Annotated in this window: 55 protein-coding genes and 1 pseudogene (1 of these 56 cut by a window edge); 31 read left to right on the top strand and 25 right to left on the bottom strand. The window is 70.6% G+C overall.

Annotation, left to right across the window (positions count from 1 at the left end; genetic code table 11):
* The 3 genes from HCJ94_RS13105 to HCJ94_RS13095 form a co-directional block, all read left to right on the top strand.
* Positions 1–956 carry the 3' portion of an alpha-amylase gene (locus HCJ94_RS13105; protein WP_168001280.1) on the top strand. Its footprint begins 490 nt before the window's first position, so the window shows 956 of its 1,446 coding nt (coding positions 491–1,446); the start codon falls outside the window, past its left edge; it ends in the stop codon at positions 954–956.
* A gap of 79 nt (positions 957–1,035) precedes the next feature.
* Complete coding sequence (locus HCJ94_RS13100; protein ID WP_168001279.1) at positions 1,036–1,959, top strand: L,D-transpeptidase; 924 nt, start codon at positions 1,036–1,038, stop codon at positions 1,957–1,959.
* A gap of 196 nt (positions 1,960–2,155) precedes the next feature.
* The gene (locus HCJ94_RS13095; protein ID WP_168001278.1) at positions 2,156–3,295 is read left to right on the top strand and encodes a site-2 protease family protein; all 1,140 of its coding nucleotides are present in this window, start codon (positions 2,156–2,158) and stop codon (positions 3,293–3,295) included.
* Between the two features lie 53 nt (positions 3,296–3,348).
* On the opposite strand, the gene HCJ94_RS31180 is transcribed toward HCJ94_RS13095, so the two are convergent.
* From HCJ94_RS31180 to HCJ94_RS30135, 3 genes are all read right to left on the bottom strand, one after another.
* Positions 3,349–4,071: an NUDIX hydrolase gene (locus tag HCJ94_RS31180; RefSeq protein WP_168001277.1), complete on the bottom strand. Its 723-nt coding sequence runs from the start codon at positions 4,069–4,071 to the stop codon at positions 3,349–3,351.
* Positions 4,064–5,563 carry a heavy-metal-associated domain-containing protein gene (locus tag HCJ94_RS13085; RefSeq protein WP_168001276.1) on the bottom strand — a complete coding sequence of 500 codons (1,500 nt, stop codon included), beginning with the start codon at positions 5,561–5,563 and terminating at the stop codon, positions 4,064–4,066. The genes HCJ94_RS31180 and HCJ94_RS13085 overlap by 8 nt, the downstream gene beginning before the upstream one ends.
* Positions 5,564–5,673: 110 nt before the next feature.
* Complete coding sequence (locus HCJ94_RS30135) at positions 5,674–5,865, bottom strand: D-arabinono-1,4-lactone oxidase (protein ID WP_168001275.1); 192 nt, start codon at positions 5,863–5,865, stop codon at positions 5,674–5,676.
* Positions 5,866–6,057: 192 nt separating this feature from the next.
* Between HCJ94_RS30135 and HCJ94_RS13075 the strand changes: the two genes are divergently transcribed.
* Positions 6,058–6,444 (top strand): hypothetical protein, encoded by a 387-nt coding sequence (locus tag HCJ94_RS13075; protein WP_168001274.1) that lies wholly within the window; start codon positions 6,058–6,060, stop codon positions 6,442–6,444.
* Between the two features lie 49 nt (positions 6,445–6,493).
* Here the strand turns inward: HCJ94_RS13075 and HCJ94_RS13070 are convergent, their stop codons facing one another.
* Positions 6,494–7,423 carry an LLM class F420-dependent oxidoreductase gene (locus HCJ94_RS13070; protein WP_168001273.1) on the bottom strand — a complete coding sequence of 310 codons (930 nt, stop codon included), beginning with the start codon at positions 7,421–7,423 and terminating at the stop codon, positions 6,494–6,496.
* Positions 7,424–7,510: 87 nt separating this feature from the next.
* On the opposite strand from HCJ94_RS13070, the gene HCJ94_RS13065 reads away from it, so the two are divergent.
* Positions 7,511–7,822 carry an ArsR/SmtB family transcription factor gene (locus HCJ94_RS13065; protein ID WP_309227249.1) on the top strand — a complete coding sequence of 104 codons (312 nt, stop codon included), beginning with the start codon at positions 7,511–7,513 and terminating at the stop codon, positions 7,820–7,822.
* Positions 7,822–8,352, top strand: coding sequence for an SRPBCC family protein (locus HCJ94_RS13060; protein WP_168001271.1), 531 nt, complete (start codon positions 7,822–7,824; stop codon positions 8,350–8,352). The genes HCJ94_RS13065 and HCJ94_RS13060 overlap by 1 nt, the downstream gene beginning before the upstream one ends.
* Before the next feature lie 2 nt (positions 8,353–8,354).
* Here the strand turns inward: HCJ94_RS13060 and HCJ94_RS13055 are convergent, their stop codons facing one another.
* From HCJ94_RS13055 to HCJ94_RS13045, 3 genes are all read right to left on the bottom strand, one after another.
* Complete coding sequence (locus tag HCJ94_RS13055) at positions 8,355–10,313, bottom strand: GTP-binding protein (RefSeq protein ID WP_168001270.1); 1,959 nt, start codon at positions 10,311–10,313, stop codon at positions 8,355–8,357.
* A gap of 175 nt (positions 10,314–10,488) precedes the next feature.
* Positions 10,489–11,526: a hypothetical protein gene (locus HCJ94_RS13050; protein ID WP_168001269.1), complete on the bottom strand. Its 1,038-nt coding sequence runs from the start codon at positions 11,524–11,526 to the stop codon at positions 10,489–10,491.
* Positions 11,526–11,795 carry a hypothetical protein gene (locus HCJ94_RS13045; protein ID WP_168001268.1) on the bottom strand — a complete coding sequence of 90 codons (270 nt, stop codon included), beginning with the start codon at positions 11,793–11,795 and terminating at the stop codon, positions 11,526–11,528. Before HCJ94_RS13045 ends, HCJ94_RS13050 begins: the two co-directional genes overlap by 1 nt.
* A gap of 603 nt (positions 11,796–12,398) precedes the next feature.
* On the opposite strand from HCJ94_RS13045, the gene HCJ94_RS13040 reads away from it, so the two are divergent.
* From HCJ94_RS13040 to HCJ94_RS30125, 4 genes are all read left to right on the top strand, one after another.
* Positions 12,399–12,773: a YciI family protein gene (locus HCJ94_RS13040; protein ID WP_168001267.1), complete on the top strand. Its 375-nt coding sequence runs from the start codon at positions 12,399–12,401 to the stop codon at positions 12,771–12,773.
* A complete protein-coding gene (locus HCJ94_RS13035; protein ID WP_168001392.1) occupies positions 12,770–14,002 on the top strand; it encodes an RNA polymerase sigma factor in 1,233 nt (410 codons plus the stop codon). The genes HCJ94_RS13040 and HCJ94_RS13035 overlap by 4 nt, the downstream gene beginning before the upstream one ends.
* Before the next feature lie 100 nt (positions 14,003–14,102).
* On the top strand, positions 14,103–14,384 hold the full coding sequence (locus HCJ94_RS30130) for a hypothetical protein (RefSeq protein WP_240944187.1): 282 nt from the start codon (positions 14,103–14,105) through the stop codon (positions 14,382–14,384).
* A 54-nt stretch (positions 14,385–14,438) separates the two neighbouring features.
* The gene (locus HCJ94_RS30125) at positions 14,439–14,807 is read left to right on the top strand and encodes a dihydrofolate reductase family protein (RefSeq protein ID WP_373684282.1); all 369 of its coding nucleotides are present in this window, start codon (positions 14,439–14,441) and stop codon (positions 14,805–14,807) included.
* A gap of 100 nt (positions 14,808–14,907) precedes the next feature.
* Here the strand turns inward: HCJ94_RS30125 and HCJ94_RS13025 are convergent, their stop codons facing one another.
* Positions 14,908–15,717, bottom strand: coding sequence for a hypothetical protein (locus HCJ94_RS13025; RefSeq protein WP_168001266.1), 810 nt, complete (start codon positions 15,715–15,717; stop codon positions 14,908–14,910).
* 207 nt (positions 15,718–15,924) lie between these two features.
* Here HCJ94_RS13025 and HCJ94_RS13020 point away from each other — a divergent pair, with 207 nt between their 5' ends.
* Positions 15,925–17,988, top strand: coding sequence for a DUF4153 domain-containing protein (locus HCJ94_RS13020; protein ID WP_309227248.1), 2,064 nt, complete (start codon positions 15,925–15,927; stop codon positions 17,986–17,988).
* A 31-nt stretch (positions 17,989–18,019) separates the two neighbouring features.
* Here HCJ94_RS13020 and HCJ94_RS13015 read toward each other — a convergent pair whose 3' ends face one another.
* Entirely contained in the window at positions 18,020–18,535 is a 516-nt protein-coding gene (locus tag HCJ94_RS13015) for a hypothetical protein (protein ID WP_168001264.1), read from the bottom strand.
* Between the two features lie 128 nt (positions 18,536–18,663).
* Here HCJ94_RS13015 and HCJ94_RS13010 point away from each other — a divergent pair, with 128 nt between their 5' ends.
* Positions 18,664–18,918, top strand: a complete 255-nt coding sequence (locus HCJ94_RS13010; RefSeq protein ID WP_168001263.1) for a hypothetical protein — start codon at positions 18,664–18,666, stop codon at positions 18,916–18,918.
* Between the two features lie 12 nt (positions 18,919–18,930).
* Here HCJ94_RS13010 and HCJ94_RS13005 read toward each other — a convergent pair whose 3' ends face one another.
* The 3 genes from HCJ94_RS13005 to HCJ94_RS12995 are packed head-to-tail and all read right to left on the bottom strand — an operon-like array spanning position 18,931 to position 21,370.
* Positions 18,931–19,725 (bottom strand): class I SAM-dependent methyltransferase, encoded by a 795-nt coding sequence (locus HCJ94_RS13005; protein ID WP_309227247.1) that lies wholly within the window; start codon positions 19,723–19,725, stop codon positions 18,931–18,933.
* A 10-nt stretch (positions 19,726–19,735) separates the two neighbouring features.
* Positions 19,736–20,290 (bottom strand): Uma2 family endonuclease, encoded by a 555-nt coding sequence (locus HCJ94_RS13000; RefSeq protein ID WP_168001262.1) that lies wholly within the window; start codon positions 20,288–20,290, stop codon positions 19,736–19,738.
* A 60-nt stretch (positions 20,291–20,350) separates the two neighbouring features.
* Entirely contained in the window at positions 20,351–21,370 is a 1,020-nt protein-coding gene (locus HCJ94_RS12995; RefSeq protein WP_168001261.1) for an NAD(P)/FAD-dependent oxidoreductase, read from the bottom strand.
* A gap of 80 nt (positions 21,371–21,450) precedes the next feature.
* Here HCJ94_RS12995 and HCJ94_RS12990 point away from each other — a divergent pair, with 80 nt between their 5' ends.
* On the top strand, positions 21,451–22,041 hold the full coding sequence (locus tag HCJ94_RS12990) for a helix-turn-helix domain-containing protein (protein ID WP_168001260.1): 591 nt from the start codon (positions 21,451–21,453) through the stop codon (positions 22,039–22,041).
* Positions 22,042–22,316: 275 nt separating this feature from the next.
* Here HCJ94_RS12990 and HCJ94_RS12985 read toward each other — a convergent pair whose 3' ends face one another.
* The 5 genes and pseudogenes from HCJ94_RS12985 to HCJ94_RS31460 form a co-directional block, all read right to left on the bottom strand.
* Positions 22,317–22,532, bottom strand: a complete 216-nt coding sequence (locus HCJ94_RS12985) for a hypothetical protein (RefSeq protein WP_168001259.1) — start codon at positions 22,530–22,532, stop codon at positions 22,317–22,319.
* 181 nt (positions 22,533–22,713) lie between these two features.
* A complete protein-coding gene (locus HCJ94_RS12980; RefSeq protein WP_168001258.1) occupies positions 22,714–23,610 on the bottom strand; it encodes an RNA polymerase sigma-70 factor in 897 nt (298 codons plus the stop codon).
* Between the two features lie 271 nt (positions 23,611–23,881).
* Positions 23,882–24,619, bottom strand: a pseudogene (locus tag HCJ94_RS12975) (class I SAM-dependent methyltransferase); the annotation flags it as partial.
* Between the two features lie 49 nt (positions 24,620–24,668).
* Positions 24,669–27,266: a rifamycin-inactivating phosphotransferase gene (gene rph, locus HCJ94_RS12970; protein WP_168001390.1), complete on the bottom strand. Its 2,598-nt coding sequence runs from the start codon at positions 27,264–27,266 to the stop codon at positions 24,669–24,671.
* Positions 27,267–27,387: 121 nt separating this feature from the next.
* The gene (locus tag HCJ94_RS31460; protein WP_168001257.1) at positions 27,388–27,816 is read right to left on the bottom strand and encodes an SDR family NAD(P)-dependent oxidoreductase; all 429 of its coding nucleotides are present in this window, start codon (positions 27,814–27,816) and stop codon (positions 27,388–27,390) included.
* A gap of 196 nt (positions 27,817–28,012) precedes the next feature.
* Between HCJ94_RS31460 and HCJ94_RS12960 the strand changes: the two genes are divergently transcribed.
* Complete coding sequence (locus HCJ94_RS12960) at positions 28,013–28,882, top strand: SDR family NAD(P)-dependent oxidoreductase (RefSeq protein WP_309227246.1); 870 nt, start codon at positions 28,013–28,015, stop codon at positions 28,880–28,882.
* Between the two features lie 134 nt (positions 28,883–29,016).
* Positions 29,017–29,628 (top strand): TetR/AcrR family transcriptional regulator, encoded by a 612-nt coding sequence (locus HCJ94_RS12955; protein WP_168001256.1) that lies wholly within the window; start codon positions 29,017–29,019, stop codon positions 29,626–29,628.
* Between the two features lie 80 nt (positions 29,629–29,708).
* Here HCJ94_RS12955 and HCJ94_RS12950 read toward each other — a convergent pair whose 3' ends face one another.
* The 3 genes from HCJ94_RS12950 to HCJ94_RS12940 all read right to left on the bottom strand — a co-directional run bounded on the left by HCJ94_RS12950 (position 29,709) and on the right by HCJ94_RS12940 (position 32,274).
* Complete coding sequence (locus HCJ94_RS12950) at positions 29,709–30,290, bottom strand: isochorismatase family protein (protein ID WP_168001255.1); 582 nt, start codon at positions 30,288–30,290, stop codon at positions 29,709–29,711.
* 61 nt (positions 30,291–30,351) lie between these two features.
* Entirely contained in the window at positions 30,352–31,308 is a 957-nt protein-coding gene (locus HCJ94_RS12945; protein ID WP_168001254.1) for an alpha/beta hydrolase, read from the bottom strand.
* A gap of 51 nt (positions 31,309–31,359) precedes the next feature.
* Entirely contained in the window at positions 31,360–32,274 is a 915-nt protein-coding gene (locus tag HCJ94_RS12940) for an NADP-dependent oxidoreductase (RefSeq protein ID WP_168001253.1), read from the bottom strand.
* Positions 32,275–32,362: 88 nt separating this feature from the next.
* Here HCJ94_RS12940 and HCJ94_RS12935 point away from each other — a divergent pair, with 88 nt between their 5' ends.
* The 4 genes from HCJ94_RS12935 (at position 32,363) to HCJ94_RS12920 (ending at position 34,405) form a co-directional block, all read left to right on the top strand.
* On the top strand, positions 32,363–32,869 hold the full coding sequence (locus HCJ94_RS12935) for a MarR family winged helix-turn-helix transcriptional regulator (protein ID WP_309227245.1): 507 nt from the start codon (positions 32,363–32,365) through the stop codon (positions 32,867–32,869).
* A gap of 189 nt (positions 32,870–33,058) precedes the next feature.
* Entirely contained in the window at positions 33,059–33,235 is a 177-nt protein-coding gene (locus HCJ94_RS12930; protein ID WP_168001237.1) for a hypothetical protein, read from the top strand.
* 484 nt (positions 33,236–33,719) lie between these two features.
* Positions 33,720–33,998, top strand: coding sequence for a type II toxin-antitoxin system Phd/YefM family antitoxin (locus HCJ94_RS12925; protein ID WP_168001252.1), 279 nt, complete (start codon positions 33,720–33,722; stop codon positions 33,996–33,998).
* Positions 33,995–34,405: a type II toxin-antitoxin system VapC family toxin gene (locus HCJ94_RS12920; RefSeq protein ID WP_168001251.1), complete on the top strand. Its 411-nt coding sequence runs from the start codon at positions 33,995–33,997 to the stop codon at positions 34,403–34,405. The genes HCJ94_RS12925 and HCJ94_RS12920 overlap by 4 nt, the downstream gene beginning before the upstream one ends.
* A gap of 177 nt (positions 34,406–34,582) precedes the next feature.
* On the opposite strand, the gene HCJ94_RS12915 is transcribed toward HCJ94_RS12920, so the two are convergent.
* From HCJ94_RS12915 to HCJ94_RS12905, 3 genes are all read right to left on the bottom strand, one after another.
* Entirely contained in the window at positions 34,583–35,143 is a 561-nt protein-coding gene (locus HCJ94_RS12915) for a helicase-associated domain-containing protein (protein WP_168001250.1), read from the bottom strand.
* A gap of 46 nt (positions 35,144–35,189) precedes the next feature.
* Positions 35,190–36,083, bottom strand: a complete 894-nt coding sequence (locus HCJ94_RS12910) for a hypothetical protein (protein WP_168001249.1) — start codon at positions 36,081–36,083, stop codon at positions 35,190–35,192.
* 96 nt (positions 36,084–36,179) lie between these two features.
* The gene (locus tag HCJ94_RS12905; RefSeq protein WP_168001248.1) at positions 36,180–36,317 is read right to left on the bottom strand and encodes a hypothetical protein; all 138 of its coding nucleotides are present in this window, start codon (positions 36,315–36,317) and stop codon (positions 36,180–36,182) included.
* Positions 36,318–36,595: 278 nt separating this feature from the next.
* Here HCJ94_RS12905 and HCJ94_RS12900 point away from each other — a divergent pair, with 278 nt between their 5' ends.
* A complete protein-coding gene (locus HCJ94_RS12900) occupies positions 36,596–36,958 on the top strand; it encodes a hypothetical protein (RefSeq protein ID WP_168001247.1) in 363 nt (120 codons plus the stop codon).
* The gene (locus HCJ94_RS12895; RefSeq protein WP_168001246.1) at positions 36,955–37,701 is read left to right on the top strand and encodes a DUF2637 domain-containing protein; all 747 of its coding nucleotides are present in this window, start codon (positions 36,955–36,957) and stop codon (positions 37,699–37,701) included. Before HCJ94_RS12900 ends, HCJ94_RS12895 begins: the two co-directional genes overlap by 4 nt.
* A gap of 198 nt (positions 37,702–37,899) precedes the next feature.
* Here HCJ94_RS12895 and HCJ94_RS30120 read toward each other — a convergent pair whose 3' ends face one another.
* Both HCJ94_RS30120 and HCJ94_RS12885 read right to left on the bottom strand, forming a co-directional pair.
* Positions 37,900–38,628 carry an AfsR/SARP family transcriptional regulator gene (locus HCJ94_RS30120; RefSeq protein WP_240944186.1) on the bottom strand — a complete coding sequence of 243 codons (729 nt, stop codon included), beginning with the start codon at positions 38,626–38,628 and terminating at the stop codon, positions 37,900–37,902.
* Positions 38,629–38,875: 247 nt separating this feature from the next.
* The gene (locus HCJ94_RS12885) at positions 38,876–40,621 is read right to left on the bottom strand and encodes a DUF6119 family protein (protein ID WP_168001245.1); all 1,746 of its coding nucleotides are present in this window, start codon (positions 40,619–40,621) and stop codon (positions 38,876–38,878) included.
* Between the two features lie 292 nt (positions 40,622–40,913).
* Here HCJ94_RS12885 and HCJ94_RS12880 point away from each other — a divergent pair, with 292 nt between their 5' ends.
* The 10 genes from HCJ94_RS12880 (at position 40,914) to HCJ94_RS12835 (ending at position 56,521) form a co-directional block, all read left to right on the top strand.
* Entirely contained in the window at positions 40,914–43,022 is a 2,109-nt protein-coding gene (locus HCJ94_RS12880; RefSeq protein ID WP_168001244.1) for an N-6 DNA methylase, read from the top strand.
* A gap of 71 nt (positions 43,023–43,093) precedes the next feature.
* The gene (locus HCJ94_RS12875) at positions 43,094–45,142 is read left to right on the top strand and encodes a type I restriction-modification system subunit M (RefSeq protein ID WP_168001243.1); all 2,049 of its coding nucleotides are present in this window, start codon (positions 43,094–43,096) and stop codon (positions 45,140–45,142) included.
* Between the two features lie 65 nt (positions 45,143–45,207).
* Complete coding sequence (locus tag HCJ94_RS12870; protein ID WP_205801192.1) at positions 45,208–46,473, top strand: restriction endonuclease subunit S; 1,266 nt, start codon at positions 45,208–45,210, stop codon at positions 46,471–46,473.
* Positions 46,474–46,479: 6 nt separating this feature from the next.
* Positions 46,480–49,656 (top strand): type I restriction endonuclease subunit R, encoded by a 3,177-nt coding sequence (locus HCJ94_RS12865; protein ID WP_168001241.1) that lies wholly within the window; start codon positions 46,480–46,482, stop codon positions 49,654–49,656.
* A 118-nt stretch (positions 49,657–49,774) separates the two neighbouring features.
* Positions 49,775–51,364, top strand: a complete 1,590-nt coding sequence (locus tag HCJ94_RS12860) for a serine/threonine-protein kinase (RefSeq protein WP_309227244.1) — start codon at positions 49,775–49,777, stop codon at positions 51,362–51,364.
* Positions 51,365–51,765: 401 nt separating this feature from the next.
* On the top strand, positions 51,766–54,234 hold the full coding sequence (locus tag HCJ94_RS12855) for an FtsK/SpoIIIE domain-containing protein (protein ID WP_168001385.1): 2,469 nt from the start codon (positions 51,766–51,768) through the stop codon (positions 54,232–54,234).
* Positions 54,231–54,902, top strand: a complete 672-nt coding sequence (locus tag HCJ94_RS12850; protein WP_168001240.1) for a hypothetical protein — start codon at positions 54,231–54,233, stop codon at positions 54,900–54,902. Before HCJ94_RS12855 ends, HCJ94_RS12850 begins: the two co-directional genes overlap by 4 nt.
* A gap of 65 nt (positions 54,903–54,967) precedes the next feature.
* The gene (locus HCJ94_RS12845) at positions 54,968–55,228 is read left to right on the top strand and encodes a hypothetical protein (protein WP_120331787.1); all 261 of its coding nucleotides are present in this window, start codon (positions 54,968–54,970) and stop codon (positions 55,226–55,228) included.
* Between the two features lie 36 nt (positions 55,229–55,264).
* Positions 55,265–55,900: a hypothetical protein gene (locus HCJ94_RS12840; protein WP_168001239.1), complete on the top strand. Its 636-nt coding sequence runs from the start codon at positions 55,265–55,267 to the stop codon at positions 55,898–55,900.
* A 192-nt stretch (positions 55,901–56,092) separates the two neighbouring features.
* Entirely contained in the window at positions 56,093–56,521 is a 429-nt protein-coding gene (locus HCJ94_RS12835; RefSeq protein ID WP_168001384.1) for a hypothetical protein, read from the top strand.
* Positions 56,522–56,620 lie beyond the last annotated feature (99 nt).

The following is a 56,620-nucleotide window of genomic DNA, read 5'->3' as shown; positions in this document are numbered from 1 at the left end:
AGATCAGCAACTACGGCGACCGGTGGGAGGTCCAGAATTGTGAACTGGTCAACCTCGCCGACCTGAAGACCGAGTCGGAGTACGTCCGGTCGCGGCTGGCCGCGTACCTCAACGACCTGCTGTCGCTGGGCGTCGACGGGTTCCGGATGGATGCCAGCAAGCACATGCCGGCCGCCGACATCGCGGCGATCAAGGCCAAGCTCTCCCGGTCCGCGTACATCGTGCAGGAGGTCATCTACGGCGCCGGTGAGCCGATCACGCCGAACGAGTACACCGGCAACGGTGACGTGCACGAGTTCCGTTACGGCAAGGACCTCGCCCGCGTCTTCCGCTCCGAGCGGCTGGCCTACCTGCGGAACTTCGGGGAGGGCTGGGGCCACCTGCCGAGCTCGGTCTCGGCGGTCTTCGTGGACAACCACGACACCCAGCGCGACTTCGGCGGGGTGCTGACCTACAACGACCGGGGCATCTACGCCCTCGCGAACGCGTTCATGCTGGCCTGGCCGTACGGGTCGCCGACGGTCATGTCCAGCTACACCTTCGGCAACCGGGACCAGGGCCCGCCGCAGGACTCCTCCGGCCGGACGCTCAACACCACCTGCTACTCCGGCTGGGAGTGCGAGCACCGCTGGCCGGTCATCGCCAACATGGTCGGGTTCCGCAACGCCACCGAGGGTGCCGGGGTCGCCAACTGGTACGACAACGGCTACCAGCACATCGCCTTCAGCCGCACCGGCAAGGGCTACCTCACCGTCAACGACGAGGACTTCGCGATCACCGGCCGGTCCTACTACACCGGCCTGCCGGCCGGCCGGTACTGCGACGTCATCCACGGCACGTACAGCAACGGGACGTGCAGCGGCCCGGTGATCACCGTGGACGCCAACGGCTGGTTCGCCGCCACCGTCCCCGCCCACGACGCGATCGCCATCCACGTGGGCGCCCGCCTGAGCTGAGGTGCACGGAAGGCCCCTTGTCATCGCGTTCTGCGCGACAAGGGGCCCTTCCTGGCACGACACCCCTTAGAGTGGTTTCGTGCTGTTTGACCGAATCGGCTCGCGCCTCCGCTGGACCGCCGTCGCGGTCGGCGTACCCCTGCTGCTGGTGACCGCCGGGATCACCGGCTGGAGACTGACCCCGCAGCCGGAGCCCACACCGGCCGCCCAGCCGGTCGTGGAGCAGCCGGCACCGGAGGAGTCCGAGACCCCGGACGGCCCCGAGGCCCCCGTACCCGAGGAGACCGTGCCGGCAGCGGCGCCCGCGCCGGACGACCTGCCGGTGGTCGACTACGACCCGGCACCCCGCGGCTTCCCCGCCGACCCGGAGCCGCTGGACCCCGCGCCCCTGACCGAAGGCGTGCACCCGACCCGCCGGATCGCCGCCTACACCGAACCCGGCGGGAAGCCGGTGGCCTTCCTCGCCCCCACCATCAACGGCGTCGAACTGACCATGCCCGTGGTCGAGCGCCGCACCGGGTGGACGGCCGTGCTGCTCCCCTCGGCCAACCGCACCCTGGCGTGGCTGCCGCCGGGCGGCTTCACCACCGTGCCCCTGCGCGACCAGATCGTGGTGGAGCGCCGGCACCACCGGCTGACGTGGTACCGGGACGGCCGGGCCGTCCGGTCGTGGCAGGTCAGCCTCGGGCAGAGCGGCCAGGAGACCCCGCTGGGACGGACCTTCGTCCTCGGTCGCACCGAGCCGCCCGACTCGGTGTACGGCGGGGTGGACATCTTCGCGCTCGGTGCGATCCCCGACGACCCCGACTCGGTGCCGAGCGGCCTGCGCGGCGCGCACATCGGGCTGCACAGCTGGTACCACGACGGCGAGCTGGGCCGGAACACCACCAACGGGTGCATCCGGCTGACGAAGAGCGGGCAGCGGCAACTGCTGTCCGAGGTACGCCCCGGCACCGAGGTCCTGGTCGTCGACGAACTGCCGGAGCCACCCCCGACCGCGTGACGATCAGGTCACGACGAAGCGGACCGGCGCGCGGGACAATCCTGCGGCGGGTCGATCCAACTGTCGAGGCGATAGACGATGTCGCAGTATTCGTCGGGCTGATCGATGACCGGTTCGAACAAGACACCGTCAGGGAGTGCGAACGCGTGACGTTCGACCCTGGCATGGGGGCAGCCTCCGGGGGTATGACCGGAACATGAGGGCGAGTTTCCGGCTTGGCCGGATCGCGGGCGTACCCGTCGGGGTCAACTGGAGCGTCCTGGTCATCTTCCTGCTCATCGCGTGGGGGCTGTCGGCCAACCAGTTCCCGCGCGCGTACCCCGACCGGCCGTGGATCGCGTATGCCGCGGCGGGCCTCGCGGCGGCGGTGGTCTTCTTCCTCGGCCTGCTCGCCCACGAGGTCTCCCACGCGATCGTCGCCAAGCGCAACGGGCTCCAGGTGGGCGGCATCACGCTGTGGCTCTTCGGCGGTGTGGCCGAGCTGAAGGGCGAGGCGCCCAACCCGGGTGCGGAGCTGCGCATCGCCGGGGTGGGCCCGCTGGTGAGCCTGCTCATCGGCATGTTCTTCGGTGCCATCGCGGTGGTGCTGGCCCTGGCCGGCTCCGAGGGGCTGCTGCTCGGCTCCCTCGCCTGGCTGGCCGGCATCAACATGCTGCTGGCCGTCTTCAACGTCCTGCCCGCGGCGCCGCTCGACGGCGGGCGGCTGCTGCGCGCGGCGGTCTGGAAGGCGACCGGCGACCGGACGAAGGCGTCGGTCGTGGCCGCCCGGGCCGGGTGGGTGCTCGGCGCGCTGCTCATCGGCCTGGGGTTCTGGCAGTTCTTCGCCGGGGCCGGCTTCGGCGGGCTCTGGCTGATCCTGATCGGGTGGTTCCTCATCGGCGCCGCCGGGATGGAGGAGCGGCAGGCCCGGATGGGCAGCGCCCTGCGCGGCGTCCGCGTGGCGGACGTGATGACGCCGCAGCCGCAGACCGCCTCCGGGGACCTGACGGTGGCCGACTTCGTCGACAACTACCTGTTCGCGTACCGGCACTCGGCGCTGCCGCTGACCGAGGAGGGGCGGCCGATCGGGCTGGTCACCCTCGACCGGGTGCGCGACGTCCCGGCCGACCGTCGCGGCGCCACCACCCTCGCCGAGGTCTCCTGCCGGGCCGACGAACTGGTGCTCGCCTCCCCCGACGAGTCGCTGAACGATCTCCTGCCCCGGCTCAGCGAGTGCGCCGACGGGCGGGCGCTCGTGGTGGCCGACGGCCGGCTGGTGGGCATCGTGTCGCCGAGCGACATCAGCCGGGCGGTGCAGCGCGGCAGCATGCGGGAGCAGATGGCTCCCGGCCGCTAAGGAGCCAGGCGGGCCCGGAGCTCCGGGACTCCCGGGCCGGACAGCTCCGAGGATCACCGACCCGTACCCGTGACCGATCCCGGGCCGCCGCTCAGCAGGCCGCGCAGCCACGCCCGGGTCCAGGCGGCGATGGTGAACGAGTCGGTGACCAGCCCGTCGCGGATCAGCTCGCCGACCCTCCCCGCCGGGTACGTCCGGGCGGCGCGGATGCCCTCCTCGGCCGCCAGATCGCCCAGCTCGGTTATCTCGGCCACGTAGAGCCGCACCGTGCTGGTCGCGATGCCGGTGTCCGGATGCAGGACCCCCAGGTCGACCAGGCGGGCCGGCGCGACGCCGATCTCCTCGCGCAGCTCCCGCGCCGCCTGTTCCTCCGGCGGTACACCGGCCTCGCCGAACCCACGCGGCGCCTCCAGGTGCCACCGGCGGGTGGTGTGCCGGAAGTGCTCCACCAGCACGACGGTGCCGTCGAGCACCGGCAGCACGACCAGGCCGTCCTCGCCGCTGCTGGGAAGCGACCGGAGGTACGTCCCGAGCACGCCACCCGGGAAGCGGACCGGATCGCGGACCAGCGTCACGTAGTCGTCCCGGTAGACCACCCCGGCCCGGCTCCACTCCGGCGGCAGGCCACGGGCGCGCAGGACGGCCGCCCGGGCCTGTTCCGCGGCCGCCACCTGCTCCGGCTCGTCCAGGATCTCCACCGCCGAGCCGGGCGCGTTGGCGAAGAGTTCCGGCTGGCGCCGCCGCAGCTCGACGTACTGTCTCCAGGGTTCACTCACCCTCGTCCTCCTGCGGCCGGTCGATGTTCGGCTCGTCGTCGCGGCCCGTGTCACCCGGGGTGACCGGGAATCCCGTCTCCTGCAGCCGGCGCACCAACTCCCGCCAGTCGTCCCCGGCCCGTTGGAGGTGTACCCGCATAACGTCGACTCCGGTGCCGAGGTCTCGGGCGGCGCGGCGCTGGTCCCGGTTGACCACGGCGAAGCGGACCACGGCGGTGGCGCCCCGCCCGGCCACCTCGGCGGCCACGTCACCGACCAGCTCCACCCGTGGATCACCGTCGAAGACCAGCGAGGCGGTGCTGCCCAGCACCTCGACCGTCACCCGGATCACCGGTTCCCACGCCCGCGCCCGCTCCAGGCGCCGTTCCCCGACGATGCCCGCCAGCCGCTGGGCCAGGGCGACATAGCGGTCGTACACCTGCTGCGCCCGGGTGACGAAGTCGAGCGGCTCGGCGAGCAGCTCCCGCAGGGCGGCCACGTACTCCCGCCACTCGTCGGTGTCCCGGGCCTGCCGGACGTGGTGCAGCTCCAGCCCGGTCAGGTCGAGGCGCAGCGGCAGCTGGGCCAGGTCGAAGGCGTACGGCCGCAGCGTCCGGACCAGGGTGAGCAGGTCGTCCAGGTTCCGGTCCGGCGGCCGCTCCCGCCGGTACTCCTGCATGGCGGTGCGGCGCAGGGAGTCGGCGGGGATCAGCGCGTACCCGTCGACGGCGTCCGGCAGCGTGGTGTTGTAACGCAGGTCGACCAGCTGCTTGAGCTGGCCGACCAGCGGCGCGGAACGGAACCGGCCCTCGGCCGGATTCGTACCGGGCTCCACCAGGAACTCCCGGTAGAACCCCTCCCGGGTGGCCTGCTCCGCCTCCACCGCCCAGAGCGTCACCTCCTGCATCCGCCGGCGCAGCACCGGGCGGCTCTCCTCCGGCAGCCGAAGGTCGCGCCGGAGCTCCTCGAGGTCGAAGGCGGCGAGCTGGAGCAGGAAGCGACGGAACTCGGCGAACATGCAGCGCTCGGTGAGGCGCTCGTTCTCCGCGTCGTCCCACGACAGCCGCAGGCAGCGGACCTCGTCCACCTCGCCGAGCAGCCGCAACCAGCCCGACCAGCCCGCGCTGTCCACCCCGAACCCGGGCTCCGCCGCCAGGCTGCGCTCGCGCAGGAGGAACGGCACGAGAACGCCGTCGGCCAGCAGCGCCCGGAACGCCGCCCGCTGCGGCCCGTCCGTTGTGAAGTCGCGGTGGACGACGGGGTTGTTGAAGAAGTACGCCCGGTTCACCACCACCTGCTCGGCGTTGAGGATCGCGCGCAGGTACTCGGCTCGGGCGTCGCGGCGGCGGCGCTGCTCCACCTCCCGGTACGACTCCCGCCGCGCGACCAGCCGGGCGAGCAGGTCCTGGGTGACCCACTGGTTGTCCAGGCACTGGGCGACGACCGTGATCGGGGCCAGGGCCCGGTTGTCGATCGGCGTCAGCCGGAGATCCGTGCCGGAGGGGTCGGTCATGTCATTCCATCCCTTGTGGACGTCCATGTCGTTCACGAGGCAATCACGGAACCGGTCCGTCGGGAAGTCGAAAAGCGCGGAGGCGGCTTTCCGACAGTCGGCGCCGGCGCTCAGGGGCGGGGAAAGTAGCGGTCGAGCAGCTCGGTGCGGAACGTGCCGGTCGGGTCCAGCCGGGTCGCCAGGGCGACGAAGTCGGCGTACCGCGGCCAGGCCGCGGCGACCGCGGCCGGCGCCAGCCCGAAGACCTTGCCCCAGTGCGGGCGCGGCGTGAACGGCGCGAGCCGTGCCTCCACGGCCGTCACGACCCCCGCGCCTCCCTCACCCGCCCGCGCGACTGCCCCCGCGCCGCCCGCACTCGATCATGAAGCTGGCGGGTGCTTGGATCTCCAGATCGCCCGCTAACTTCATGATCAACGGAGCGAGCCGGAGGCGGGGTGATGCGGCGGGGGGATGGTGGGCGGTTATCGCGGGCTCGGGTGGGGAAATGGGGGCGGATGAGTAGTTACCGTGATCCCGCTCCGCGGGGCGACGTCTTCCCCTCCGAGGAGGAGATGGATCCGACCGGGGTCGGTGTGCTGCCGGCGAGTGCGCCGCCGGACACCACCCCCGGGCCGCAGCCGACTCCGGCGCCGCCGCCCGCGCCGACGCCGGTGCCGCACCCCGGGCCGCCGCCACGCGCGGAGGGCCGGTCCATCGTCACGCACCACCTGAGCGGCGTCGTCGAGGTGGTCACCGACCTGGACGGGGACGGCGTCGCCGACGTGGTGCAGGTGGACCTCGACGGCGACGGCGTCCCCGACGTCACGTACGTCGACAGCGACCGCGACGGCCGCCTCGACACCGTGCTCCGCGACCCCGCCGCCGCTCACCGGGCGGGCTGAGCCCGAGGGCGCGTACGGCGGTCACCGCCGGGCCGCGCCGGGACAGGCCCTACACCTTGGGCAGCACCTCGGCGGCGACCAGGTCCAGGTGGTCCAGATCGGCGAGGTCGAGCACCTGGAGGTAGATCCGCTGGCTGCCGGTCTCGGCGTACCGGCCGATCTTGTCGACGATCTCGGCGGGGGTGCCGGCCAGGCCGTTGACCCGCAGCTCGTCCGGCTCCCGGCCGATGGCGGCGGCCCGGCGGGCCACCTCGGCGTCGTCCCGCCCGCAGCAGAGCACGAGCGCGTTGGACCAGGTCATCGTGGCCGGGTCGCGCCCGAGGTCGGCACATGCTGCGCCGACCCGCGCGAACTGGGCGGCGGAGTCCTCGACCGAGGCGAACGGCAGGTTGAACTCGTCGGCGTAGCGGGCGGCGAGGCGCGGCGTGCGCTTGGGGCCCATGCCGCCGAGCAGGATCGGCGGGCGCGGGGTCTGCACCGGTTTCGGCAGGGCCGGCGAGCCGCTGACCGGGTAGTGGCGCCCGGCGAAGTCGAACGTCCCGCCCGGTGGGGTCTCCCACAGGCCGGTGATGACCGCGAGCTGCTCCTCCAGCCGGTCGAACCGCTCGGCGAGGGCCGGGAAGGGGATCCCGTACGCGGTGTGCTCCTCGGCGTACCAGCCGGTGCCGATGCCCAGCTCGACCCGGCCGCCGCTCATCTGGTCGACCTGGGCGACGGTGATCGCGAGCGGCCCGGGCAGCCGGAAGGTGGCGGCCGTCATCAGCGTGCCGAGCCGGATCGACCGGGTGTCGCGGGCCAGCCCGGCGAGGGTGGTCCACGCGTCGGTCGGGCCGGGCTCGCCGCTCACCGAGCCCATCTTCAGGTAGTGGTCGGAGCGGAAGAAGGCGGCGAAGCCGGTCTCCTCGGCGCGGCGGGCCACGGCGAGCAGGTCGTCGTACGTGGCGCCCTGCTGGGGTTCGGTGAAGATCCGCAGTTCCATGGTCCCGAGCATAGGGAGATCGCCGGGGCGACGCCCGACGACCGTACATGCCTTGACAGGCATATGTCGCTGGCGGAATATGGGCGGGTGACAGCCGACGCCTTCACGGTCCTCGCCGAGCCGACCCGGCGCCGGATCCTCGACCGGCTCCGCCGGGCCGAGAGCAGCGTGGGTGAGCTGGTGACCGACCTCGGGGTGAGTCAGCCGACCGTCTCCAAGCACCTGCGGGTGCTCCGCGAGGCCGGCCTCGTCAGCTCTCGCACCGCCGCCCAGCAGCGCATCTACCGGATCGAGGTCCGGCCGTTGCAGGCGGTCGACGGGTGGCTGGCGCCGTACCGACGGCTCTGGACCAGCCACCTGGACGCCCTGGAACGCCACCTCGACAGTCAGGAGCCGTGATGGACCGCGCCGACTTCCGCCCGACCCCGCCGGCCGACGTCTCCCTGGAGACCGGCGGCGGTCGCCGCACCGTCGTGTTCGTCCGCGACCTGCGCCACCCGCCGGAGGCGGTGTGGTCGGCGCTGACCGAGCCCGGCCGGCTCGCCGAGTGGGCCCCGTTCCTCGCCGACCGCGACCTGGGCTCCCCCGGCGACACGACGCTCACCATGATCGACGGTGAGACCACCGAGCGGCACCGGGCCACGGTCCGCCGGGCCGAGCGCCCGCACGTCCTGGAGTACACGTGGGGCGACGACCTGCTGTGCTGGGAACTGACCGAGACCGCCACCGGGACCCGCCTGACCCTGCGCCACACCCTGGCCGACGGCGGCATGGCACCGATGGTGGCGGCCGGCTGGCACCTCTGCCTCGACGTCGCCGACCACCTGCTCGCCGGTGACCCGGTCGGTCCGATCCGGGGCGCCGAGGCGATGGACTTCGGCTGGCCGGGGCTGCGCGACGCGTACGCGGAGCGGCTGACCGGAAACTGACGTCACCGGCCCGCCGTGGCGGCGAGCTGGCGCTGGGCGAGGAAGCGGGTGTACTCGACCCGGTCGAACGGGTTCCCGTCGCTGCGGGGCCGGCGGGGCGGCTCCCCGACGACGAGGCGGTCGCCGTGCGGCACCGAGGACCACAGCCCCTCGCCCCGGGTGAGGTCGGGCAGCCGCCGGCGGACCTGCGCCTCGCACCGGGCCGGCACCTCGCCGGTCACGTGCCAGGTGTCGCCGCCCGGCTCGGTGCCGTCGACCCGACCGCCGACCCGCGCCAGGTACGCCGTGACCGGCCCGAGCGTGTCGGCCGGCACCTCGCAGTCGAACCGGTGGCACGGCTCGTGGACCCGGGTGCCGGCCCGCGCCAGGGCCTGCATGAGCACGTACGGGGTGAGGTCCCGGAAGTCGCCGGCCGTGCTCACCGGCGACCAGTACCCGCTGTGCGTCAGCGTGACCGCCACGTCGGTGACCGGCCAGCCGTGCACGCCCTGGTCGAGCGCGGCGAACACGGTCTCCTCGATCGCCGCGTGGAAGGAGAGCGGCAACGAGCCCAGCTCGACGGCCAGCCGGTAGGTCACCCCCTCCCCCGGCTCGACCCGCAGGCCGACCGTGCCGAGGAAGCCGTTGCCGATGATCTCCACCGCCTCGCCGGCGCCCACCAGGCGCTCGACGTGCACCAGGTCACCGGGGGTGAACTCCGCCTCCACCCCGTACGCCCCGGCGAGCGTCGCCGCCAGTACCTCGCGCTGCACGTCGCCGTAGAGCAGCACCCCGGTGCCGCCGCCCGGGGCCGGTCGGGTGCGGATCAGCGGGTCCGCGTCGGCGAGGTCGAGCAGCGCGGCGTGCAGCGCCTCCGCCTGCTCCGGCCGGCGCGCCCGTATCACCGTCTCCAGGGTCGGCGGCGGGAAGTACCGTCCGGCCTTCCCGTTCTCCGGTGTGCCGAGCTGGTCGCCGATGCGCGCGCCGGGCAGCCCGTGCAGCCGGGCGATCCGGCCGGCGGTGAGCACGCCGGTGTCGGGCGCGCCGACGACCGTCACGCCGGTGACCCGGGCGCGGTGCCGGCCGAGCCGCCCGTCCGGCTCCCGGCGGTGCACGGTGACCCGCTGCCGCCGGGCCAGCTCGCCGCCGTACGAGCGCACCAGCGCGACCTTCTCCCCGCGCTCGGTGCGCTCGACGGCGAAGACCCGGGCCCGCAGGTCGGGCTCGGCGGGCGGCGCGGGCGGCAGCAGGTCGCCGAGCGCGGCGACCAGCGCGGGTACGCCGGCACCGGTGATCGCCGAGCCGAACAGCAACGGGCACGCGAGCCCGGCGGCGGTCTGCGCCCGCAGGGCGGCGGCCACCCGGTCCGGGTCGGGGGCGCGCTCCTCCACCAGGTCCGCGAGCAGCTCGTCGTCGTGGTCGGCGAGCACGGTGGCCCACTCGACCACGGCGGCCGGGTCGCGCTGGTCGTACGCCTCGACGCGGGCCGCCGGCGTGCCGGCCCCGCGAACCGTGCCCATCGGCACCACGCCGGGGGTGAGCAGCCGGCGGATCTCCGCGACGAGCGGCTCGGTGCGGGCGCCGGCACGGTCGACCTTGTTGACGAAGAGCAGCGTCGGCAGCCGCAGCGATCGCAGGGTCCGCATGAGGACGCGGGTGTGCGGCTGGACGCCCTCGACCGCCGACAGCACCAGGACCGCGCCGTCGAGCACGCCGAGGGCCCGCTCCACCTCGGCGACGAAGTCGCTGTGCCCCGGGGTGTCCACGAGGTTGACCTGGCGGCCGCCGGCGGTGAACGCGACCACCGCCGAGCGGATCGTGATGCCGCGCCGGCGCTCGATCTCGCCGGTGTCGGTGCGGGTGGTGCCGGCGTCGACGCTGCCGAGCCGGTCGATGACGCCGGTGTCGAAGAGCAGCCGCTCGGTCAGGCTGGTCTTACCGGCGTCGACGTGCGCCAGAATGCCGATGTTGACGGTCTCCATGCGATGACGGGTCCTCGAAAGCTCGCATCCGGATGGGAAGGAAGTTTTCGAGTCCGCGCATCGTCCCTGCTCCCGTCGCCGGTGGTGCCGTCGTAGCCCACGCTGGCAGATCCCGGGGGTCCGGGCGAGCGATTTACCGCCGGACGCCGGGCCGACCGGAGCCCGGCACGCGGTGTCACACGTACGGCCGGGTGGCGTACGCGGCCTTCAAGGCGGCCAGGCCGGTCGCCTTCGGGGAGAGCGTGCCCCAGCCGGAGTTGAAGTAGTTCGTCCGTACGATCCGGGGTCCGCGCTCGGCGTTGAGCGTGGCGATGGCCGCCGGGACGGTGCGGATCCACGCCGCCTGGTCGGGGATCTCGGCCGCCCGGACCCCCCACTCGGCGATCAGGACCGGCCGGGAGAGCGCGACCGGGCCGAGGTCGGCGACCGCCCAGTCCTTGGTACGGCGGAAGCGGGCCAGCGCGGTGTGGGTGGGGTCGGTGGCGTAGACGTTCCACTGGAGGAAGTCGAGCTTGGCCATCAGCGCCTCGGGGTGGGTGCGCTGGTAGCAGGCCCGGTCGAAGCCCCCCAGTCCCACCGAGAAGGTGGTGCCGGCGGGCAGGCCGCGCGCCTTGAACCAGTTGACGACGTACGTGACGGCCTGCACCGCGCGGGCGTCGGACTCCGCCCACGTGTACGCCTTGCCCGCCTCGGTGGTGCCGAACTCGTGGTCGGTGTCCAGTTCGGAGGCGAGCTGGATGTTCACCCCGAAGCCCATCGTCCGGTACTGCGACAGTGCCCGCGCGAACAGCCCGTCGCACTGGCCGGCGAGCACCTGGCTGTAGCCGTACGCCCTCGGCCAGGTCGTCCCGGGCCGCTGCTGGATGGTCATGGCGGGCGCCGGGACGGTGTAGCGCACGCCGTCCACGGTGAAGGTCTGCGCGTCGGTGTTCGGGGCGCCGTAGTGCTTGAGCTCCAGCACCATGTTGATCTTCACTCCGGCCTTGCCGAGGTCGACCAGCCACGGCCGGTTCCAGCCGGGGAAGACGTAGCCGTCGGCGAAGCTGCGGTACTGGGTCAGCGAGCGGATGTTGCCGCCCGCCATGTCGGCCGTCGGGTCGGCGTTACCGGCGAGGTAGTAGCCGCCGAGCACCGGCGGGGCGATCGTGTAGTCGGCGGTGGCGGTGGCGGTGCGCCCGCCGTTGTCGCGCACCGTGACGGTGACCCGGGGCATCACGCCACCGCCCGGTAGACGGCCACCATGCCGTTGTCCGAGAGCTTCGTCCAGATGCGTCCGGAGTCGTCGGTGACGGTGACGGTGAGCGGGTCGATGACGGCGGTGACCCGCGCCGGGGCGCTGCTGTTGCCCTGGGCGTCGGTGACGACGACCGTGACGGTCACCGGCCGGGTGTCCGCGTCGCCGTACGTCACGGTCAGCGTCATCTGGTCGCCGGGAGAGTAGACCGCCGCGTTCAGGGCGGCGGTCACGGTGGGAGCGGCCATCGCCGTCTCCTCTCATGCTCTTCTACCGGCGGCCGGCGGGCTTCCGCGCCCGGCCGGCCCGGCCGGGGGTGGATCTCGGGCGGCGACCGGCCCCGCCGGGGTCAGCCCGCGGCGGCCGGTCATCGGGTACGGCGGGCCGCCCGGCCCGCGTGCGACGGCGGGACCGGCGGTGCGGCCGTACGGGTAGGGTCTGGTCCTGCGCGGCGCCGTGCGCGACGGCGGTGGGCAGCGGTCGTTCCGGCCGCGTCGGCGCGGCGGGTCGGAACTGTCGAAGGTGGCGACGTCGGTGTCCGGAGGCGACACCGGGCCCGGGCGCCCGGGCCCGGTGTCGGGCGGAGCGCGGCCCGTGGGGCGGAGCCGGCGGTGCGCTGCGCCGGATTTGCCGCGGCGACGCGGCCGGGCTCGGTGGCGGCGGTGTCGGCGGGAACGGTGCTGTCCCCGCCGGGCCCGAGGATCGGGATGTGGCCCGCCATCCTTACGCCTCTCACCTGCTACAACAGTGCGACGGCGAGGTGCCCGGCGTCCTGTCCGGTATCCGACTCCGTCGTGTCGCCCAGCTGGTTGCGGCACGCCGCATGACGTGCGTCGAGAGGAGAGCCTGCGGTGAAGTACCTGATGCTGATCTACGGCAACGAGGAGATCTGGAACAGTCTGCCCGCCGGCGACCTGACCACGCTGATCGGCGAGGTCGACGCGTTCAACGAGGCGCTGCGCGCCTCCGGCGAGCTGGTGGAGAGCCAGGGGCTGGTGTCCCGGGCCCGGTCGGTCCGCATGGTGGGCGACGCGCCCGTGGTCACGGACGGCCCCTACCTGGAGGCGAAGGAGTACGTGGGCTCGTACTTCGTGGTGGACGTCGACAGCGAGGAGCGGGCGCTGGAGATCGCGCGGTCGTACCCGGCCCTGCGGTTCGGCAGCGGCCGCAGCGGCGGCGGCCTGGAGGTGTGGCCGCTGATGACCGGCACCGGCGGTGACCTCTGACCGGCGACGACCGCGTCGGCGACCTGCTGCGCGACCTCGCGCCGCAGGTCCTCGGCGCCCTCGTACGCCGGTACGGCGACTTCACCCGCGCCGAGGACGCCGTGCAGGAGGCCCTGCTCGCGGCGTTCGAGACCTGGACCGCCGACGGCGTGCCGGAGCACCCGGCGGGCTGGCTGCGGACGGTGGCCGCCCGCCGCTACGTGGACCAGGTACGCGCCGACGCCGCCCGCCAGCGCCGGGAGCGGGCCGCCGTCGACGCGACACCCCGCGACGCACTGCTCGCGCCGCCGCCGGACGCCGAGCCCGCCCGCGACGACCTGCTGGAACTGCTGTTCCTCTGCTGCCACCCGGCGCTGGGACCGTCGGCGCAGGTGGCGCTGACGTTGCGGGCGGTCGGCGGGCTGACCACCCCGGAGATCGCCGCCGCCTTCCTGGTGCCCGAGAAGACGATGGCGCAGCGCATCGTGCGGGCCAAGCAGCGGCTGCGGGAGGCGGGTGCCCGCTTCGCACTGCCACCCGAGCCGGAGCGGGAGCCACGGCTCACGGTGGTCCTGCACGTGCTCTACCTGATCTTCAACGAGGGGTACGCGGCCAGCAGCGGGCCCGCGCTGCGCCGGGTCGACCTGACCCGGCAGGCCGTCCGCCTGACCCGGCGGCTGCACCGGCGGCTGCCCGCCGACGGTGAGGTGGCCGGCCTGCTCGCGTTGATGCTGCTGACCGAGGCGCGGGGACCGGCCCGTACCGGGCCGGAGGGCGAGCTGGTGCCGCTGGCCGAGCAGGACCGGACCCGCTGGGACCGCTCCGCGATCGCCGAGGGCACCGCGCTGCTGACCCATGCGCTGTCGACCGCGCCGGTCGGCCCGTACCAGGTGCAGGCCGCCATCGCCGCCGTGCACGCCGAGGCGCCGTCCGCCGAGGAGACCGACTGGCCGCAGGTCCTGGGCCTGTACGAGCTGCTGGAACGGCTCGCCCCCGGCCCGGCCGTGACCCTGAACCGGGCGGTCGCGCTCGGTATGGTGCGGGGGCCGGCCGCCGGTCTGGACCTGGTGCGGGAGCTGGCGGACGGGCCGCTCGCGGGGCACCACCGGCTGCTGGCGGTCCGCGCGCACCTGCTGGAGCGGGCCGGTGAGCGGGAGGCGGCCGCCCGGGAGTGGCGGGAGGCGGCCCGGCTCGCCGGCAGCCTGCCCGAGCGGCGTTTCCTCGTCCGGCAGGCCGCCCGGCTGATGTGAGCCGGGTCACATCAACGCCGTGTCGAACGACCCGCGCCCGCTCCGATCCCTCCGCGAACAGGCACCACGAGGTGCCCGCAGACGAGAGGGACGATCCGCGATGACCAAGGTGACCGCACAGCTGTCCGTGTCGCTGGACGGGTTCTACGCCGGCCCCCGCCACACCGGCGACGGCCACTGGATGGAGTCGGCGGAGGCGGCCGGCTTCTTCCGCGTCACCCGGTGGGTGACCGACGCCATGGCCTGGCGCGAGCGGCAGGGCTTCGGCGGCGGCACGCACGACACCAACTCGGAGATCGTCGCCGAGAGCTTCGCCGCGGCCGGCGCGTACGTCATGGGCCGCCGCATGGCCGACGGCGGCGAGGTGCCCTGGGGTGCGTAGCCGCCGTTCCGGGCGCCCGTCTTCGTCGTCACCCACCGGCCCCGGGAGACCCTGGTGCGCGACGGCGGCACCAGTTTCACGTACGTCACCGACGGCATCGCCAGCGCCGTCGCGCAGGCCCGCGCCGCCGCCGGTGGGAAGAACGTGGCGGTGGCCGGCGGCGGCAGCCTGGTCCGGCAGGTCCTCGCCGCCGGCCTGCTCGACGAGCTGGAGCTGCACATCGTGCCGGTCGTGCTGGGCACCGGCCTGCGGCTGCTCGACGCCGACCTGAACCTCGGCGAGAAGGAAGCCATCGAACTGACCCCGACCCGAGTCGTCCCCTCCCCCGACGTAACCCACATCCGCTACAAGGTCACCGGCCCCACCCCCCTGCTCCTGGACGACCGCGGCAGCACCGGCGGCCCCACGGCAGTCCTGTCCTAACCCACCCTTCGCCGCGATCTTGCAGTTTCGGCCCTCTTTTTGCGGCTTTAGGACCGATCTGCGGGGGCGGAAACTGCAAGATCGCGTGTGGAGGGTGGCGTTACCAGGGTTCGGGGATGTTCAGGGCCAGGCAGCGTTGGGTGCCGAGGGTCGGCTGGTAGCAGGCGGAGGCTTCCAGGTTGTTCGTGTGGTCGAACCGCGTGAACGACGTGCTGCCACCGTTCGCGCAGGTGCTGCCGCTCGTGGTGGTCCCGCCGGTGACCCGCCCGCTGGCGCAGCCGAGCGTGGTCGCCGTCTTCTCCACTGTGTTCAGGGACGAGCGCTGGTCGGTGTACTGGTGCGAGCCGTAGCCGGTCAGCCGTACACCGGGACGGATGATCGAGTACTGGAACGAGGTCGAGGTGTAGTACGACCAGCTCGCGCCGGTGCCGACCGTCCGCAACTGCGCGTCGCTCAGTGAGGGCGGGATGTAGAGGTGGAAGCCCTTGTCGTGGGTGCTCGTCCCCTGGATCATCCGGTAGACGATCACGAGCAGCCCCTGCTGGTAGCTGACCGTGCTGTAGGTGAGGTAGCTCCCGTTGCCGCAGGTGGTCCGGTCGGCGATGTAGCCGACCCCGTTGGCGTAGAGCATGACGCGGGCGCAGCGGCTGTCGTTGGCGGTGTCCTCGATCGTGCCGAGGGTGCTCGAGACGCCCGAGTTGTCGGTGGCGTAGCCGGTCAGCCGTACGCCGGGCAGCGTGCCCGCGTACTGGTAGGCGGTGGGGTGGTAGTAGCTCCACGAGGCCGACCAGCCGCTGCCCGAGGGCAGGGCGAGCGCCGGCGAGGCGGGCAGCAGGGCGGCGACCAGGGCGGCGATCACGGCCACGACCAGCGTGGCCCCGGTCGACCGCCATCGGGGATGGGTCGTCATCGGTCCTCCGATCAGGTTCGGGGTTCACCGGTGAGGGTCGCGCGGAAGGTGAGGACGGCTCAGTCCCGAAGTGGACGCTGACCGGTTCCGGTCACGGCGGCGGGCGCGCGGTGCGTGCGCCGGCGGGTGCGCCGGCGCGGAAGGCGGGGCGGCGGGGCGGGCGGAGGAGCCGTACAGTGTGCCCACCCCGTGATCAAGGAGTGTGCCGTGACCCAGCCACCACCGGCGCCCCGACCGCCCGCCGAGGATTCCGCCGGCGGCAGCACCCCGCCGTACCTGTTGGCCGTGCCCGCCACCGCCGACGCTCTTGGCGCCTTCCCCTGGCCCGAGGGCCAGCCGGCGTGGGCGATCCCGGTCAACCTCCCGGTGGGCACCCGCGGCTACGCGGTGTTCCTCCCCCTGGTGCCGGCCGGCGCTCCGGCGGCCACGACGCCGACCGCCCCGGTCGCCGTGCCCCTGACGACCGGCGGTGCCCGGGTGACCGAAGCCGCACCGGCCGCGTCGGCAGCCGACGCCGCTCCGACGGCCACCGGCGGCGCTACGGCCGCCACGTCGGCGGCTCCCGGCGGCACGTCCGCCTCGGCCGGCGCGTCCCCGGCCGGCGCCACTCCCCCGACCGCTGGCCCGGCAGCGGCGTCCGTCGCCACGGTGACGGCCCAACCCGCACCCGGTCACCCCATGCCGTACGCCACGGGGCCCGGCCGGCCCGGCGTTCCGCCGTACCCGGGGATGTCCGGTGGTTTCTACCGGCCGGCACCGCCGGGGCCGTCGTGGTTCCAGCGGCACTGGCCCGGGCCGAAGCCCGCGCAGGGGCGCGCGGTGCCCGCCGCGGTCCTCGCCGGCGCCCTCGGGCTGGCGTTCTTCGTGCCGCTCAGCCGCACCGGGATCGGCTGGTTCCTGGGCTGGCTGGCCCTGACCGTCGGCGTGGTGATCGCGATCCGCCGCGCGGTCACCGAACTGCCGCGCACCGAGCGGTGGGTCCGCGCCGGCTGGGCCGCCGCCGCGCTGGCGCTGCTGGCGGTGCTGGCCTTGCGCAACGCGTGGTGGTTGGTGACGTTCTGCGTCCTCGGCGCGCTCGGCTGCGCGGCCCTCGCCGTGATCGGCGGTCGGGGCGTCCGGTCGATCCTGTTCAGCCTCGTCGCGGGACCGGTCGCGGCGATCCGGGGCCTGCCCTGGGTGCGGGCCCACTTCCGGTCCGGCGCCGACCCGGGGCTGGTCCGCCGTATGGTCGGCTCGGTCGCGGCCACCGTCGCCGCGCTGATCGTGTTCGGCACGCTGCTCGCGTCGGCCGACGGCGCCTTCTCGGTGGTCCTCGGCGCGATCGTGCCCGAGGTCAGCATCGGTACGGTGTTCCGCTGGATCTTCCTCGCCACGGTCGGTGCGTTCTGCGTCGTGGCGGCCGTCTGGACACTCTCCGCGCCGCCGGACCTGTCCAGCGTGGACCGGCCGACCCGGCGCAGCCTCGGCATGGTGGAGTGGGCACCGGTCATCACGGCCCTGACGTTGCTGTTCGCCGGCTTCGTGGCGGTGCAGTTCACCGTGCTGTTCGGCGGCCAGCGGCACGTGCTGCGCACCGCCGGGCTCAGCTACGCCGAGTACGCGCGCAGCGGCTTCTGGCAGCTCGTCGCCGTCACCCTGCTGACGCTCGCCGTGCTCGGTGGGGTGGCCCGCTGGGCACGGCGCGAGAGCCGTGCCGAGCGGATCGTGCTGCGCGTCCTGCTCGGCGCGCTGAGCGCGCTCAGCGTCGTCATCGTGATCTCGGCGCTGTCCCGCATGTACACGTACCAGAAGGTCTACAGCTTCACGGGCGAACGTCTCTTCGTGATGGCGTTCGAACTGCTCCTCGGCACGGTCTTCCTGATGATCCTCGTCGCCGGGCTGCGCTGGAAGGGCGGCTGGATCCCGCGCGCGACCGTGGCGCTCGCCGTGGTCATGCTGCTCGGCCTGGCCGTCCTCAACCCGGAGGACTACGCCGCCGGTCGCAACATCGCCCGCTACCAGGCGACCGGGAAGATCGACGCCTGGTACCTCCGGGCCCTCTCGGCCGACGCGACGCCCGCCCTGGCCAAGCTGCCCGACCCGGTACGCCGCTGCACCCTGAGCTGGATCGCCGACGACCTCGACGAACCGGACCCCTGGTACGCCTGGAACCTGGGCCGGGTCCGCGCTCGGCAGGCGCTGGAGCGGGTCGGCCCCGGCGCCGTCGGCGGACCGAGCGACTGCAAGGCCGCCGACCAGTTCGACCTGCCGAAGACCCGCCGCCCCCGCTGACCCGGCGGCACCGCCTCGACCCCGGCCTCCGTCAGCGGCCCCGACGTCGGCTGGTGAGATCGAGTAGGCGCCGCACCTGGTACGACAGCACGCGCCCCTGCCCCAACGACAGCGTCACCTCGTGGTTGCCCGCATCGGCGACGGCCAGCGCGATCACCGGTTCCAGCCCGGCCGTCAGCCCCTGCGAGAGCGAGACCTCGGCGATCGACGCCTCCGGCCGTCCGCTGGTGACCGGCAGGCGGAGCGACCGGTGGCGGTGGCGGTCGAGGCAACCACGCCGGTCGCACCAGTGCGGATGGGCGAGGTCCGCGAGACGACCGGTGGGATAGCGGTACGCGTACCCGCACGGCCTCGTCACGAGCGGACGGACGGCGGCCGGTTCCGCCCGCCAGCCGTACGCGTCGAGAGCCGCCGCACTCAGGGTCACGTGCTGCCGGCAGACGTAGACGGACGCGTCCAAGCTGTCGCCGCCGTACACCTCGATCCGCACGTCAGCCGGCCGCGCGCACGCTGGCAGGGCGGGCAGGCTGCCAGGTTGAGCTGTCAAGATGCCCCCTTCGCCGCATTGCCGATGCGCCTTCCAGCCTCCCCCATAACGCCAAATGATGCAAGTACTATTTGGCCTAATCGAATCTCCGCTCAGTTGGCCAAGATCCAACGTGGGACGATGGCCGCGTGACGGACGACCTGGCGGCTGCGGTCCGGGCCTACGAAGAGGCGCGGGCAGCCGTGGTGGACGGCCAGGCCCAAGCGGAGCAGCTCGTTACGGACGCGCGGAACGACGTGGCCGAGGCCCGTTCGCGGCTCGCCGAGGCAATTGTCGACGCCGCACGGGGCGGGATGCGGCAAGTGGACATCGTCCGGGTCACCGGCTACACCCGCGAGCGGGTCCGCCAGATTCTGCGGGCTGGCGGCATCGAAGCGGAGTGAGTCCGGCGGCGCTCAGTGGGTCGCGGTTCCCCGGACGGCCCAGGCGCGGGCGGTGAGGCGGATCGACCCGTCCGGCTCGGCCGGCAGGCGGGTGGCCAGCAGGTCGGCCAGCTCGGTGCGGTCCGCCTCGGTCAGCGACGTGACATAGGTGGGTGCCGCACCCTGTCCACCCAGGAACGGCTGCCAGTAGTCGTCGAAGTCCGCGAACACCGTCGGCACCTCGACGGCCCGGACGGACACGTCCCGCAGCCCGGTGTCGGTCCACAGTGCGGCCAGCCGCTCCGGGCGGCACACCGGGAAGCGCGGCCCCTCGTCCAGTTCCGCCGCGGCGGGATCGAGCACGGCGACCGCGTCCCAGAAGTGACGCATCATCTGCATGCCCTCGGCGTAGTCCCAGACGTACGCGGCGGCCACACCGCCCGGCCGGAGGACCCGCGCGAACTCGGCCACGGCCCGCCCCGGCTCGGGCACGAAGTTGAGCGCGAGCCCGCTGACGACGACGTCGACGTCGCGGTCCGGTATCGGTAGTGAGCGGGCGTCGCCGACCTGGAAGGCGGCTCGGGCGTCATCGACCGTCGAACGGGCGTGGGCGAGGAACCCGTCGGACGGGTCGACGCCGGTGACCCGCGCGGGATCCGCCACCGCCAGCACGGTCGAGGTCAGGGCACCGGTGCCGCAACCCACGTCCAGCCAGCGCAGGCCTGCCGGGCGGTCCAGCCAGCCGACGAACTCCTCCGCGACGCGCCGGCTCCACCGACCCACGTACGCCTCGTACGTCGCACCGTCCGCCCACACCGGCCTGACCACGGCTGGCCTCCTAGTCGAGGTGCTCGCCCGGGGCCGTCTGGAGCAACCAGGACAGGGGCATCCTGGCCTGCTCCTCGTAGTGACCGCGCTCCGACAGCCGATACAGGGTCACGGTCTGCCCGCTGTCGCGGTCCACCATCCAGTAGCGGGGAATGCCCGCCGCGGCGTACTCCCGGACCTTGGTGACCGAGTCGATCGCCTCGGAGCCCGGCGAGACGATCTCGACCACCAGCGCGACGTCCGCCGCGACGGACCAGACGCTCCGCGGCGGCGGCTTGCGCCACACGGTGAGGTCGGGGATGCGGCCGCCGACACCGTCGCGACCGGGCACCCGGAGGCCGGCGGCCTGGAGAACCTGCTCGGCGGGCCACCCGGCGATGATGAGCCACGCCATCAGCCGGCTGGCGATCATCGCGTGCTCCGAGTCCGGCGGCGGCATGACCGACAGCACCCCCTCGGGGCTCGTCTCGTACCGGTGACCGTTGGGATCGGCGGCGTTCATGGCAGCCAGATCCTCGAGCGTCACAACAGCAGGCATGTGCCTGCCGACGGCCTCTGCGCTCATGGGCTCATCCTAGGCGCCGTACTCGTCCGGCCCTTCGCTCAGCCACGCCGGTTCCCTCGTTCACAGCCCGTGGCGGCGGTCCCCCGCCACCAGCTCGGCGACCCGCGCCTCGGACTCGGCCGAGAACCGCTCCCGCCGGGCGTCGACCGCCTGCCGGGTCTCCTCCGCGACCAGGTCGCTGTTGATCATCGCCGCCGCGAGCGCGCCACCCGCCGCGGCGGCCCCCACCTGCGCCGACAGGTCCGTGACGTTCCCGGCCACGAACACCCCGGGTACGTCGGTACGACCGGTCGGGTCGGCCGGGACGTGCTCGCCCATCCCGCTCGGGTGCTCCACCGGCCGCAGCCCGAGACCGGCCAGGAACCCGGCCCGCGCCACCATCCGCGCCCCGACCGCCAGCGCGTCCCGCTCGACGACGGTTCCGTCGCCGAGCCGTACCCCGACGAGCCGGTCGTCGGCGACGTCCAGCGCGGCGACCGTGCCGGTCACCACCCGGATGCCGCGGGCCGCGAGCTGCTCCGCCTGCTCCTCGTCCGGGCCGGTGGACATGTGCGTGAAGTACGTGACGTCGGCGCTCCACTGGCGGAACAGCAGCGCCTGGTGCACCGACATCGGGCCGGTGGCCAGCACGCCGATCGCCCGGTCACGCACCTCCCACCCGTGGCAGTACGGGCAGTGGATCACGTCCCGGCCCCAGCGCGCCCGCAGTCCGGCGACGCCCGGCAGCTCGTCCACCAGTCCGGTGGTCACGAGCAGTCGACGCGCCCGCACCGACCGCCCGTCGGCCAGCGTCACGGCGAACCCGTCGCCGTCGCGCGTCGCGGTGTCGACCTCGCCGGTCACCACGTGGCCGCCGTACCCCCGCACCTCGGCCCGGCCGCGCTCCAGCAGCTCGGCAGGCGGCATGCCCTCGCGGGCGAGCAGCCCGTGCACCCCGTCGGCCGGCGCGTTCCGCGGCGCGCCGGCGTCGATCACCACCACCGATCGGCGCGCCCGGGCGAGCATCAGCGCCCCGTTCAACCCGGCGGCGCCGCCGCCGACCACCACCACGTCGTAGTCCCTGCTCAGCTGATCGGTCATCCTGACCACCTCCCGCGCCAACCATGCGGGGACCGCCGCGGTACCGGCAAATGTTCTTGCCGTTATGGCAAACTTGCGGGATGGACAGCGACCTGGACCAGGCCCTCGACGCGGTCGGCCCGCGACTGCGCGCCCTCCGGAGACAGCGGGAGACCACCCTGGCCGACCTGTCGGCGGAGACCGGCATCTCGGTGAGCACCCTCTCCCGCCTGGAGTCCGGGGCCCGCCGGCCGACCCTCGAACTGCTGCTCCCCCTGGCCCGCGCCCACGGCGTCACGCTCGACGAACTGGTCGGCGCTCCGCCCACCGGCGACCCGCGCATCCACCTGCGCCCGGTCACCCACCACGGCATGACCATGCTGCCGCTGTCCCGGCGGGCGGGCGGCATCCAGGCGTACAAGCTGGTCATCCCGGCCCGCAAGGCGACCCCCGACCCCAAGACCCACGAGGGGTACGAGTGGCTCTACATCCTCAACGGGCGGCTGCGGCTGATCCTCGGGGAGCACGACCTGGTGCTCACGCCGGGCGAGGCGGCCGAGTTCGACACCCGGGTGCCGCACTGGTTCGGTGCCGCCGACGGCGAGCCGGTCGAGATCCTCAGTCTCTTCGGCCGGCAGGGCGAACGCGCCCACCTGCGCGCCCGTCCGACATCCCGTTCCTCCTCGTCATGACGATTCGGGCGGCGGCCACGACCTGGTGACCGCCGCCCGCTACCGGTGGCGGGTGCCTCAGCGACCACCCCAGCGCGCTTCGGCCAGGGTGTCGCGCAGGGCGTCGTACGCGGGCTTGCGCCCGAAGTCGTCCCACATCACCGTCGCGGCGCCTTCGCTCGGGAAGAACGACAGAAGGAGGACTCATGGGTGTGGTGGCACGAGACGTCCGCACCGCCACGGGTCGGACCGACGCCCTTCACCCGACCGCGTGGATGCCGGCGGGCACGCCCGCGTCACCTCCCGGCGGCGCGTCGCCACTTGGCGGCGTACGGCAGCGCGAACAGGTACAGACCGGTGAACAGAAGCAGGGCGAGCGGGAGCAGCGGCACGTAGGACACCCAGACGAGCGGCTCCTCCTGCGCCAGGGCGACGAAGGTGACGACGACGGTCACCGTGAAGGCGACGGCCAGCCAGCGGTGGATCTGCCGTACCCACTTGTTCCAGTTCATCGGGACCTCCTGACGTCGCCCACCCCCGGGCCCCGGCGGCCCGCCGGGCGGGATGGATATCCACGGCGGTCACGCTAGCTACGGTCCGGTGACCGGTGCTTCTCGATTCCTGACCGGTCCGGTCTGCCTTCGGCCAGGCGAACACGGTCGCGCGGGGACGGTCGGCGATCGTGGTCCGGTCTCACCGGCTCAACGTGGTCTCCCGCTCGATGCGCGACAGCTTCTCCGGGTTGCGCACGGTGTAGATGCCGGTGACCAGGCCGCCCTCGACGCGCAGCGTCATGACGCTGTCGATCTCCCCGTCGAGCCGCAGGAGGAGCGCCGGAGAGCCGTTGACCTGGACGGCTTCGAGCGACAGTGCGGCCCCGACCAGATCCAGGCCGACGGCCAGCAGGCGAGCCACCTTGTCGGCCCCCACCACGGGCCGCGGCATGGCCCGTTTGACGCCACCGCCGTCGCCCACGGCGACGACGTCGGGCGCGAGGATGTCGAGCAGGCTCTGCAGGTCGCCCGTTTCGACCGCCCGTTGGAAGGCCTCGAGTGCGGCTCGGCTCTCGGCCGGCGACACGGCCCCGAGCGGCCGCCGGGCGGCGACGTGCGCCCGTGCGCGGTGAGCGATCTGGCGCACCGCCGGCGAGCTCTTGCCGACCGCCTCCGCGATCTCGTCGTACCCGAACTGGAACACCTCACGCAGCACGAACACCGCCCGCTCGACCGGCGTGAGCGTCTCCATGACCAGCAGCATCGCCGTCGACACGCTGTCGGCCAACTCGACGTCCTCGGCCACGTCGGGCGTGGTCAGCAGCGGCTCGGGCAGCCAGGGACCGACATACGACTCCTTGCGGCGGCCGAGCGTGCGCAGCCGGTTGAGCGCCTGGCGGGTGGCGATCTGGACGAGGTACGCGCGCTGGTCCCGCACCGTGCCGAGATCGACAGTCATCCACCGTAGCCAGGTCTCCTGGAGCACATCCTCGGCGTCCGCCGCCGAGCCGAGCATCTCGTACGCAACGGTGAAGAGCAGGTTGCGATGGGCGACGAACACCTCGGTGGCAGGTCCTGGCCGGCTGTCCTCACCCATGGTCCGCTCCTGCCCGAGACGACTGTTCGACCCACAAGACACCGGACGCCACCCGCCTGTGACAGCGCACCGGGTGGCGCACGCCACGCCGTGCCATGATCGGTTCGTGTCGCCCTGGGAGGCCCTCTGGCACATCGGACTGCCGCTGACCGTCCGCCGGCCACTCCGCCGCCTCGGTCCGACTCGTAACGTCCTGCGGCGGAGTAGGTGCGGATCTTGCTCACCCGCGAATGGACACCGGGCAGCGAAGTCGTACCCGGATGTGGCGGGTTCAGGCGATGAGCAGGCGAAGGCCGAGCTCTGCCGCGTCGAGACCAACGAGGTCGCCGTTGCGTTCCGCCCACCGACCTGAGGCGAGGTCGTCACGGAGGCTGTGCACTGCCCGCTGCTCGGCGTCCGGCCCGACTCTGGCCCAGACCGACACCCCGCGACGGACGTTCTCGTCCAGGTATGCCTCGGGCCGACGCCAGTAGGCCTCGAAGAAGCCGTCGACGCAGTCCCACGGGATCAGCACCGGCTCCAGACGGGCTCCGATCGCGCTGGCCAACTCGGTCACCGAAGGCCGGCCGGCAAGGAGATCCGCCACCTCGGGAAGGTAGTCGCGAGTGAGCCAGAACCGACGAAGCCATCCGGCGTCACTGGTGTCGTGCGTGAACACCACGACGCGGCGAGCAACGCGCCGCATCTCGCGCAGGCCCGCGATCGGGTCCTGCCAGTGATGGATGGTGGCAAAGGCCATCGCCGCGTCGAAGGACCGGTCCTCGAACGGAAGGCTCTCCGCGGCGGCAGCCACGCACGGCGCTGCGCCTGCGAGGCGCTGCGCACGCATGAGCGCCGACGGTTCCACCGCGACCACGTCACGGTCGGCGGGCTCGTAGGAGCCGGCACCGGCTCCGACGTTCAACACCGTCCGCGCATCGCCGAGCGCGGCCCAGACCCTTGCGGCGATCCGCGGCTCGGTGCGCCGCGTCACGGTGTAGGTGGCTCCGATGGTGTCGTACAACTGCGCACTGGACATGTCGCCGCCTCTCTGGCTGTCACCTTAGCGGTGAGGTCGGTCAAGGAAGGATCTCGACGTACCCGTCGGTTCCGTGGACGCGGATCCGCTGCCCGTCCCGGATGAGCCGGGTGGCATCCACCACGCCGACGACAGCCGGCAGGCCGTACTCCCGGGCGATCACCGCGCCATGGGTCATCTGGCCGCCCACCTCCGTCACCAGGCCCGTGATCGCGACGAACAGGGGCGACCAGCTGGGATCGGTGTAGGCCGTGACCAGGATGTCGCCCGCCTCGAGATCGGCCTCCGCCAGGTCGAGGATGACGCGGGCCCTCCCCTCGATGGTCCCGGCGGAAACCGGCAAGCCGATCAGGGCATCGGCCGGCACGTCGTCGCGCCGGTACGCGCCGGTGACGGCCTCGCCGTCAGAGGTGAGCACCCGGGGCGGCGTGAGCGCCTGGTACGACCGGAACGCGTCCTTGCGCTGCTGGATGAGCTGGACATCCACTGTGTTCGAGCGCACGACGCCGTGGAGTTCGTGGAACGTGAGGTAGAAGATGTCTTCCTTCTCGGGGATCACGTCGGCCTGCACGAGGTGCTCGGCCTCCTCCAGCAAGGCCTGCTTGTAGACGAAGTAGCGGCTGACGATGCCGTACTTCGGGTACTCCCGGTAGCCGATGAAGGTCCGGACCCGGTCGATCATCCGCTTGGCCTCGCCGGCTTTCCGCTCTCCGTCCGGCAGGGCCCGCAAGCGCGAGAGCACGTCCTGTTCCTTCTTCTGCGCATCCTGCCGTCCGTGCTCGAAGCGCCGCCTGGCGGCGCCCGGCTCGAAGTTCCTGACGTTGTCGAGGATCACGGGCACGAGCGTGGTGGGGCGTTCGCGCCAACGCGGCCTCGTGATGTCGATCTCGCCGACGCAGCGCATGCCGTACCGGTCGAGGTATGCCTCGATGGCGTCGCGCGCTTCGGTCCCGCCCGCGAGCTTCGGCAGCTCGTCCAGGAAGCCGTCGTCCTCGACGCCCTGCAGGAACGCCACCACCTCCGGGTGCGGACGGATCACGTCGGCGACGTCGAGCAGCGCCAGTCCCATCTCCGACGTGATGTTGCCGGGGGCGGACAGCGTGAGCGTGTCGGCCGCGTTCTTCTCGCCCAGCCACTCGTGCAGCTGGTCGTTGAGCCACCAGGTGGCCTCCATCCCCGCCATGATCGCCTGCATGCTCAGCGGATCGCTGAGGACCCGCTTGTGCTCATGGAAGGCTTCCAGCAGGAAGTCGAACAGCGCCGGTCCGGTCTTCGTCCGGATGTCGCGCCGCAGGGCGGCGATGGACGCCTGGCTGCGCTCGATCAGCTCGGTGACGATGGCCGGATCGGTCTCGATCGGGGCGGACGCGCCGCCGACCGGCGGCCCGCCGGGACCGCCGTCCGGAAGCGCCGGGACGAAATCCTGGCGGTCGAGGACGGTCTCCAGCGCGTCCCTGGTCAGCGGATCGGACCTCCCCGCCATCTCCAGGAGGCCGGCGCGGCTGGCGGGCGAGGCCAGGCCCCGGGTGACGTCGACGAACAGCCTCCCGCCGGCCTCGTGCATCGGCGCCAGGGCCGTCAGCTGCCACACGGAGACCCCGAGCGGCTTCATGGGGTCGGTCATCATCTGTTGGTGACCGACTGAGAGGTAGACGTGGTTCTCTGCGTCGGGGATCGCGGGGATGGGGAACAGCGTGGTGATCGGCCGGCTCTGCACGATCTGGAAGTCATCGTCGACCAGGCACCATTCGATGTCCTGCGGGCGGCCGAAATGCGTTTCGATCCGCCGCCCGAGCTGCACGAGCCGCACGACCTGCGCATCCGTCAGCGCCGGCTGCTCCTGCCGCTGCGGGTCGATCGTCAATTCCTGCGTCCCGCCCGCCGGCAGGGCGTGAACGGCACGCTGCTTGGCGGCGACCGTCTTGGCGACGATCGCGCCGTCGCGCACCTTGAAGACGTCCGGGTTCACCCGTCCGGAGACCAGGGCCTCGCCGAGGCCGAAGCTGGCGTCCACGGTGGCGACCTTCCGGTTGCCGGTGACGGGGTCGGCCGTGAACAGGATGCCGGCCGCGTGCGGGAAGACCATCTGCTGCACGACCACGGCCATGTGGACCTTCCGGTGGTCGAAGCCGTTGCGCTGCCGGTAGGTCACGGCCCGCTCGGTGAACAGCGACGCCCAGCACCGGCTGACGTGCTGGAGGATCGCCGCCGGCCCCACGACGTTCAGGTACGTGTCCTGCTGGCCGGCGAACGAGGCCGTCGGCAGGTCCTCTGCCGTCGCGCTGGATCGGACGGCGTAGGCGGCTTGCTCGCCGGGTCGGGCGAGCGCGCGGGTGATCGCCGCCGTCAGATCGTCGGGGATGGCGATCCCTTCGACAGTCGAGCGGATCTCGGCGCTGATCGTGCGGATCGCCTCCCGGTCGTCCGGGTTCAGGCGGGACAGCTGATCGAGCCGACCGTCGATCGACGGCGCTTCCGCCATGATCCGCCGGAAGGCGTCCGTCGTCACGCAGAAGCCAGCCGGCACGCGGATGCCTTCCATCCGCGACAGCTCGCCCAGGTGCGCGCCCTTGCCGCCGACGACCGCGACCCGCGTCTCGTCAACCTCGTGAAGATCCAACACGTACTGCTCGATCATTGCGATACCCCCAAGGCAGCCGTGCTCGCACACACGCACGTCGTGCCCATTTCCGCAGGTGGTGGCCTCGGCCGACGATTCTGCGCCCCGACACGGGTCTTGCCGCAAGCCCCCCGGTGCGCTATACGTTAGGAGTGGCAAGGAGAGATATCTCCTTGCCTTTGTCTTTGCCGTCCGCTGGAACTGACGAGCTTCTCGCGAAGCGGCGGCGCGCCCCGGTACGCGTCGTAGGCCCAGGCGGGTGCCCCATCGGCCTACACCGCAGCGAGCCTGGCAATGGCCGAGGGCGCTTGGTCCACCCTCCCCCAGCCGCTTCTCCAACAGGTGGTTGAGCAGGAACGGTGCCAAGTGGTTCACCACGAACGACTGCTCGTACCCGTCCTCGGTACGCACCACTCCGCCGAGCCACCCGCGCCGCCCGGGCCGCCCGCAGCGCCGCCACGGTCTGGTCGCCCCGCGCCCGGTTCCTGGTTATCAGCACCACCCGGCAGTTCCGTCGCACCAGCCCGGTGGCCACCGCGAACCCGATGCCGCGGTTGGCTCCGGTCACGACCGCCGTCACTACTTCGTGAGCCGTGATCGCAGGAAGGACGCTGAGCGGCGAGCGTCACCTCGGCGGCGTGACGGATTCCTTCGATGCGGCCGAGGCATTCCGAGTGAACGACGTCACATCTTCCCTCGCAATCCAGATTTGGCGACAGAGTGTCGTAATCTTTGCGACAACCTGTCGCGTAAGGGAGTGTGCAGTGGTGCCGAAGCGAACCCAGAAGCTGATCGTCGTAACCGGAGCCTCCACGGGCATGGGCGCGTCAGCCGCCCGTGAACTGGCTTGCCAGGGATTCCATGTCCTGGCCGGTGTGCGACGCGACCGTGATGCCGACGCCATCCGATCGACCGGCATCGAGCCGGTCATCCTCGACATCACCAAGTCCGAGCAGGCGGACGCACTCGCCGCGCGGGTCGCCGGCGACCCGCGTGCGCTGCACGCGCTCGTCAACAACGCCGGCATCCAAGTGAACGCCCCGGTCGAAGCCCTGCCGATGGAGCAGTGGCGGTGGGTGTTCGAAGTCAACCTGTTCGGCCACATCGCCGTCACTCAGGCGCTCCTACCTGCGCTGCTGCGCAGCAAGGGTCGCGTGATCAACATCAGCTCGGTCGGCGGCAAGATTGCCATGCCCACCTACGGCGCGTACGCCGGCACGAAGTTCGCCCTGGAGGCGGTCAGCGACTCCCTCCGCCGTGAGGTCGCGCCGCTGGGCGTACAGGTGGTCGTGGTCGAGCCCGGCGGCGTCCGCACGGAGATGGCCGCCCGCGGGATCGCGACGGCGAACCATCTGGCCGCCCAGATGACGCCGGAGCAGGACGAGCGCTACGGCAGCCTGGTCCAGGCGATCAACACGCTGATGGACTCAGGCACCGCAGCGGGCCGGACGGCCGACGCCGCCGCCCGGGTCATCGCGAAGGCCGTGACGACCCGCAGACCGCGCACCCGCTACACCATCGGCCTGGATGCCGCCCTGCTCACCCGCCTGCCCCGGATACTCTCCGACCGCATGCTCGACCGCATCAGCGCCGCCAACCTGCGCCGCCACTACCCGAAGGGAGCCGCCGCATGACCACCGGCTAGCCTGCCCCGCGCTGAGCGGGAGGTGAGGCGGGCACGAGGCGAGAGGTAGTTCGGCACGGCCGCCGCCCGGGCGGGAGGCAAACCCGGGGCGGAGGGAAGCCGCAGTGGGGAGAGGATGATCGGATGCCGCGGATCCGGGGAGCCAACGTCGAGGAGCACCACGAGATGGTGTGGGCCGACCTCGCCGAGGCGATGCGGCAGCTGCTGCTAGAGCGCGACTACGACTCCATCAACATGGGCCATATCGCGGCCCGGGCCGGGCTCGCGCGCAACACGCTGTACAACTACGCCCGCGACAAGAGCGCGCTGGTCCGGGCGCTGACCGAGCGGGCGAGCCGTCCCGCGGTCAAGCGTGTGGCCGCGATCGCCGCGCGTTCCGCAGACCCGGCCGCGGAACGGATGCGGGAGATCATCGAGGCGGTCCTGGAGGCATCCACGGACCAGGCCATGAAGTTGATGTTCCGGCCGGGCTCCGCTCCGCTGGTCGCCGAGGTGCCGAAAGGGCCGGACAGCCCGTTCCACGCGATCGTAGTCGAGGTGGAGAACGTCGTCCGGGACGGCATCGCGCGCGGAGAGTTCCGCGACGTCGGCGACGTGCACCTCGCGGTGGAGCTGCTGTCCGGTGTCATGCGCGCGGGCGCCGAACGCATCGGCCGGGAGCCGGCCGCCTTCGCGGCCACGGCCCGCGCGGCGCGGGAGATCATCCTCGAGTCCCTGGCCCGCCGCCCGAGTTAGGTGTTGTCGTGCCCGGCCGCGCGGGTACGCCGGGGCGCTCTCCGTGCGGCCGGGCTGCTTGTCGGGGTCGATGGCTGGGTTCAGGCGGGGATGAGGTCGAACATGATCGGCACGACGCGCTGGCCGGCGGGCGTCGACCAGTCGGCGGCGAGCTCGGCCAGGACCTGGTTGGTGGAGGTGATGTCGGCGCCAGCGCGTGCCATGCGGCGCAGGGCGATGTCGTCGGCATCCTTGGTGATGGAGGCACCAGCGTCGGCGACGACCTGCACGCGGTAGCCCTTCCGCAGGGCGGTGAGGACCGGGTAGACGGTGCACACGTCGTTGGTGACGCCGGCGACGATGAGGTTGCGCTTCCCGGTGGCTTCGACCGCGGCGGAGAACGCCGGGTCGTGCAGCGCGTCGACGGCGCCCTGGCGGCGGATCCGGCCGACGTACTCGGCAGGAGCGATGTCGGCGAACTCTGGCAGCAGCGGCCCCTGGGCCTGTTCCTCGAGTGAGGAGGTCAGCACCAGCGGCATGTCGAGGGCCTTCGCGGCCCGGGCCAGGGCCAGTGCCCGGCTCTTGAGCTGTTCGAACGGGGTCGAGGCGGCCCAGCGCATGGTGCCGGTCTGGTGGTCGATCAGCAGCATCGCGGCGTCGTCGGGGGTGAACAGGCTGGTCATCGGGTCTCCTTCGGTGGGGAAGTCGGCGGGCGGCCCACGTCTTCGGCGGATGTCGGCGCGGTCACAGGGCGGCGAGGACCCGGACGCGGTCGGCCATGACGCGCCGGGCGGCGTCGGATTCGAAGGCGATGCTTTCGAACTCGTGGGGCACGCCGGGGTGCAGGTGGAATTCGACCGGGACGCCGGCCTGGGACAGCCGCAGGGCGTAGCTGAGGTCCTCGTCGCGGAAGATGTCGAGCTGACCGACCTCGATGTAGGCCGGTGGCAGGCCGGCCGGGTCGGCCACCCGAGCCGGAGCGGCGGCGGCGGGCACGTCGGGACCGCCGGCGGCGTCGCCGAGCAGGGCGCCCCAGCCGGTGCGGTTGTCGTCCCAGGACCACAGCACGAACGGGGCCAGGTGCGGGTCGGGGGCGAAGTTGCGGTCGTCGAGCATCGGCATGACCAGGATCTGCTGGGCGATCGGCGGGCCCTGCCGATCCCGCGCGAGGATCGACACCGCGGCGGCCAGGCCGCCGCCGGCGCTGTCCCCGAAGACGGCGATGCGGGCCGGGTCGACGCCGAGTTCGACGGCGTGCTCGTGCAGCCAGACCAGGCCGGCGTAGGCGTCCTCGACCGGGGTCGGGTAGCGGTGTTCCGGGGCGCGGCGGTAGTCGACTGACAGGATCGGGGTGCCGCTGGCCGAGACGTAGCGGGCAATCGAGCCGTCGAACAAATCGATGTGGCCCAGGATCATGCCGCCGCCGTGGTAGTACACCGCCGCTGGGCCCGGCTGGCCGGCACTGTCCTGCTTGGCGTACCAGCGCATCCGGATCTTCTCGCCATCGACGGTGTCCAGGTGGTGTTCGGTGGTGGTGACGTCGGTCGGGGTGGGCTGGGCGGCGTCGGTGTGAGCGATCAGCCCTTCGAGCGCGGCGCGGCGGGCGGCCACGTCACCGACCGGAGGCGGTGTGGTGCCCACCATCGCGGCGGCGATCGGGGCGAGGGCTTCGGCGACCTGCGGGTCGAGGGTGAGGGCCATGGCAGTGCTCCTTTGGTGGGGGTGGGTTGAGGGGTGAGAGTGGACTGGACGTCAGAGGGTGATGACGGTCTTTCCGGTCAGCGTCGCGGCGTCGCTGCGGGCATGGATCGCGGGCAGTTCGTCCAGGCGGACGCGGTCAGCGACGTGGATATGCAGCTTGCCGGCGTCGACCCGGTTGACGAGCGCGGCGAGCTGCTCGGCGTCGGGGCGGACGAACACGCTGCGCGAGCGCACCCCGCGCGGTTCGTCGTCCGGGCCAGGGGTGGTGGTGGTGACCAGCACGCCCCCGGCACGGACCAGGTCCGTGAGGGCACGCATGTCTGCCGGCGGCACCGGGGCGAAATTCAGCACCGCGTGGAACGGTCCGGTGACGTCGCCGATATCGCGGCCGGACACCTCGGCGCCGTAGCCGCGGACCCGCTCGGCGTTACGCGGGCCGGCGGTGGCGACCACGGTGGCACCGGCCTGCGCGCCGAGCTGCACGGCGTAGCCGCCGACCGCGCCACCGGCACCGTGCACCAGGATCCGCTGTCCGGGCTGGACGTCGGCGTGCTCGAACAGCGCCTGCCAGGCGGTCAGCCCGGTGGCCGGCAGCGCTGCGGCATCGGCCAGCGGCACCGCCACCGGCGCGGCGGCCAGGACCTCGACCGGGGCGAGCACGTACTCGGCGGCGGCACCGTCGGCCGTCATCGGCAGGAACCCGACGACCTGGTCGCCGAGCTCGAACCGGGTGACGCCCTCGCCGACTGCCTCAACGGTGCCCGCCACGTCGATGCCCGGGATGTGCGGCAACGCCACCGGAAAGACCTGCTGCAGGTAGCCGGCACGGATGGTGGCGTCGACCGGGTTGAACGACGTGCTCACCACCTTGATCAGCACCTGGCCGGTGCTCGGCTCCGGCCGCTCGATGTCTTCGACGCGCAGGGCGCCGGCGTCGCCGTGCTGGTGGAAACGGACAGCCTTCACGAGACTCACTCCCTCACATTGTTGCTTCGAATTCGAAGCATGAGCTGACTATAGCTCGTTTCGAATTCGAAGCAAGTAGGCTGTGGGTGTGAGCCACGAGACAGCACCCCTGGACGCCGAACAGCTAGGCGCTTACTTCGCCCTGATGGAGGTCAGCAGCCTGCTCCAGCACGCCGTCGACGCGCATCTACGTGCCAACGGCGACCTCAGCTACGTGCAGTTCCAGATCCTCGCCCGCCTGACCGACGCCCCCGAAGGCAGACTTCGGATGACCGACCTCGCCGACGGCGTCGTCTACAGCCGCAGCGGCCTGACCTACCAGGCCGGGCTACTGGAAAAACGCGGCCTCATCACCCGATCACCCGCGCCCGACGACGAACGCAGCATCGTCGTGGCCGTCACAGACGTCGGCCGAGCCCTCGTAGCACAGGTCCTGCCCGGCCACATCGATGTCGTCCGGCGACTGCTGTTCGACTCACTTGAACGAGCCGACCTCTCCGCTCTCAGCGGCATCCTCGGCCGCGTCCGCAGTCACATGCGCACCGCGCCACCACGCTCCGCAAAACCTCGAGCCAACCGCACCCGGGCCAGCTGACCACTCGAACCGGCGATCGACCCCGCCCGACGTCACGAAGTCCGCCGCCTACCTCACCTTCGGCCGATGCGGTGCCCCGAGCCCGAAACGCGATCAGCCCAGCTCAGAGAGCCGGGCTGGCCTGGAGCTGCGGCAGGGGAAAGCTGCTCCTGGGTCAGGATGCGAAGGTGAGCGGCCAGGTACTGGACGGTGCCAACCGACGACGCCCCTCTCTGCCGGGAGGCGACAGGAAACACCTCTGGCCTGGACCAGGCGGCGGACGCCTGGTCCGGGCAGCGGTTCGTGCCGCTGCGGACCCAGTGCGGACTGGCGGCCCCGGTCCGGATCTTGACGGCGTTCGTCCAGGGTCGCCAGCAGCACGGCTGAGCAGGGCATTTGCGTGGTGGGGCGGAGGTACCACCACGCGAACCACACCGCCGCGATCGCCGGTGCCCCGCTGCCACTGAGCTTCCCCAGCACATGGGTGCCGGGCGGTGCGCGATGACCCCGACCCGACCGGTCGAACCGCCGACGCGGTTCGCCGACGCCGATGAGACCAACCTGTTCAAGCTCCTTCTCGGAGTTCACGACCATGCCATCGCTCGAACAGCGGCGCTGGTCGCGATGGCGCCCTGCGACCAGGGAAGCGCCAGATCTTCTTGCGGATCGCACAGTGACGCGGGTGCCAGCACGCGGAATCGCGTCGGTCGCCACGCCTGGACCGGGTCGGCCCCACGCTGGCTTGCCCACCCCGAACGGCCTGGTATCGCAGCGACCCTCTGCCTGATGCCGGTTCTGGTCCGGGCTGGGAGGCAGCCCTGGCAACGCGAGCAACTGGCGATGTAGAACATTTAGTTCTACACTCTTGTCCATGGAACGCATCGGTGTCCGGGAGCTGAACCAGAACACGAGCCAGGTGTTGGCGCGGGTGAGCGGCGGCGAGACCGTCGAGATCACTGATCGCGGGCATCCGATCGCCCGACTTGTTCCGGTAGGTGACGACAGGTCGATGCTGGCCAAGCTGGTAGCTGCGGGGCGGGCCGTCGCCCCGACTGGCGGCGGTCCTGTTCCGCTACCGCCGAAGCTCGGTGACGAGGATGTGGACGTGGCCGCCACCGTCACCGGAATGCGAGACGAGGAGCGCTGGTGATCTACCTCGATTCCGCCGCCGTCGTCAAGCTGGTTCGGCAGGAGGCATGCAGTGCCGACCTTGTCTCCTGGCTCAACACCCACGACGATGTGCCGCTGGTCTCCTCCGCTCTCGTCGAGGTGGAAGTGCCCAGAGCGTTGCGCCGATCAGCTCCGCAAGCCTTGATCGGAGTGCCGGCGGCCGTCGGACGGCTTTTCCGACTGGAGATCGACAGTACGATCCGCGCGACTGCAGCCGCGTTCGCTGAGCCGACGCTACGCAGCCTCGACGCCATCCACCTCGCCACCGCCCAGGTTCTGACCAACGAGTCCGGATCGGCACTCATCGCCTTCGTCACCTACGACCGGCGGCTGCTCGAATCCGCCAAGGCCGCAGGATTACCCGTAGCGAGTCCCGGCCAGAACTGACCCGCGACTCCCGAAGACGGGCACCGGAAGGTGACCTGGCCAAGGCAGGCTGAGTTGATCGCGTGAGCGAGCCGGCGTGCCGCGCAACACCCAACTCCGGAGGCGGCACCCCAGCCACAGCTAGGCGCAAGGCCGGGAAACGGCTCGGACTGCTCAAGGTCGTCCGGTGGCAGGGAATCAGCGGTTGCCGAGGAGAGTCCGTGCGACGTCGGCCGGGTCGCTCAGGCGTGGCAGCGGGAACAGGTCACCGCTGTCCGGCTCGGTGGGTGATGGAGCCGCGCGGCGTCGTTGCGGGATCTCGATCGCTGGGCTGCCGTCGAGGCGGAGGCCGGCCGGGGCGTGGCCGGCGGCGCGCAGTGCGGCCAGGGTTTCGGCCTGCGGTTTTGCGCTGGCGAGCACGGTCGGGGCGAGCCGGATCAGGTGCAGGGCCTGCAGCGAGCAGGTGTTGAGGATCTCGGTGAGCAGGGTTTCGTCGTTGATCAGGTAGGTGAGTGTCTGCGGCACGCGGCCGCCTTCGGCCACCTCGGTGATCCGGGCCAGCAGATCCGCCGGGGTACTTCCGGCGTCGAGTGCGCCGCGGATGCTGGCCGGCGAGAAACGCCAGGTCCAGGCGCCGCTGCGGGACTCTGGCGTGGCCGCGCTGTCCAGCAGAGCCAGCAGGTTGGCCGACGGGGTGCCGGTCACCACCGCGGTGAGGTCGTTCTGCAACAGGACCGTGCCGCGGGATCGGGGCAGCATGGCCTGAGCGTGCCGATGGGTCACGTCGGCGTCACCGGTCAGCAGGCTACGGCAGAGCCTGGTCGCTGTTCCGTGAGCGAGCAGACCGAGCCGGTGGGCTTCCCGCCAGATGCCGGTGACGTACCGTTGCAGCGAACTCGTCATAGGCCACCGAGGGGGCCAGACCGGTGTCCGAGGCCTCGGTGAGGCCGCCCGCGGCGAGCAGTTCGATGGTCAGGCGGGTACGATCCTCGTCCTGGCCGGACGACTTGGCGATCCGACGCAGCTCGCGTACGCCGAGACCGCCCGTCTTTAGCAGGGGCACCAGGCCGCCGCTCATGGTTCCGACGATCGCGGTGATCGCGGCGAGGGTCTCCGAGGCGGCGGCTGCGGCCTCCCGTTCGGCGTCCTTTGGCTCGACCGGGGTGGTAGGCACGATCGGCGGCTGCGGGTCGAACGCAGCGACGTAGCCCTCCCGCAGCGCGAGGGCGACCTCGCGGGGCATCCCGTCGACGCCCCATGCGGAGCCGACGACGAGACCACGCTCGGCGGCCCACGGCAGCGCCACCCCGGCCGGGCCGAACATGATCCCCCGCACATCGAAGGGCTGCGCCGGCCGCAAGGCGAGCGCGGCGAGCCGGGCGGGAACGTCGGCGGGGGCCTGCGCCACGAGCCGGCGCACGTTCTCCGGCCGCGCCAGCCAGCCGACCAGCGCAACGATCAACTCGTCCTTGCCGCGGCCCGTCACGGGGACGCCGTACACCTTCGCCAGCCTGCGCAGCTCGTTCATGTTCCAGGCGACGAGCAGCTCGGCGGCACCCGGTCCGAGGTTCAGCGGGTGCGGCCACACCGCGCTCAGATGTGCCGCCGCGAAGCCGTCGGCGTACGGCCAGATCAGGGCGAGCTCGGTGAGCCGGCGCAGCGCCGCGGCCAGGTCCGCGTCGCCCTCCGGTACGCCCAACAGCGTCGCCAGCCGCGCGGTGGTGCACCCGGCCCAGCGCCGCGGCGGCCTCCCCCACCTGCAGCTGCGGCAGCGTAAGCAGCGCACAGGCAGCCGCTATCGACGACGGGTGAAGCAGCCGAGCTGGTCGGCGGTCTTCGGCGCAGGCTCGAGGGTCGCATCACGACGATTCGCGACCAGACTGGTGAGCTGCTCCTCGGTCAGGGCGCGAAGGTGAGCGGCGAGGGACTGCACGATGCCAACCTACGACGCCCCTCTCTGGCGGGAGGCGACAGGTACGCCATGGGCGAGGATCGTGCCGCACGTTATGGATCATTAGCGCGATCCGGCCTGTGGTGCGTGCGGCTGTCCCCCTTGACCCCGTCCGTTTGGGTATCCGTTTCGGTGGGCCGGAGGTACCACCATGCGAACCACACCGCCACGATCGCCGGTGACCCGCTGCCACTGAGTTTTCCCAGCTCACGGACTTTGGGTGGCGGCCGGTGACCCCGGCCCGGCGGTCCGCGCCGCCGATGCGGTTCGTCGATGCTGAAGTAATCAACCCGTTCAAGCTCCTGGTCGATCTTCATGACCATGCCGTCGCTCGGACGGCGGCACGGGGTCGAAATGACGCCTTGGCGGAGCTGGCGTTGTCCGCTGTGGTGGTGTCTTGGTGGACTCGCTGGCAGCCCACGATGATCCACGCTGCTCTGCGGGCTGGGGCGGGCTTGGCGGACATCGCCGAGGCGACCGGCCTGGAGGTCGGCGAGGTGGTCCGACGGTGGCGGCGGTGGACCGATGTCCAGACGCGGCTGGACATCGGTGGACGTCCGGCGCTGGACCCCACCGAGGTCCGGGCCATCGCGCAGCGGCTCGATTCGGGGGTCGATCGATGACGCCGACCCGGATCGCCCGGGACGTGAGCACGGTGGCAGTGGCCGGGATCGCTGCCTGGTCGTCCTGGAGCCACATGGTCGCTGTGGCGTTGAGGTTCGGCGAGCGTCCCGAAGTCGCCTACGTACTGCCGCTGTCGGTCGACGGGATGCTCGTTGTCGCCTCGGCGGCGATGATGGAGGACCAACGCGCCGGCCGGAAGGTGCGCTGGTCTGCCCGGATCGCGTTCGCAGCGGGGGTGGCTGCCAGCGTGGCGGCGAACATCGCTGCCGCCGAACCGAGCCTTGGGGCGCGAATTGTCGCTGCCTGGCCGGCGGTCGCGCTGCTGCTGGTCGTGGCGATGCTGACCAGATCGCAACCGACGGCGCACAACAACCACCGCACGTCCGAAACCGCTCGCCCGCAGCAGGAGTCGCAGGTCTCCGACACCGTGCCTCTGTCAGTGGGGTCGCATCCATCGGACCTCTCGGTGTCCGAGGCGGTGGGGGAAGCACAGCCGACCGCGGTCGCCGAGGGTCCGGCGAAGAGCCCAGTATCGGCACGTGCGCGGCGGTCGACCACACGGCCGATCCGGACGGCTGGGCGCGTGGAGCGCACGGCGGATGTCGTGGCTCGGCTGCGTGCCGAGCGCCCGCAGGCCAGCCTGGCGGAGTTGGCCTTGGCCGCCGGCGTGTCCGAACGTCATGTCCGGCGCCTTGTTACCAACAAGGCCGGGAAGGCGGAACAACGAGCAGCTCGTTCTTGACGGGTGGATGGCCCGGCGAGCCGGTCCCGTCGATGTCGGCTTTGCTCGTCTTTCGAGGTTTTTGGCCGTCAGCCTTTCGGGTGAATCTGACAAGATCGCGAATATGGGTCGTTCGCAGAATCTGACAGGAGCCGGTTTGGGGGTGAGAGACATTCTCGCTGCTCGTGCGACCGCAGCAGCACACCCGGATGGCGACGCTCAGCTCGGCCGGGCGCGAGTCGTCACAACCGCCGCGGCGAGCAGTTCGTCGTCCGGGTGGTGATGCGCGGCGGCGTCGAGCACGGCTTTGGCTTCGGCGGGCCGGTCTGCGAGCGCCTCAGCGAGGGTCACGGCTGCGGTTACGAACTCGCGCGTCACGGCTTCCTGGTGCTGCGCGAGCCACAGGTATCCGGTGTGGTCGGCGAGGGGGCCCCGGTAGACGGTGATTGCGCGGCGCAGGGCGGCGGCGCGGGCAGCCGGGTCGGTGGCGCGTTGCGCCGCGGTGATGGCGTCCCGCATGGTCCACAGGTCAACGTCGAAGGCTTCGCGGTTGAGGGTGTAGCGGTGTCGCCGCAGCTGCAGGTAGGTGTTCTCACCACCGATTCGGGTGCAGATTTGTCGCAGGTTGTAGGTGTAGGTGTGCAGTCGCTGCGCGGCCAGCCGGTGCGGCGGCTCAGGCATGAGATCCTCGAGGATCTCGTGTTGGTACGCCGCCCCTCCCCGCACGATGAGGTAGACGAGAAACTCGACTGCCTGCGGTCTGACATGCTGCCCGTCGGGTACGCCGAGGATCGCCGGTGAGCCGAGAACACGGACCCGCACCCGCTCGGCTCCGACATCGGCCTGCTCGCCGCAGCAGTGGCGGGCGGCGTGGGCGTCCGGTCGGTCAGCGCCGTCACCGACCGCGGGGATAATCGCGGGAGAGTCTTCGGATCGGGAGTCGTTCATGGCTGGGTGCCAGGGACCGTCCTCGACCTCGCGTCAGAAGGCTCGTTGCTCACTGTCGACACGGTACAGCTCGCGTCGGGGTCATCGCGGCCCCGGCAAACCCGTACGCCGCTCGCGGTCCGGCAGTTTCCCCGACGCTGGCGACGAGGAATCTCAATCCCCGCCTGGTTTCCTGCCGTTGCTCGTCTGGCGATCACCGCTCGCGACGCTGGTCGGTCCGCTGTCAAGCCCTAGCCCATGTGCCTCGTTACGTCGGTATCGTCACCACCTCGACGTCGATGTTGTCGCCACGCAGACGCCGGACGGCTCGATAGAGGGCGACCTGCGAGAACGTAAAGAGGGTGTCGGCGGTGAGCGTCTTGCCGCGCGCGGGCGCGATGGCGTAGATGACCTTGCGCGGCTTGAACCCTGCATCGATGTGGTGCGTCGGCTGCTGGGCGTGCACCATGGCAACCAGCCGTTCGCGAGCGTCGGGCTCGTGGAGCAGCGCATCGACGGACACCTCGCCCTGGATGAACAGATGGCTCAGCGGAGCTGACCGGCCGCCGCGCTTGACATGGATCAGCTCGTCGCCGGGACCGAGCAGGTCGCAGGCTTCGATACCAGGGCCGCGGTTGTGTTGCCGGGTCTTGAGGCCGTGCTTGTCGAGCAGGACGTATCCGGTCCCGGGCCGCGCAACGGACCGGTTGTAAGCGTCCTCGTCGGCGAGGTCGCTGGTCCACGGCGGCAGCACGACCGTGGTCGGTTGGGACAAGATCTGTTCGATCTCGGCCCGGAGAAGGGCGAGGTGTTGCTCACCGATCTCGTACCAGCGACCTTCGTGGTAGATCATGCGTGCCGCTCCGAGGGGGATCTCGGCGGTGATCCATTTATGCGCCGACACCGGCGGGGCGAGCGGCTCGCGGCCGTGCGGGTCGGCGCACAGGCCGATGGCACCAAGCTTCAGTGCCTCCAGGCGGCGCCCCGGCGGCCGGCTGCGGGCGCCTTCCAGGATCGCGTCGAGGTCGAGGTCCGAGCGGTGTTCCCGGCGGTACGGTACCTTGATCATGTACGACGACGCGAACGGCTCGTGCTCGACCTGGGCGATCGGCACGGCGATGCCGAGGTCAGCAGGTTCATCGAGACCAAGGATCTCGTCGAGACGTTCGTCCAACTCGGCGGTGCGTTCGCCGACGCGCAGCGGGCGAATCTGGGCGATGAAGTCCAGTTCGGGCGAGGGTGCCTCGCCCGCGCAGACTCGGCTGATCTCGCGCAAGTCGTCGAGCAGCCCGCCGGGATCGGTGCTGATTGCGATCTGCAGGGAGTCGGCTGCGGCGATGGACACCGGACGGGTGCTGCCGCGGGTGACGGTCAGTCGTTCGTTGGTGAGGGTTCCGCAGAGCTGACCTACGATCTCACCCCATCCCTCGATGCCGTACCGGCGGATGTGCTGCCCGCCGGGGACGAGATTGCGGTCGACCCGCCCCGTGGAGGCCAGCACCCGGCGGGTAACCCGTCGGACCCGCTCTGGCTCGATCGCCCGGATCGCGAACGCGATACCGAAGGCCGGGTCGATACGGTCAGTGTTGATCATGAACCGGCCAAGGACGCCATAAGTCAAGGCGTACACCTGGTTCGCAACGGCGATGAGCAGAGCGCAGCCGGCGCTGCTGTAACTGACGGTCACGGTGTCGCCCGTGAGGCCGGTGACGATCGGGCACCAGTCCGCCGAGGCCTGGGGTACCTGCCCGTGTACCAGCAGGGCGGGCGCCCCGGCGACCTCGGTTGTGGTCGTCGAGAACTGGTGCTGGCGCAGGTATCGGTGGTTCAGGCCACTGTGCAAGCCACGAACATCGGGGGTTACGTCGTTGAGCCGGTACAGAGTGGTGCGGTACGTGGACGGCGGCCGGGACGCTCTACCGCCGTACCGCCGGCGCTGCGCGTTACCTGTCCGCGGGTCGGTTCGGTTGCCGTCAGTTTGCTCGCGCACTCGATCTCTTGCGATCTCGTTCATGGACTGATCACCCTCTCGCATAGAGGGTGACGGTCAGCCGAAAGCCGTCGACAGCAGCGGACAGCATGGCGATGGACACGGAGTTCTCCTGGAGGAACGACAGGCCCGAGTAGCCAGATGCGGGCACGGGGGATTAGCGATGGCCGAGTAGATCGACCCGCCTTGGTGAAAGCGACTCTAGCACAGCAGCCTGTGAAAGCACTGTCAAACCGTTTAAACGCCTCCAGCGTCGTGTAAGGTGTGCGGCGGGCAGCACCACGACGACAGGACGCACATGCCGCAACCCACTCAGGTGACCGCCGCCGAGATCTCCCGGCTGGCCGGCGTTACGCGCGCCACCGTCAGCAACTGGCGTCGGCGTCACCCTGACTTCCCCGCCCCATCAGGTGGGACGGAGGCGAGCCCGGCGTACGACCTGGAGGCTGTTCGGGCCTGGCTCGCCGCCCGTGGACAGTTGCCGGCCAGTTCTCCTGCAGATGACCTGCGCACCGCCCTGCGCGCCAGCGCGTCCGATCTCGCCCACCGAAGCGGGCTCCTCACGCTCGTCGTCGCGGCGAGTCGCATTCCCGACAGCAAGGTGGAGACGGCCATCGGGCTTCCCGATGACCGGATGTCCGCATGGGCGCAGAAGACGAGCCGGTCGTACGCCGATGACATCCCCGGTGCGGACGACCTGACCTATCAGCCCGAAGAGGCGGAGCTGCTTCGCACGCTGCTGCGCTGCATCGCCGAGGAAGGCGCGGCGCGGACGCTGGAGGTGTTCGCCGAGGGCGACATCAGCGACAGCAAGGTCAGCGGCGCCTATCGAACGCCGCCATCAATCGCTGATCTGATGGCCGATCTTCTCGCCGGCCCAGGCGAGCCGTACCCGGAAAGGGTCTTCGATCCCGCGTGCGGTGTCGGTGGCCTGCTCCTGGCTGCCGCCGCGCGCGGGGCCCGCGAGTTGTACGGCCAGGACATCGTGCCATTGGTGGCCGCGCAAGCCGCCGCCCGCCTTGCCGTTCAGGCTGAGGAAGCAAAGTCGCACGTCCGGGTCGGCGACAGCATGCGCGACGACGCATTCCCGACGCTGGTCGCCGACGCGGTGCTCTGCGCCCCGCCCTACGGCCACCGCGAGTGGGGCCATGAGGATCTGGCGTACGACCCGCGGTGGGTGTTCGGCCTTCCGCCGAAGGGCGAGTCGGAACTGGCGTGGTTGCAACACTGTCTGGCGCACCTGGCCCCAGGCGGGCGTGCTGTCCTGCTCATGCCGCCCGGATCCGCGTTCCGGCCGTCGGGGCGGCGCGTAAGGGCCGAGATGGTCCGTAGCGGAGCACTACGAGCCGTCATCGCTCTACCGATCGGGATGGCCCAACCGCTGCACATCGGCCTCCAACTGTGGCTGCTCGAACGGCCACATCCACAGGCGACCCTGCCGTCAGCCGTTCTCATGGTCGACACCCCGGGCGCAGAGACCACTAGCGCCGACGACACGCCGGGCAGGCGCTCACCGTTGGACTGGCCTGCGGCGCGCGCTGCGGCCCTCGCCGCCTGGAAGGACTTCGACCGGCACCCCGACAACTTCGATCCCATTCCAGGCGTGGCACGGGCCGTCCCGGTCGTCGACCTCCTCGACGAGGCGGTCGACCTCAGCCCGGCCCGCCATGTCCGCGCCACCCCGGTCTCGGCGAAGCCTGACGAGCTCGCCGAGATGGCGTACGAGCTGAGGAACCGGCTGCGGCGCGCAGCGACCGGACTGGTGACACTCAGCGGCGGTCACTCCTGGTCCCCCGCCGGCGCCGATCCGCGGTCATGGCGAAGCGCCAGCGTCGCTGACCTGCTACGGGGTGACGCCCTCACGCTGCTTCGCGCGCCAGCGGCGATTCGCAGCTCAAGCCCCGCTGTGCAGAACTCCGAGGTGCCCCGGACACTCACCGCCCGGGACGTGATGTCCCGTCGGCCCGCCTCGGGTGCCGCCGAGGAGGAACCCTCGGACGAGGACGTCACCATCCAAGCTGGGGACGTCATCCTCCCCGAGATGCTGCACGAAGGCATAAGCACCGCCCGCGTCGCCGACGCCAGCGACGCCGGCCATCTCCTCGGCCGGCACCTTCACCTCCTGCGTCCCGACCCCGCTCGCCTTGACCCGTGGTTTCTCGCCGGATTCCTGGCCGCCGAGAACAACCTCAACGCCGCATCGTCCGGCACCACCGTGGTCCGGATCGACCCCCGGCGCCTCCGGATTCCCCTGCTTCCCCTCGCCGAGCAACAGCGGTACGGCAAGGCGTTCCGCCAGCTCCATGCGCTACGTGTCGCAGCGGACATCGCCAACCGCCTCGCCGACGAAGCAGCCCGCACCCTCGCCGCCGGCCTCACCGGCGGTGCGTTGCTTCCACCAGACGCTGCCCCACGCTCGACCTGACACCGGTCGAAGACCTGAAACGAGAACCCGTCCCCCACCCGTCCAGAGCCAGGAACAGCGGAAGGAACCCGTTGAACAGCAGCAAGCACACCGAGCTGGCGAACCACGCCTGGTCGGTCGCCGACCTCCTCCGCGGCGACTACAAGCAGTCCGACTACGGCAAGGTCATCCTGCCGTTCACCGTCCTGCGCCGTCTGGAGTGCGTCCTCGACCCCACCCGGGACAAGGTCCGGGCCGAGTACGAGCGGCTCAAGGACCAGAACGTGGACATCTCCCGGTTCCTACGCCGCGCCTCCGGACACCGCTTCTACAACGTGAGCGGCTACACGTTGAAGTCGATCGCCAACGACTCCGGCCAAGCCGCGAAGCACCTGCTCGCCTACATCGGCGCGTTCTCCGAGAACGCGCAGGAGGTGATGGAGCGCTACGAGTTCGCCCAGCAGGTCCGGCGACTCGACAGCGCCAACCTGCTCTACCGGGTGGTCAGCCGCTTCGCCGACCTCGACCTGCACCCCTACCAGCGCGACAAGAAGACCGGCGAGATCCTCACCAACGACCGTGGCCAGCCTTTGGTGAACGTCTCCAACCACCAGATGGGATACGTCTTCGAGGAGCTGATCCGGCGCTTCGCCGAACAGTCCAACGAGACCGCCGGCGAGCACTTCACCCCGCGCGAGGTCATCGAGCTGATGGTGAACCTGCTCGTCGCCTCAGACGACGACGCCCTCAGCATCCCGGGCACCTCCCGTACCGTGATGGACCCGGCCTGCGGCACCGGCGGCATGCTCTCGGCCGCCGAGGAGCACATCAGCAAACTCAACCCGTCCGCGACGGTGACCGTCTTCGGCCAGGAGCTCAACCCGGAGTCCTGGGCGATCTGCCGGTCCGACATGATGATCAAGGGACAGGACCCGGAAAACATTAAGTTCGGCAACTCGTTCAGCGACGACGGCCACCGCGGCAAGCACTTTGACTATCTGCTGGCCAACCCGCCCTTTGGCGTGGAGTGGAAGAAGGTCAAGGACGAGATCGAGCGCGAGTACGAGACGCTCGGCGAGAGCGGCCGGTTCGGCGCCGGCCTGCCCCGCATCAACGACGGCTCGCTCCTCTTCCTCCAGCACATGATCTCGAAGATGAAGCCAGTCACCGCCGACGGCAAGGGCGGCAGCCGCATCGCCATCGTCTTCAACGGCTCGCCGCTCTTCACCGGCGCGGCCGAGTCCGGCGAATCGCGGATCCGGGAATGGATCCTGAAAAACGACTGGCTCGAAGGCATCGTCGCCCTACCTGACCAGCTTTTCTACAACACCGGCATCTCCACGTACTTCTGGATCCTGACCAACCGCAAGGCCAAGGGCCACCAGGGCAAGGTCGTCCTGCTCGACGCCCGCGACCAGTTCGCCAAGATGCGCAAGTCGCTCGGCGACAAGCGCAAGTACCTCACCCCCGAGCAGATCAAGGCGATCACGCGGCTGTACGCCGAGGCGCTCGACGTCGCCAAGGATCCCGACCACCCGCAGCACGGCAAGGTCAAGGTCTTCGCCAACGAGGACTTCGGCTACCGCCGAATCACCGTCGAACGCCCACTGAAGCTCCGCTTCGAGGTCACCGACGAGACCCTGACCGCGCTGGCTTCTTCGAAGCCCATCCAGAAGGCCGCGGACGTTGACGCGCTGATCACCGCCCTGAAGCCCCTGGTCGGACAAGTGTGGACGACGAAGCGGGCGGCGTGGGACGCGCTGCGCTCCGCGATGGCCGAGGCCGGCGTGCTCTGGCCCTCCGGCACTGCCTTCCAGAAGGCGATGCGGGACATCGTCGGGGTACGCGACCCCGAGGGCGAGGTGCAGACCGTCAAGGGCAACCCCGAGCCCGACCCCGAGCTGCGCGACTACGAGAACGTGCCGCTGGACGAGGACGTCGAGGAGTACCTGCGCCGCGCGGTGCTACCGCACATTCCGGACGCCTGGATCGACCACGAGAAGACCAAGATCGGATATGAAATCCCCTTCACCCGCCACTTCTACGTCTACAAGCCGCCGAGGCCACTTGCCGAGATCGACGCCGAGTTGAAGGCGCTGGAGGCTGAGATTCAGGCTCTTCTGGGGGAGGTGACGCAGTGAATCTGACGGAAATGCCCTGGGTTGCAGCCGCTCCGAGCCACTGGAGGCGCGGACGGCTGAAGGACATGATCAGCTCGTCCGCGAACGGAGTATGGGGAAATGATGCGCTCGGGGATGGGACAGATGTCTTCTGCGTTCGGGCAGCCGACTTCGACCGAACCCGGCAACGAGTAAGCAAGGAACGTTTACCGCTTAGAAGCATTGATAGCAAGGCACTAAGCCAGCATATGCTCCGTCCGGGCGACCTAATCCTCGAGAAGTCTGGCGGAGGCGAGAAACAGCCGGTGGGGATGGCCGTAATTTTCGATCTTTCCGAGCCGGCCGTTTGCTCGAACTTCTGCTCTAGACTAACGCCAGCTCATACAATAGAACCGAGGTTCTTATCCTATTCGCTTGCCGCAGCGTACAGCCAAGGGCTAACCCAAAGCGCGATCAAGCAAACTACAGGGATCCAAAACCTCGATGCGGGAGTTCTTTTCTCTTCGCCATGGGCATATCCGGAAATTGAGGAGCAGCGCCGGATAGCCGACTTCCTCGACGTCGAGACGAGCCGGATCGACAGACTGATCGAACGGCGCTCTCGGCAGCTATCACTCCTTGCAGAAACCGAGATATCTAGGGCTTACGCTGCTATCCGAGGAGAGAGTGTGGAGGGGCCTCGCCAGTTCAGCGGCTTGCAATGGCTTGGCGATATCCCATCCGCATGGCGAGTAGCAGCCGTGTCCCACCTATTTGAGGTTGAGCTCGGCAAGATGCTCAACCAAGAGCGCGTTCGCGGGACCCACCTACGCCCCTACCTCAGGTGCGCCAATGTGCAGTGGGACGAAATCGCTCTCGACGATCTCCTTCTAATGGATTTTTCGACCGAAGAGCAGCCAAGGTACAGGCTCCGCAAGGGTGATCTTCTCGTTTGCGAGGGAGGAAGCTGGCCGGGACGCGCCGCAATCTGGCAGGGAGAACTTGAAGAAATCTACTACCAGAAGGCCCTTCACCGCTTGAGAAGCAGGGGTAGGGACCTGGAGCGCTGGTTGTTCTATTGCTTATTGGTGGCGGAAAAGATGAGCGTATTCGCCGTTCAGGGAAACTCAAGCACAATCACACACCTGACCCGAGAGCAACTCAAGGCACAACGCTTTCCATTCCCCGAGCCCTCCGAGCAGGCGAAGATTGTCCGAGAGCTTGATGCCGCCAAGCAAGCGGATTCAATTCTCGGTAATAAGCTAAGAACTCAATCGGCTGTACTGCACGAAAGGCGCCGAGCTTTGATTGCCGCCGCCGTCACCGGCCAGATCGACATCTACACCGTCAGCGGACGAGGAATCGAGGACTGACGCGCTATGAGCCCCATCCACCACGAGTCCGCCTTCGGTGACGCCATCGTCGCAGCTCTCCTCGCCGGCGGGTGGGAGCTCGGCAGCAACGCCGACTACCACGCTGACCTCGGCTTGGACACCCACCAGCTCTTCACCTTCATCGGCGCGACTCAGCCCGACGAGTGGGAGGACTTGGTCACCTTCTACGGTGGCGACCGGGACGCCGCGCAGCGTGGGTTCGTCAAGCGCCTCGACCAGGCGATCAACGCCGACGGGCTGCTCGACGTGCTCCGCAAGGGCGTGAAGGACCACGGCGTTCGCATCCGGGTCGCATACTTCAAGCCGTCGTTCGTGGAGTCCGACGAGATCCTGGCCGACTACCGGCGTAACCGGCTCACCGTCGTCCGGGAGCTGGCGTACGCCACCAAGCAGGCCGACCGGGGCAACCGGTTGGACCTCGCCTTGTTCCTCAATGGCATCCCGGTGGCCACGGCGGAGCTGAAGAACCCGCTGACCGGCTCGGGTGTCGAGCACGCCAAGGAGCAGTACAGGATCGAGCGGGATCCGACCGAGCTGATCTTCTCGCGTCGGGTGATCGCCAACTTCGCCGTCGACCCGGACTTGGTCTTCGTCACCACCCAGCTGCGCGGCAAGCCGACCCGGTTCCTGCCGTTCAACACCGGCTCCGCGGGACCGGGTCGGCCGGGCGGCAAGGGCAACCCGCCGGCCACCGCGTACGGCACCTACGCCACCTCCTACCTATGGGAGGAGGTCTGGCAGCGGGACAACTGGCTCGATCTGCTGGAGCGCTTCGTCCACCTGCACAAGGAGAAGGGCGCGGACGGGCGTACCCGAAAGTCCTTGATCTTCCCGCGCTACCACCAGTGGCATGCTGTGAAGACGCTGACGGCGCACGCGGCGCGGCACGGTGCGGGCCACAACTACCTGGTCATGGCCTCGGCAGGATCAGGCAAGTCGAACACCATCGCTTGGCTCAGCCACCGCCTGTCGTCCCTGCACACGCCCGGCGACGTGACCGCGCTGGACCCGGACGCGGTCAGGGCCGGCCTGAAGCCGGGCTCTCCGGTCTTCGACAAGGTCGTCATCATCACCGACCGTCGGAACCTCGACGCCCAGCTACGCGAGACGGTCGGCAGCTTCGAGCAGACCGCCGGCCTGGTGGTGAAGATCGATGAGAACCAGGGGGCGAAGTCCGAGCAGCTCGCCAGGGCGCTCTCCCGCGAGACGGGGAAGATTGTCACCGTAACGCTGCACACCTTTCCGGCCTTGAAGGAATACCTCAAGCAGAACCCAACCGAGATCCAGGGCCGGCGGTTCGCGATCGTCATCGACGAGGCGCACTCGTCCCAGTCCGGCGAGGCCGCCGGCTCAGTCCGGGAAGTGCTGCGGGACCTGGGCCTGGACGCGGACTCCGACGACCCGGGCGCGACCAGCGCGCCAGCGACGCCCGACATTGAGGCGCGGTTGAAGGGCAACGCGCGCAAGCGGCAGCGGGCCGCCAACCTGTCCTACTTCGCGTTCACCGCCACCCCGAAGCACAAGACCCTCGAAGGGTTCGGCACGCTGGGCAAGGACGGGAAGTACCACCCGTTTCACACCTACTCGATGCGGCAGGCCATCGAGGAGGGCTTCATCCTTGATCCGCTGCGTAACTACGTCACTTACAACACCTACTGGAAGCTCGTCAACGGCAACCCGGACGAGCGGAAGGTCGACCCGGCCAAGGCGAACCCGCTGCTGGCCCGCTATGCGCTCACCCACGACTCGACGGTCGCCCAGCACGCGCAGGTGATTGTCGAGCACTTCCGGACGCATACCGCTGGGAGGCTCGGCGGACGGGCGAAGGCGATGGTGGTCACCGCAGGCAGGCCGCAGGCCGTACAGATGGCCCGGTCGATCAAGAAGTACATAGACGATCTGGGCTATCCCGATCCCGGCGTCCTGGTGGCCTTCTCCGGCAGTCTCACCTACGACGGGGAGGAGACGACCGAGGCGAAGGAGAACGGCGGCCTGCCGGAGAGCGCGCTGCCGAAGGCGTTCGCCTACACGCGCGCCGACGACAAGGCCGCGCAGGCCGGCGGCGCCGGGCAGCCCGAGTATCGGATCCTGGTGGTAGCGGAGAAGTATCAGACCGGCTTCGACCAGCCGCTGCTCACCACGATGTACGTCAACAAGACGCTGACCGGCATCGCCGCCGTGCAGACCCTGTCCCGGATCAACCGCACTGCCGACCGCAAGAGCCAGTCCGACCTGGCGGTGCTGGACTTCGTCAACGACGCGGAGAACATCAAAGAAGCCTTCCGCCCGTACTTCGAGGAAGCCGCCACCCTGCCCTCGGACCCCAACCTGCTCTACACCGCGCAGAGCAAGGTGATGTCCGCGGCGCTCCTCGTCGACGAGGAGATGCTCGCCTTCGCGGGGGCCTGGCTGGCCGCCGACGAGCAGGCCGCCGGCAGCACCGCGAAGTGGGAGAAGCTCCACGCCGAGCTGTACCGGCACCTGGACCCGGCGGTCGCCCGCTTCACCGAGCTGCTCAACAGCGACGACGAGGACGACCAGGCCACGGCCGAGACCTTCCGGGCCGACCTGAACGACTACGTCCGCAAGTACAGCTTCCTCTCCGGCATCGTCCCGTACTCCGACCCTGACCTGGAGCGGCTCTACCTCTATGGGCGGCACCTGCTCAACCGGCTGCCCCGCCGAGATGACGGCGGCGTGGACATCGGCGAGGTTGACCTCAGCCACCTGCGGGTGGAGAAGACCGGCGAGCACGATGTCAGCCTCGTCCCCGAGGGGCCGGCCGACATGAAGGGTTTCGGCGACGGATCGGGCGGCGCCAAGGAGCCGGAGAAGTCGCTGTTGTCGGAGCTCATCGACCGTTTCAACGAGAAGCACGGCACGGAGTTCACCGAGCAGGACGTCATCAAGCCCTTCAACGAGGCGCTCGCCGACCCGAAGGTGCGGCTGGCCGCTGTGGCCAACGACGAGGAGAACTTCGGGCACGTCTTCGACCCGGTCTTCGAGGATAAAATGATGGACCACTTCGACACCACCGCCGACTTGGGACGCAAGTACTTCGACCCACAGCAGAACTTCCGCAGCTCGCTCAACCGCAGCGCCCGCAGCGCCGCCTGGCAGATGATCCGCCGCCAGGAAGGCGTGGTTGACGACGCCGCCTGACGAGCCGCCGCCGTCCGGGGCTATCGGGTCACCGCTCACCTTGGGTGACCCGATGGCTCTGGACGGGTCACTGGCCAACCGGAACACTGACACCCGGAGGGCCGCCCAACGTGCGGGGGTGACAGTGCGGGCAGAGCGGATCGCCGGCCGGTACGAGCTGGTCGACGAAATCAACTCCGGCGGCATGGGACAGGTCTGGCGCGGCTACGACGCCGTCCTCGACCGCGAAGTGGCCGTGAAGCTGATCCGCGCGGACGTCATCTCCTCCGCCGAGCAGGCCGAGGAGTTTGCCAAGCGCTTCCGCCGCGAGGCCCGCGTCACCGCCCGCATCCAACACCACGGCGTCCCCCAGGTATACGACGCGGTGCTCGACAGCTCCTACGACCGCGTCTACCTGGTCATGGAGTACGTGCGCGGCACCTCGCTGCGCGCCTACATCAACCCGCTCCGACCGTTGCCGATCGAATGGGCGGCGGCGATCGCCGCGCAGATCTGCACCGTCCTCTCCCACGCCCACGCCATCCCCGTCGTCCACCGAGACCTGAAACCCGACAACGTCCTGGTGTCCGACGCCGGGGCGGTCAAGGTGCTCGACTTCGGCATCGCCGCCATCCTCCGCACCGACGTCACCCGCCTCACCGTCACCGGCAGCGTCATCGGCACGCACCACTACATGCCCCCTGAGCAGATCCAGGGCGCCCAGATCACCCCGCAGAGCGACCTGTACGCCCTCGGCTGCGTGCTGCACGAGCTGCTCGTCGGCAAGACAATCTTCGACGGCGGCAACGAGTTCGAGCTGATGCAGCAGCACGTCTACCAAGCGCCGCTGCCGCTACGCAAGGTACGGCCGGACGTACCGGAAGCGTTGGAACAGCTTGTTCTCCAGCTCACCGCCAAGGTTCCCGAGCAGCGCCCTCGAGACGCAGTCGACGTGTACGAGCGGTTACTGCCGTTCCTCCCCGCACCGGGATCACGGCCTCCAGCGGCCGGGCACTTCCCGACCGGGGTGCCGGACCCGACGCTCCTGTACCGCCGACCCAACGCGCCGCGGCCTCGACCGGACACCCCTCCCGCGCCAGATCCCCGTGACCGCCCCATTCCGCCTCAGCCGTCAGTCGAGGACCCGTCGACGGACCTACGAGGAGCGATCAACGGTGCGGTGTCGCACTCCAACGACCTGCTCGCCGAAGAGCGGTACGCCCAGGCGGCGGAAGCGCTACAACAGGTCATCGAACCTGCCGCAGCGACGCTTGGCATCGAGAGCCCGCGTGTCCTTGCCCTCCGCCAGCGTCGAGCGGCCATCCTCGTCATCGGCGGCGACTTCCGTCAGGCCCTGCCGGAGTTCGATGCCCTGTACTCGGCCTTCGCGCGGACCGGAGGGCCGACCAGTGACGATGCGCTGGCCTGCCTGCGCCAGGCAGCCCACTGCCGGGCGGAGCTGGGCCAAGCCACGATCGCGCTGCGCCAGTTCCGGCAGGTGCTCACCCACGTACGCGCCACCGAGGGGGACGTGTCCTCCGACGCGTTGGAACTACGCCGGAACATCGGATTGCTCCTGCTCGCCGAAGGCAACGTCGAACAGGCGATGGCCGAGCTGGTGCCGCTGCACGAGGACCTCTCGCTGGTCTACGGGACGGACCACGAGGAAACCCAGGAAATCGCCGACGTCCTCACCCGACTGCGGGTCGCCGGTGGCGAGGAAAGTTAGATGCTGGCGCCAATGCGGTCTGTGCCTTCCGGAGAGGGATGCCAGGACCGACGTTTTAGTGTCCTCCCCTCGTGACTGGAGATCCATCCGCCCAAGTCGTTGATTGTCTGTAACTGCAGCCGAGTTGCCGCTGTAGGCGTAAGCGAGTTCAGCACGCTGAGCGACACGGGACTGACTGCTGGTGGCGTCGTTGGGTAGGGTCACCGCCAGAGATCGCGGTCCATCGGTCCTGGGGAGACGTTGGCATGGAGTCGGTGGCGTCGGCCTTCGGTCGAGCGGTGGCGGCGCACCGGGAGGCCGTGTCGCATGTGGAGGCCGCCCGGTCGCGGTTGCGTGATCGTGCCGGTGAGGACAGCGTCTCGGCGCAGGCCCGCGAGGATGCGCGGCGGTTCGCTGCCGGTATGCAGCGGCTCGCCGAGAGGTTGACGCCGGGTTGGCTCGGTTGCCGGCTGGACGGTGCCGCCGTGGACCTGCCGACGGGCGTTGATGCGGTGCTGGGGCGTCCACTTCCTGTTCGGCTGGGTGAGGCGTGGCCGGTCGCCGGAAGCGTGTTCAGTGTGGTGGTGCCGTTCGTGGGCGCCGGTCACTTGGCGGTCGACAGTGATGCCCGTGATCCGATGGTGGCCCGCTGGCTCCGCGGCGTGCTGCTTCGGGTGCTTGCCGCGCTGCCAGACGGGGCGCTGCGGGTGGCGGCGGTGGACGGTGCGACGTTGGGGGCGGTGTTCGGTCCGTTCCGTTCGATGGTGGAGGCGGAGGCGTGGCACCGGCCGGCGATCGATCTTCCTGGGTTCCAGCATGTGCTGTCCGAGGCGGAGGAGCGGATCGAACGCGCCCAGGCCGGCGAGATAGATCCCTCCGTGCTGCTGGTGTGTGTAGCGGCCCTTCCTGAGGGTGCGGGGCGTACGGAGTGGTCGCGGCTGGCGGCCATCGCCCATGCCGGTCCGGCGGCGGGGGTGTTCCTGTTGCTTGCCGGGTATCCGCCGCCGCAGCATCCGGGTCTGAACGCAGCGCCTCGCTTGGAGAGCACGACGCATCTGACGGCGGCCGGCGGAGGCCTATTCGCAGTGTCTGACCCGCCAGGCCCGCACCGGTTCAGCTCTGACGGCTCCGGGTTGGCGGTGCCGATGCGGCTGGATGCCGGCCCGTCGGACGATCTGGTGGAGTCCATCTGCCGTAGGTTGGCGAAGGCAGCGCGGGTGCAGGCGTCGACGGACTTTGCCGCGCTGATGCCGGCCGAGATCTGGCAGGAGTCATCGGTCAGCGGGCTGCGGACCGTGGTGGGCCGGGAAGGCCGCAACGACTGTGTGCTGGCCCTTGATGACGCGACGCCGCACTGGTTGGTGGGTGGTCGGACCGGGTCGGGTAAGACCGTGTTCCTGCTCGACGTGCTCTACGGCCTGGCGTCGCGATACTCCCCGGACGAGCTGGGGTTGTACCTGCTGGACTTCAAGGAAGGGGTGTCGTTCGCGGAGTTCACGCCCACGGCGGTGGACCCGTCGTGGATCCCGCACGCCCGCACGGTCGGCATCGAGTCCGACCGGGAGTACGGGCTGGCGGTGCTGCGGACGTTGTCGCGGGAGATGACCCGGCGGTCGACGGAGCTGAAGCGGGCCGGGGTAACCAAGATCGCCGACCTGCGGGCCGGGCGGCCGGACGTAGCGATGCCGCGGCTGCTCGCGGTGATCGACGAGTTCCATGTGCTGTTCGAGGGCAACGACGCCGTGGCCGGGCAGGCGGTGGCGCTGCTGGAGGAGCTGGCGCGTAAGGGCCGCTCGTACGGCATCCACCTGATCCTGGCGTCGCAGACGATTTCCGGTGTGGAGGCGCTGTTCGCCAAGACCGAGTCGATCTTCGGGCAGTTCCCGCTGCGGGTCGCGCTCGCCGGGGGCGGCGGTGTCCTCGACCAGCTCAACGACGGCGCGGACAACCTGCCCATCGGAAGCGCCGTCATCAACTCGGCGGCCGGAATACCGGGGGCGAACCGGGTCATCCGCTTCCCGAACGCCGACGCGGAGTCGGTGACCGCGCAGCGGCACCTGCTGTGGAACGCCCGCCCACCTGGTGACGCCCCGCCGGCGGTGTTCGCCGGCTACGCCGAGCAGCACCCCGACCAGGACCCCACCTTCGTCCGCCTCTCGCCGAATGTACGGCGACGGCGGGCCCTGGTCGGCCGCGCCGTCGACGTCGGCCTGCCCACCGCAGGGTTCACCCTGGACGAAACCCCAGGCAGCCACGTCGCCGTACTCGGCACCTCGCCGGTCGGGGCCGACGTCCTTTACGCGGCGACCGTGAGTCTGGCCCGCCAACACGCACCCGGCACTGCCCGTTTCCTCATCGCGCCGCTGGTCGCCGCAGCCGACGAGGCCGCCGACGCCACCGTCGAAGCGGTCACCTCTGCTGGACAATCGTGCGGCACCATCTCCTCGGTTCAGTTCCGGGCACGACTGGGGGACCTCGCGCAGTCGACCGCACCCACAGACGGTCAGACGACCTACCTGGTGGTCTTCGGCGCCGACGCCGCGAGCAGCCTCCTCGCCGCCAGCGACCCCACCACCTACCGCTCCGGACACGACGACCTACGAGCCGTACTGGCCAACGGCCCCACCCACGGCGTCCACCTGCTCGGCTGGTGGCGCACCGTGAGCCGGTTCACCGACGACCTCGGACCGACCGGCGGCAGCGAGGTCGCCTGCCTCGTCGCCCTTAACCTCCCCGGCAACGACGTCGGAGCACTGCTCGGGGACTACGCAACGGAATGGCAGTCCCGCCCCAACCGGGCCCTGCTGATCGATCGGCACGACAACCGCCGCGCCCTCATCGTTCCGTACGTCCGCCCCGGCACCCTCGATCAGATCGACGACCTCGCATGACCGACCACCCCACCATCCCGATGCCCCGAGACGGCGGCTGGGCCGCCTACACCGACTATTCTCGCCGCCTGGCGACCCTGTTGCAGGACGAACGCGCACGCGCCGAGCAACAGGCCGCCGCCAGCCGCGACGGGCAAGCCGCCGTCGACCAGATCACCCACCGGCTGGGGACTCAGCGGCAACACCTCCATCAACTCGCCGCCACCCTGCGCCTGCCCGAGCCGCACGTCGGCGGGATCGCACCCGGCCCGATACCCGACCCCGCCGAGGCGCTACGTCGGGCCGCAGCGGCCGCCGACGCGGCCGACGTCGCCGCCGAGAACGCCCACCGGCGGGCCGCGCAGCCACCCCTGCTGCCCGGGTTCACGCCGCTGGCCCGCAACGCCCTCGTCTACGCCGCCGCGGCGATGCTGGGCACCTTCGCGTCGCTGCTGATGTTCGCCGTCAGCCCCGACGCCGACCTCGGCCGCATCCCGTGGCAACTCGTGCCCTGGTCCCTATGCGGGCTGCCCGCGCTGGCCTTCTTCGCCGGCTACCTGACCATCAGCCTCGTCGGACAGCCGCGCATCGGCGGTGGCGGCACCCGCTCCGCGCGGGCCGGCGGAGTGATCTGTTTTGTCGGCATGCCGATCTTGTGGTTCATCTTCATCGCCGCGACCCGAGGCTGAACCACAGACGCACCTGCCACCGGCGGCGGGGCGTTGGACACCACGAATCAGGGGAGGAACATCCAGTGGCCACCATCGGAGACATCAAGGCCGGCCTGGCTCACGGCAAGTCCGAGGCCGACAAGGCACTCGCGCAGCTCGCCGGCGTCAACGCCCAGGTCGACAAGGCCATCGCCGTACTCCAGGCTCTCGCCGCCGGCACCCAGCAGCCCGCCGTCATGGGCGCCATCGGCAAGCTCAGCGCCGCCAAGCAGAAGTTCGGCGAGGGCGCCGGCCTCATCCAGGCCGCCATCGCGCAGACCGAGAAGTACAACGCCGTCCTCTGATTCCCTCTGACACCGAACCCCCGGAAGGTCATCCCGATGCCCACCGTCATTGTTCCCGTCGGTCTGAACCTCGGCCCCTCCTACCGGTACGTCACCCCACCCGATCCGAACCCGGAGTATTGGGAGGTTCGGCTCGGCAACGATTCCGAGGAGCTGACCGACGAGGAGTTCCATGTGTGGGGCCGGGCATTCCTGGATCCTGAGCGCCACGCCCGTCTGGAGGTCAGCCGCGAGACTCTCCGGCGCGACGCACTGGCAGCCGGAAATGGCCCCACCGACCCGGAAGCGGTCATCGACCGACTTCTCGACCGTGGTCTGCTGATCGAGTTCGACCCGGACGGTGAACTGGAGAAGCCGTTCCGGCGGATCAAGCTCTACCCACTCGCGGAAGGTATGGGCAACACCCCCGACGAGCCCGATCGACGGCTCATCGGCCACAACGGGCAGGCCCACGTCAAGGTCAACTACACCGTCTACGGGATGTGGGCCTATTCGTCGACCATCGGATCGCTTTGGGACGCGTGCGTCGACTTCGAGGCAGGCACGAAGGAACAGCATGAGGCTGGCGAGGATGTGGAGGAAACCTCCGCAGCCGAAGTGGCAGCCGAGGCTGCAAAAACCGTTCCGATGCTGATCGCGTCTGGCTGCGCGTTCCTCGACCTGGTGCGGTAGCTGTCGATGGCTTGGACGAGAGGGCGCGGGCAGCGAGGACGAACCAGGGACCTGGGCAGACCTGGGGCGCGCCAGAAGGCTGCTGGCGCGCTGACGGCAACGGTCGGCGCCCTCCGAGACACCGCCATCGAGTCTGCGCGGGAAGGCATCACCAAGGTCAGCGAGAAGGTGGGTAAGGCGGCCGGGGCTGGGATCGCTGTCGCCGCCACCGCGGCAGTCGATGCCGCTGGCTACCAGCCCTCTCCCTTGGTCGCGGTGGGCGCGGCGTACGCCGGCATGAAGGTGGGTGGCCTGGTCGGCCGCGCGATGAATGCCGGGCTGGACCGCATCGCCGCCGGGCGCGGTGGTGGTCCGATCGGTTTGGTGATGGCGGAGTTGAGCATGGTGCTGCAGACGCTCGATCAGGTGGGCCGGGGCATCGTCGAGGTTGTCGACTCGGTGAACAAGGCCCAGGCCCACTTTCAGAAGGTCAGTAGGGGCGGAGGCAACAACCTGCTGAACAGCGCGGTGCGTGCGTGCCGGCAGGCGCCCGTTCGCCTCGAAGAGGGCGTGGACGAGGTCAAGCAGGCCCAGGACCTCGTCGGCAGGCACCTGGTGGCGGTGGCGACGGCCGGCGGCTGAGCACCTGGTCGTCGCCGCATGCCAACACGTCATCGAGCACGTGGAGGGTCAGTCGGCCAGCGGATCGTGCGGTGCCGGCTCGTCGGACTGAGGGAGCCG

This window comes from Micromonospora thermarum, from assembly GCF_012034245.1.
Lineage (GTDB): Bacteria > Actinomycetota > Actinomycetes > Mycobacteriales > Micromonosporaceae > Micromonospora > Micromonospora thermarum.
Note: the sequence above shows the minus strand (reverse complement) of the source record. Positions and strands in the feature narration are given on the sequence as shown.

Bases quoted from the DNA above. Each gene is read 5' to 3' on its own strand.
- HCJ94_RS13095 (WP_168001278.1), top strand. From the start codon at position 2,156: ATGAGGGCGAGTTTCCGGCTTGGCCGGATCGCGGGCGTACCCGTCGGG.
- HCJ94_RS13085 (WP_168001276.1), bottom strand. From the start codon at position 5,563: ATGACCGACCCCTCCGGCACGGATCTCCGGCTGACGCCGATCGACAAC.
- HCJ94_RS13075 (WP_168001274.1), top strand. From the start codon at position 6,058: ATGAGTAGTTACCGTGATCCCGCTCCGCGGGGCGACGTCTTCCCCTCC.
- HCJ94_RS13070 (WP_168001273.1), bottom strand. From the start codon at position 7,423: ATGGAACTGCGGATCTTCACCGAACCCCAGCAGGGCGCCACGTACGAC.
- HCJ94_RS13060 (WP_168001271.1), top strand. From the start codon at position 7,822: ATGGACCGCGCCGACTTCCGCCCGACCCCGCCGGCCGACGTCTCCCTG.
- HCJ94_RS13055 (WP_168001270.1), bottom strand. From the start codon at position 10,313: ATGGAGACCGTCAACATCGGCATTCTGGCGCACGTCGACGCCGGTAAG.
- HCJ94_RS13050 (WP_168001269.1), bottom strand. From the start codon at position 11,526: ATGCCCCGGGTCACCGTCACGGTGCGCGACAACGGCGGGCGCACCGCC.
- HCJ94_RS13045 (WP_168001268.1), bottom strand. From the start codon at position 11,795: ATGGCCGCTCCCACCGTGACCGCCGCCCTGAACGCGGCGGTCTACTCT.
- HCJ94_RS30130 (WP_240944187.1), top strand. From the start codon at position 14,103: ATGACCAAGGTGACCGCACAGCTGTCCGTGTCGCTGGACGGGTTCTAC.
- HCJ94_RS13025 (WP_168001266.1), bottom strand. From the start codon at position 15,717: ATGACGACCCATCCCCGATGGCGGTCGACCGGGGCCACGCTGGTCGTG.
- HCJ94_RS13000 (WP_168001262.1), bottom strand. From the start codon at position 20,290: ATGAGCGCAGAGGCCGTCGGCAGGCACATGCCTGCTGTTGTGACGCTC.
- HCJ94_RS12995 (WP_168001261.1), bottom strand. From the start codon at position 21,370: ATGACCGATCAGCTGAGCAGGGACTACGACGTGGTGGTGGTCGGCGGC.
- HCJ94_RS12990 (WP_168001260.1), top strand. From the start codon at position 21,451: ATGGACAGCGACCTGGACCAGGCCCTCGACGCGGTCGGCCCGCGACTG.
- HCJ94_RS12985 (WP_168001259.1), bottom strand. From the start codon at position 22,532: ATGAACTGGAACAAGTGGGTACGGCAGATCCACCGCTGGCTGGCCGTC.
- HCJ94_RS12980 (WP_168001258.1), bottom strand. From the start codon at position 23,610: ATGGGTGAGGACAGCCGGCCAGGACCTGCCACCGAGGTGTTCGTCGCC.
- rph (WP_168001390.1), bottom strand. From the start codon at position 27,266: ATGATCGAGCAGTACGTGTTGGATCTTCACGAGGTTGACGAGACGCGG.
- HCJ94_RS12955 (WP_168001256.1), top strand. From the start codon at position 29,017: ATGCCGCGGATCCGGGGAGCCAACGTCGAGGAGCACCACGAGATGGTG.
- HCJ94_RS12950 (WP_168001255.1), bottom strand. From the start codon at position 30,290: ATGACCAGCCTGTTCACCCCCGACGACGCCGCGATGCTGCTGATCGAC.
- HCJ94_RS12945 (WP_168001254.1), bottom strand. From the start codon at position 31,308: ATGGCCCTCACCCTCGACCCGCAGGTCGCCGAAGCCCTCGCCCCGATC.
- HCJ94_RS12925 (WP_168001252.1), top strand. From the start codon at position 33,720: ATGGAACGCATCGGTGTCCGGGAGCTGAACCAGAACACGAGCCAGGTG.
- HCJ94_RS12915 (WP_168001250.1), bottom strand. From the start codon at position 35,143: ATGCTGCCCCGATCCCGCGGCACGGTCCTGTTGCAGAACGACCTCACC.
- HCJ94_RS12900 (WP_168001247.1), top strand. From the start codon at position 36,596: ATGCGGTTCGTCGATGCTGAAGTAATCAACCCGTTCAAGCTCCTGGTC.
- HCJ94_RS12895 (WP_168001246.1), top strand. From the start codon at position 36,955: ATGACGCCGACCCGGATCGCCCGGGACGTGAGCACGGTGGCAGTGGCC.
- HCJ94_RS30120 (WP_240944186.1), bottom strand. From the start codon at position 38,628: ATGAACGACTCCCGATCCGAAGACTCTCCCGCGATTATCCCCGCGGTC.
- HCJ94_RS12885 (WP_168001245.1), bottom strand. From the start codon at position 40,621: ATGAACGAGATCGCAAGAGATCGAGTGCGCGAGCAAACTGACGGCAAC.
- HCJ94_RS12870 (WP_205801192.1), top strand. From the start codon at position 45,208: ATGATCAGCTCGTCCGCGAACGGAGTATGGGGAAATGATGCGCTCGGG.
- HCJ94_RS12865 (WP_168001241.1), top strand. From the start codon at position 46,480: ATGAGCCCCATCCACCACGAGTCCGCCTTCGGTGACGCCATCGTCGCA.
- HCJ94_RS12855 (WP_168001385.1), top strand. From the start codon at position 51,766: ATGCAGCGGCTCGCCGAGAGGTTGACGCCGGGTTGGCTCGGTTGCCGG.
- HCJ94_RS12850 (WP_168001240.1), top strand. From the start codon at position 54,231: ATGACCGACCACCCCACCATCCCGATGCCCCGAGACGGCGGCTGGGCC.
- HCJ94_RS12840 (WP_168001239.1), top strand. From the start codon at position 55,265: ATGCCCACCGTCATTGTTCCCGTCGGTCTGAACCTCGGCCCCTCCTAC.